At 54.4% G+C, this 56,864-nt stretch carries 55 protein-coding genes and 2 pseudogenes (1 of these 57 only partly in view); 33 read left to right on the top strand and 24 right to left on the bottom strand.

Going from position 1 to position 56,864, the window contains the following annotated elements; all coding sequences use genetic code 11:
- The first annotated feature begins 693 nt into the window (after positions 1 to 693).
- Positions 694 to 1,893 carry an AAA family ATPase gene (locus RT657_RS08060; protein WP_313653612.1) on the top strand — a complete coding sequence of 400 codons (1,200 nt, stop codon included), beginning with the start codon at positions 694 to 696 and terminating at the stop codon, positions 1,891 to 1,893.
- A 7-nt stretch (positions 1,894 to 1,900) separates the two neighbouring features.
- On the top strand, positions 1,901 to 2,872 hold the full coding sequence (locus RT657_RS08055; protein WP_313653610.1) for a ParB family protein: 972 nt from the start codon (positions 1,901 to 1,903) through the stop codon (positions 2,870 to 2,872).
- Between the two features lie 880 nt (positions 2,873 to 3,752).
- Here the strand turns inward: RT657_RS08055 and RT657_RS08050 are convergent.
- Entirely contained in the window at positions 3,753 to 4,292 is a 540-nt protein-coding gene (locus RT657_RS08050) for an SDR family NAD(P)-dependent oxidoreductase (RefSeq protein WP_313653608.1), read from the bottom strand.
- An 88-nt stretch (positions 4,293 to 4,380) separates the two neighbouring features.
- Between RT657_RS08050 and RT657_RS08045 the strand changes: the two genes are divergently transcribed.
- Both RT657_RS08045 and RT657_RS08040 read left to right on the top strand, forming a co-directional pair.
- On the top strand, positions 4,381 to 4,698 hold the full coding sequence (locus tag RT657_RS08045; protein WP_313653607.1) for a LysR family transcriptional regulator: 318 nt from the start codon (positions 4,381 to 4,383) through the stop codon (positions 4,696 to 4,698).
- 343 nt (positions 4,699 to 5,041) lie between these two features.
- Positions 5,042 to 6,493, top strand: coding sequence for a sugar porter family MFS transporter (locus RT657_RS08040; RefSeq protein WP_313653606.1), 1,452 nt, complete (start codon positions 5,042 to 5,044; stop codon positions 6,491 to 6,493).
- A 593-nt stretch (positions 6,494 to 7,086) separates the two neighbouring features.
- On the opposite strand, the gene RT657_RS08035 is transcribed toward RT657_RS08040, so the two are convergent.
- From RT657_RS08035 to RT657_RS08025, 3 genes are all read right to left on the bottom strand, one after another.
- The gene (locus RT657_RS08035) at positions 7,087 to 7,941 is read right to left on the bottom strand and encodes an oxidoreductase (RefSeq protein ID WP_313653604.1); all 855 of its coding nucleotides are present in this window, start codon (positions 7,939 to 7,941) and stop codon (positions 7,087 to 7,089) included.
- Positions 7,942 to 8,129: 188 nt separating this feature from the next.
- Positions 8,130 to 12,659: an ATP-dependent helicase gene (locus RT657_RS08030; protein ID WP_409520986.1), complete on the bottom strand. Its 4,530-nt coding sequence runs from the start codon at positions 12,657 to 12,659 to the stop codon at positions 8,130 to 8,132.
- Positions 12,660 to 12,766: 107 nt separating this feature from the next.
- A complete protein-coding gene (locus RT657_RS08025) occupies positions 12,767 to 13,960 on the bottom strand; it encodes an MFS transporter (protein WP_313653602.1) in 1,194 nt (397 codons plus the stop codon).
- Positions 13,961 to 14,407: 447 nt separating this feature from the next.
- Here RT657_RS08025 and RT657_RS08020 point away from each other — a divergent pair, with 447 nt between their 5' ends.
- Positions 14,408 to 14,800, top strand: coding sequence for a VOC family protein (locus RT657_RS08020; protein ID WP_313653600.1), 393 nt, complete (start codon positions 14,408 to 14,410; stop codon positions 14,798 to 14,800).
- A gap of 104 nt (positions 14,801 to 14,904) precedes the next feature.
- Here RT657_RS08020 and RT657_RS08015 read toward each other — a convergent pair whose 3' ends face one another.
- Positions 14,905 to 15,522, bottom strand: a complete 618-nt coding sequence (locus RT657_RS08015) for a pyridoxamine 5'-phosphate oxidase family protein (protein ID WP_313653598.1) — start codon at positions 15,520 to 15,522, stop codon at positions 14,905 to 14,907.
- A gap of 299 nt (positions 15,523 to 15,821) precedes the next feature.
- On the opposite strand from RT657_RS08015, the gene RT657_RS08010 reads away from it, so the two are divergent.
- Both RT657_RS08010 and RT657_RS08005 read left to right on the top strand, forming a co-directional pair.
- The gene (locus RT657_RS08010; RefSeq protein ID WP_313653596.1) at positions 15,822 to 16,376 is read left to right on the top strand and encodes a GNAT family N-acetyltransferase; all 555 of its coding nucleotides are present in this window, start codon (positions 15,822 to 15,824) and stop codon (positions 16,374 to 16,376) included.
- A gap of 158 nt (positions 16,377 to 16,534) precedes the next feature.
- On the top strand, positions 16,535 to 17,080 hold the full coding sequence (locus tag RT657_RS08005) for a TetR/AcrR family transcriptional regulator (RefSeq protein WP_313653595.1): 546 nt from the start codon (positions 16,535 to 16,537) through the stop codon (positions 17,078 to 17,080).
- A gap of 7 nt (positions 17,081 to 17,087) precedes the next feature.
- Here RT657_RS08005 and RT657_RS08000 read toward each other — a convergent pair whose 3' ends face one another.
- Complete coding sequence (locus RT657_RS08000) at positions 17,088 to 17,969, bottom strand: LysR substrate-binding domain-containing protein (protein WP_313653594.1); 882 nt, start codon at positions 17,967 to 17,969, stop codon at positions 17,088 to 17,090.
- Positions 17,970 to 18,065: 96 nt separating this feature from the next.
- On the opposite strand from RT657_RS08000, the gene RT657_RS07995 reads away from it, so the two are divergent.
- The 3 genes from RT657_RS07995 to RT657_RS07985 are packed head-to-tail and all read left to right on the top strand — an operon-like array spanning position 18,066 to position 19,281.
- Positions 18,066 to 18,386 carry a carboxymuconolactone decarboxylase family protein gene (locus tag RT657_RS07995; RefSeq protein WP_313653592.1) on the top strand — a complete coding sequence of 107 codons (321 nt, stop codon included), beginning with the start codon at positions 18,066 to 18,068 and terminating at the stop codon, positions 18,384 to 18,386.
- Positions 18,368 to 18,757, top strand: a complete 390-nt coding sequence (locus RT657_RS07990; protein WP_313653590.1) for a tautomerase family protein — start codon at positions 18,368 to 18,370, stop codon at positions 18,755 to 18,757. Before RT657_RS07995 ends, RT657_RS07990 begins: the two co-directional genes overlap by 19 nt.
- Positions 18,754 to 19,281, top strand: a complete 528-nt coding sequence (locus tag RT657_RS07985; protein WP_313653587.1) for a DUF4865 family protein — start codon at positions 18,754 to 18,756, stop codon at positions 19,279 to 19,281. Before RT657_RS07990 ends, RT657_RS07985 begins: the two co-directional genes overlap by 4 nt.
- A 10-nt stretch (positions 19,282 to 19,291) precedes the next feature.
- Here RT657_RS07985 and RT657_RS07980 read toward each other — a convergent pair whose 3' ends face one another.
- The 3 genes from RT657_RS07980 to RT657_RS07970 form a co-directional block, all read right to left on the bottom strand.
- On the bottom strand, positions 19,292 to 19,669 hold the full coding sequence (locus RT657_RS07980; RefSeq protein ID WP_313653586.1) for a RidA family protein: 378 nt from the start codon (positions 19,667 to 19,669) through the stop codon (positions 19,292 to 19,294).
- 271 nt (positions 19,670 to 19,940) lie between these two features.
- Positions 19,941 to 20,828, bottom strand: coding sequence for a benzoate transporter (locus RT657_RS07975; RefSeq protein ID WP_313653584.1), 888 nt, complete (start codon positions 20,826 to 20,828; stop codon positions 19,941 to 19,943).
- A gap of 212 nt (positions 20,829 to 21,040) precedes the next feature.
- A complete protein-coding gene (locus RT657_RS07970) occupies positions 21,041 to 21,361 on the bottom strand; it encodes a hypothetical protein (protein ID WP_313653580.1) in 321 nt (106 codons plus the stop codon).
- Positions 21,362 to 21,724: 363 nt separating this feature from the next.
- On the opposite strand from RT657_RS07970, the gene RT657_RS07965 reads away from it, so the two are divergent.
- The 3 genes from RT657_RS07965 (at position 21,725) to RT657_RS07955 (ending at position 23,731) form a co-directional block, all read left to right on the top strand.
- Positions 21,725 to 22,417 (top strand): aspartate/glutamate racemase family protein, encoded by a 693-nt coding sequence (locus RT657_RS07965; protein ID WP_313653578.1) that lies wholly within the window; start codon positions 21,725 to 21,727, stop codon positions 22,415 to 22,417.
- Between the two features lie 33 nt (positions 22,418 to 22,450).
- Positions 22,451 to 22,780 carry a DHCW motif cupin fold protein gene (locus tag RT657_RS07960; protein ID WP_313653576.1) on the top strand — a complete coding sequence of 110 codons (330 nt, stop codon included), beginning with the start codon at positions 22,451 to 22,453 and terminating at the stop codon, positions 22,778 to 22,780.
- Between the two features lie 210 nt (positions 22,781 to 22,990).
- On the top strand, positions 22,991 to 23,731 hold the full coding sequence (locus RT657_RS07955; RefSeq protein ID WP_313653574.1) for a YoaK family protein: 741 nt from the start codon (positions 22,991 to 22,993) through the stop codon (positions 23,729 to 23,731).
- Positions 23,732 to 23,768: 37 nt separating this feature from the next.
- On the opposite strand, the gene RT657_RS07950 is transcribed toward RT657_RS07955, so the two are convergent.
- Positions 23,769 to 24,494: an SDR family oxidoreductase gene (locus RT657_RS07950; protein ID WP_313653572.1), complete on the bottom strand. Its 726-nt coding sequence runs from the start codon at positions 24,492 to 24,494 to the stop codon at positions 23,769 to 23,771.
- Between the two features lie 99 nt (positions 24,495 to 24,593).
- Here RT657_RS07950 and RT657_RS07945 point away from each other — a divergent pair, with 99 nt between their 5' ends.
- Positions 24,594 to 25,487, top strand: coding sequence for a LysR family transcriptional regulator (locus RT657_RS07945; protein ID WP_313653571.1), 894 nt, complete (start codon positions 24,594 to 24,596; stop codon positions 25,485 to 25,487).
- Positions 25,488 to 25,517: 30 nt separating this feature from the next.
- On the opposite strand, the gene RT657_RS19580 is transcribed toward RT657_RS07945, so the two are convergent.
- Both RT657_RS19580 and RT657_RS07935 read right to left on the bottom strand, forming a co-directional pair.
- Positions 25,518 to 25,640 (bottom strand): hypothetical protein, encoded by a 123-nt coding sequence (locus tag RT657_RS19580; protein WP_409520982.1) that lies wholly within the window; start codon positions 25,638 to 25,640, stop codon positions 25,518 to 25,520.
- 324 nt (positions 25,641 to 25,964) lie between these two features.
- Positions 25,965 to 26,981, bottom strand: a complete 1,017-nt coding sequence (locus RT657_RS07935; RefSeq protein ID WP_313653570.1) for a substrate-binding domain-containing protein — start codon at positions 26,979 to 26,981, stop codon at positions 25,965 to 25,967.
- Positions 26,982 to 27,387: 406 nt separating this feature from the next.
- On the opposite strand from RT657_RS07935, the gene RT657_RS07930 reads away from it, so the two are divergent.
- On the top strand, positions 27,388 to 27,582 hold the full coding sequence (locus RT657_RS07930; protein ID WP_313653568.1) for a hypothetical protein: 195 nt from the start codon (positions 27,388 to 27,390) through the stop codon (positions 27,580 to 27,582).
- A 397-nt stretch (positions 27,583 to 27,979) separates the two neighbouring features.
- Here the strand turns inward: RT657_RS07930 and RT657_RS07925 are convergent, their stop codons facing one another.
- From RT657_RS07925 to RT657_RS07910, 4 genes are all read right to left on the bottom strand, one after another.
- Positions 27,980 to 28,234, bottom strand: a complete 255-nt coding sequence (locus RT657_RS07925; RefSeq protein WP_313653566.1) for a biofilm/acid-resistance regulator YmgB/AriR — start codon at positions 28,232 to 28,234, stop codon at positions 27,980 to 27,982.
- A 155-nt stretch (positions 28,235 to 28,389) separates the two neighbouring features.
- The gene (locus RT657_RS07920) at positions 28,390 to 28,683 is read right to left on the bottom strand and encodes a hypothetical protein (RefSeq protein ID WP_313653565.1); all 294 of its coding nucleotides are present in this window, start codon (positions 28,681 to 28,683) and stop codon (positions 28,390 to 28,392) included.
- Between the two features lie 172 nt (positions 28,684 to 28,855).
- Entirely contained in the window at positions 28,856 to 29,101 is a 246-nt protein-coding gene (gene ycgZ, locus RT657_RS07915; protein WP_313653562.1) for a regulatory protein YcgZ, read from the bottom strand.
- A 269-nt stretch (positions 29,102 to 29,370) separates the two neighbouring features.
- Positions 29,371 to 29,664: a hypothetical protein gene (locus RT657_RS07910; RefSeq protein ID WP_313653560.1), complete on the bottom strand. Its 294-nt coding sequence runs from the start codon at positions 29,662 to 29,664 to the stop codon at positions 29,371 to 29,373.
- A 516-nt stretch (positions 29,665 to 30,180) separates the two neighbouring features.
- Here RT657_RS07910 and RT657_RS07905 point away from each other — a divergent pair.
- The 5 genes from RT657_RS07905 (at position 30,181) to RT657_RS07885 (ending at position 34,788) form a co-directional block, all read left to right on the top strand.
- A complete protein-coding gene (locus RT657_RS07905; RefSeq protein ID WP_409520985.1) occupies positions 30,181 to 31,038 on the top strand; it encodes a metal ABC transporter substrate-binding protein in 858 nt (285 codons plus the stop codon).
- A complete protein-coding gene (locus RT657_RS07900) occupies positions 31,035 to 31,838 on the top strand; it encodes a manganese/iron ABC transporter ATP-binding protein (RefSeq protein WP_313653556.1) in 804 nt (267 codons plus the stop codon). Before RT657_RS07905 ends, RT657_RS07900 begins: the two co-directional genes overlap by 4 nt.
- 2 nt (positions 31,839 to 31,840) lie before the next feature.
- Complete coding sequence (gene sitC, locus RT657_RS07895; protein WP_313653703.1) at positions 31,841 to 32,713, top strand: iron/manganese ABC transporter permease subunit SitC; 873 nt, start codon at positions 31,841 to 31,843, stop codon at positions 32,711 to 32,713.
- Positions 32,700 to 33,539, top strand: coding sequence for a metal ABC transporter permease (locus RT657_RS07890; protein ID WP_313653554.1), 840 nt, complete (start codon positions 32,700 to 32,702; stop codon positions 33,537 to 33,539). The genes sitC and RT657_RS07890 overlap by 14 nt, the downstream gene beginning before the upstream one ends.
- 613 nt (positions 33,540 to 34,152) lie before the next feature.
- Positions 34,153 to 34,788 (top strand): DUF2268 domain-containing putative Zn-dependent protease, encoded by a 636-nt coding sequence (locus tag RT657_RS07885; RefSeq protein ID WP_313653552.1) that lies wholly within the window; start codon positions 34,153 to 34,155, stop codon positions 34,786 to 34,788.
- A gap of 199 nt (positions 34,789 to 34,987) precedes the next feature.
- Here RT657_RS07885 and RT657_RS07880 read toward each other — a convergent pair whose 3' ends face one another.
- Entirely contained in the window at positions 34,988 to 35,893 is a 906-nt protein-coding gene (locus tag RT657_RS07880) for a LysR family transcriptional regulator (RefSeq protein WP_313653549.1), read from the bottom strand.
- A gap of 98 nt (positions 35,894 to 35,991) precedes the next feature.
- On the opposite strand from RT657_RS07880, the gene RT657_RS07875 reads away from it, so the two are divergent.
- The 4 genes and pseudogenes from RT657_RS07875 to arsH all read left to right on the top strand — a co-directional run bounded on the left by RT657_RS07875 (position 35,992) and on the right by arsH (position 38,841).
- On the top strand, positions 35,992 to 36,519 hold the full coding sequence (locus tag RT657_RS07875) for an N-acetyltransferase family protein (RefSeq protein ID WP_313653547.1): 528 nt from the start codon (positions 35,992 to 35,994) through the stop codon (positions 36,517 to 36,519).
- Positions 36,516 to 37,742 carry an MFS transporter gene (locus RT657_RS07870; protein WP_409520981.1) on the top strand — a complete coding sequence of 409 codons (1,227 nt, stop codon included), beginning with the start codon at positions 36,516 to 36,518 and terminating at the stop codon, positions 37,740 to 37,742. Before RT657_RS07875 ends, RT657_RS07870 begins: the two co-directional genes overlap by 4 nt.
- 48 nt (positions 37,743 to 37,790) lie before the next feature.
- Positions 37,791 to 38,123, top strand: coding sequence for a helix-turn-helix domain-containing protein (locus tag RT657_RS07865; RefSeq protein WP_313653544.1), 333 nt, complete (start codon positions 37,791 to 37,793; stop codon positions 38,121 to 38,123).
- Between the two features lie 5 nt (positions 38,124 to 38,128).
- Positions 38,129 to 38,841: pseudogene (gene arsH, locus RT657_RS07860) on the top strand (arsenical resistance protein ArsH).
- 59 nt (positions 38,842 to 38,900) lie between these two features.
- Here arsH and arsC read toward each other — a convergent pair.
- The 3 genes from arsC to RT657_RS07845 form a co-directional block, all read right to left on the bottom strand.
- Positions 38,901 to 39,329: a glutaredoxin-dependent arsenate reductase gene (gene arsC, locus RT657_RS07855; RefSeq protein ID WP_313653542.1), complete on the bottom strand. Its 429-nt coding sequence runs from the start codon at positions 39,327 to 39,329 to the stop codon at positions 38,901 to 38,903.
- A gap of 49 nt (positions 39,330 to 39,378) precedes the next feature.
- Positions 39,379 to 40,662, bottom strand: coding sequence for an arsenic transporter (locus RT657_RS07850; RefSeq protein ID WP_313653540.1), 1,284 nt, complete (start codon positions 40,660 to 40,662; stop codon positions 39,379 to 39,381).
- Between the two features lie 89 nt (positions 40,663 to 40,751).
- On the bottom strand, positions 40,752 to 41,105 hold the full coding sequence (locus tag RT657_RS07845) for a metalloregulator ArsR/SmtB family transcription factor (protein WP_313653538.1): 354 nt from the start codon (positions 41,103 to 41,105) through the stop codon (positions 40,752 to 40,754).
- 586 nt (positions 41,106 to 41,691) lie between these two features.
- On the opposite strand from RT657_RS07845, the gene RT657_RS07840 reads away from it, so the two are divergent.
- The 5 genes and pseudogenes from RT657_RS07840 (at position 41,692) to RT657_RS07820 (ending at position 45,213) form a co-directional block, all read left to right on the top strand.
- A complete protein-coding gene (locus tag RT657_RS07840) occupies positions 41,692 to 43,170 on the top strand; it encodes a SulP family inorganic anion transporter (RefSeq protein WP_313653537.1) in 1,479 nt (492 codons plus the stop codon).
- A gap of 18 nt (positions 43,171 to 43,188) precedes the next feature.
- Positions 43,189 to 44,016, top strand: a pseudogene (locus RT657_RS07835) (universal stress protein).
- 116 nt (positions 44,017 to 44,132) lie between these two features.
- Positions 44,133 to 44,345: a hypothetical protein gene (locus RT657_RS07830; protein ID WP_313653536.1), complete on the top strand. Its 213-nt coding sequence runs from the start codon at positions 44,133 to 44,135 to the stop codon at positions 44,343 to 44,345.
- 66 nt (positions 44,346 to 44,411) lie between these two features.
- Positions 44,412 to 44,729: an MFS transporter gene (locus RT657_RS07825; RefSeq protein ID WP_313653702.1), complete on the top strand. Its 318-nt coding sequence runs from the start codon at positions 44,412 to 44,414 to the stop codon at positions 44,727 to 44,729.
- Positions 44,674 to 45,213, top strand: a complete 540-nt coding sequence (locus RT657_RS07820; protein ID WP_313653535.1) for an integrase core domain-containing protein — start codon at positions 44,674 to 44,676, stop codon at positions 45,211 to 45,213. The genes RT657_RS07825 and RT657_RS07820 overlap by 56 nt, the downstream gene beginning before the upstream one ends.
- A gap of 100 nt (positions 45,214 to 45,313) precedes the next feature.
- Here the strand turns inward: RT657_RS07820 and iraP are convergent, their stop codons facing one another.
- The gene (gene iraP, locus RT657_RS07815) at positions 45,314 to 45,661 is read right to left on the bottom strand and encodes an anti-adapter protein IraP (protein ID WP_313653534.1); all 348 of its coding nucleotides are present in this window, start codon (positions 45,659 to 45,661) and stop codon (positions 45,314 to 45,316) included.
- 498 nt (positions 45,662 to 46,159) lie between these two features.
- Complete coding sequence (locus RT657_RS07810; protein ID WP_313653531.1) at positions 46,160 to 48,298, bottom strand: AAA family ATPase; 2,139 nt, start codon at positions 48,296 to 48,298, stop codon at positions 46,160 to 46,162.
- A 527-nt stretch (positions 48,299 to 48,825) separates the two neighbouring features.
- Here RT657_RS07810 and RT657_RS07805 point away from each other — a divergent pair.
- The gene (locus RT657_RS07805) at positions 48,826 to 50,040 is read left to right on the top strand and encodes a type II restriction endonuclease (protein WP_313653699.1); all 1,215 of its coding nucleotides are present in this window, start codon (positions 48,826 to 48,828) and stop codon (positions 50,038 to 50,040) included.
- Between the two features lie 34 nt (positions 50,041 to 50,074).
- Here the strand turns inward: RT657_RS07805 and RT657_RS07800 are convergent, their stop codons facing one another.
- Both RT657_RS07800 and RT657_RS07795 read right to left on the bottom strand, forming a co-directional pair.
- On the bottom strand, positions 50,075 to 51,508 hold the full coding sequence (locus RT657_RS07800; RefSeq protein ID WP_313653530.1) for a DNA cytosine methyltransferase: 1,434 nt from the start codon (positions 51,506 to 51,508) through the stop codon (positions 50,075 to 50,077).
- Positions 51,509 to 51,814: 306 nt separating this feature from the next.
- The gene (locus tag RT657_RS07795) at positions 51,815 to 52,678 is read right to left on the bottom strand and encodes an alpha/beta hydrolase (protein ID WP_313653529.1); all 864 of its coding nucleotides are present in this window, start codon (positions 52,676 to 52,678) and stop codon (positions 51,815 to 51,817) included.
- A gap of 685 nt (positions 52,679 to 53,363) precedes the next feature.
- Between RT657_RS07795 and RT657_RS07790 the strand changes: the two genes are divergently transcribed.
- The 3 genes in view from RT657_RS07790 to RT657_RS07780 are tightly spaced (each overlapping or abutting the next) and all read left to right on the top strand, a layout consistent with a single transcriptional unit that may run on beyond the window.
- Entirely contained in the window at positions 53,364 to 53,852 is a 489-nt protein-coding gene (locus RT657_RS07790; RefSeq protein ID WP_313653528.1) for a 2Fe-2S iron-sulfur cluster-binding protein, read from the top strand.
- Positions 53,849 to 54,838, top strand: a complete 990-nt coding sequence (locus RT657_RS07785; RefSeq protein WP_313653527.1) for a xanthine dehydrogenase family protein subunit M — start codon at positions 53,849 to 53,851, stop codon at positions 54,836 to 54,838. Before RT657_RS07790 ends, RT657_RS07785 begins: the two co-directional genes overlap by 4 nt.
- Positions 54,835 to 56,864 carry the 5' portion of a xanthine dehydrogenase family protein molybdopterin-binding subunit gene (locus RT657_RS07780; RefSeq protein ID WP_313653525.1) on the top strand. 265 nt of this gene lie beyond the right edge of the window, so 2,030 of the gene's 2,295 nt are visible here — the first part of the coding sequence; its start codon is at positions 54,835 to 54,837; the stop codon falls past the right edge of the window. Before RT657_RS07785 ends, RT657_RS07780 begins: the two co-directional genes overlap by 4 nt.

Here is a 56,864-nt window from a genome sequence, read left to right as displayed (position 1 = left end):
GTGAACGTTTGCGATCTGACACAGTTTTTACTGACTATAGTCAACGTTTCGCTGGTCTGCGGTTACTGATTACAGTGAATATCGGGAGATGCTTTGTTTTGTGATGTAAGTCACAGCTAATTTTGAACGTTTTCTGTTCTGCCTTGCCAGTTCCTCCCTCGTTTGGGGTTCCGGGTGCAACGTTCAGCTGATTACAGTGAACGTCTGACAGAAGAGTCGTTAATGGGCAGATGGAAGGACTACTGATTACAGTGAACGTCAGACAGAACTTTGAAAGCACGGAATTACTGATTACAGTGAATGTCCGAATATGCGATACGCCTCCCCTCTTTCGCAGACAGGCTAAGGCAAGCAGGGTGAACCGCCTGTTTCTGTTCTTCTTAACACTTTCACTGATTACAGTGAACGTTCACTTTTTTTCAGTGCGCTTTTCAATCGTTTGTCCGTCCGGTTCATGTCTACGCCCTGAATCCGCCCCTCCCTGACTGAATACAGTGAATGTTTTGCTGATTACAGTGAATCCCTTAAGGCCAGAACAGCGGTCATTTTGGCAGGGTGGTTACAATAGTGTGACGATGCTCACCAGAACCCATGCTGTTGCATACAATCGCAGATGATGTTGAGATGATAAATTATTGCCTCATGTGCAGGATTTATGTATAAAGTCGTAAATCCTACACATCCGGAGCAACGATGGCTAACGATGATAAGCAGGTGATGAAGGTTGCGCAGCGTTCAGAACGCATGCTGCTGAGTCTCACCGAACAAATCCAGGCGCAGAAGCAGGAACTGCACGAAAACACCTATTATCAGGTCTATGCCAAAGCGGCACTGGCTAAATTGCCTAAACTGACCCGGGCCAGTGTGGATTATGCTGTCAACGAGATGGAAGAAAACGGCTATCAGTTTGATAAACGTGCGGCGGGATCTTCCGTTAAATATGCCATGTCGATTCAGAATATTATCGATATTTATCATCATCGTGGCGTGCCAAAGTACCGGGATCGTCACGATGAGGCCTATACCCTGTTTGTTGGTAACCTGAAGGGCGGGGTCTCTAAAACAGTCTCCACCGTTTCTCTGGCGCACGCACTGCGTGCCCACCCTCACCTCTTATATGAAGATCTGCGGATTCTGGTTATCGACCTCGATCCGCAATCTTCTGCGACGATGTTTCTGAATCATGAGCGTTCAGTCGGACTGGTGGAAGCGACAGCCGCGCAGGCGATGCTGCAGAACGTTTCGCGTGATGAGCTGATTAATGAATTTATTGTTCCGTCAATCATTCCGGGCGTAGATGTGCTGCCTGCGTCAATTGATGACGCCTTTATCGCCTCGCGCTGGGATGAGTTATGCGCTGAACATCTGCCACAACAGAACGTTCATGCCGTGCTGTGCGACAATGTCGTCGCCAGGCTCAAAAAAGACTATGACTTTATTTTTATCGACAGCGGCCCGCATCTGGATGCATTTCTGAAAAATGCGATTGCGGCGTCCGATCTGTTGATGACACCCGTTCCGCCCGCGCAGGTTGACTTCCACTCGACGCTGAAATACCTGACGCGCCTGCCGGAGCTGATCGCGATTATTGAAGATTCCGGTGCAACCTGTCGTCTGCAGGGCAATATCGGCTTTATGTCCAAGCTCTCCAACAAAGCCGATCACAAACTTTGCCATAGTCTGGCAAAAGAGATTTTTGGTGGCGACATGCTCGATGCCGCCCTTCCCCGTCTGGATGGCTTCGAACGCTGTGGGGAATCATTTGATACGGTCATCTCCGCCAATCCTTCGACTTATGTCGGCAGCAGCGAAGCGCTGAAAAATGCGCGCTCAGCCGCGGAGGATTTTGCAAAAGCCGTGTTCGATCGTATCGAATTTATTCGCCTGAACTGAGGTTTGTATGAGCGCAAAAAGAATTACGATAGGCAGAACCTTCAGCCAGACTCCCCTGGAAAATGAGGCGCCTGACAGCCAGCATAATCAGACTTTTGTACTGGCTACGGGTAAGCGGGCCCTGTTTCGCTTTGAACGTATTGCCGCCGCAGAGGTTGAGAGCAAAACCTTTGTGTCGATAGAAACTAACGGACGCGATCAGGCTGGCCTGACGCCTGATTCACTACGTGACATTATTCGCACAATTAAGTTGCAGCAGTTCTTCCCGGCTATCGGCGTGATGCGTGACGAGCGTATTGAGATCCTCGATGGTTCGCGCCGCCGTGCCGCCGCGCTGCACTGTAAAACTGGCCTCGACGTGCTGGTCACGGATGCCGCCATTACCGCAGACGAAGCGCGCAGGCTGGCGCAGGATATTCAGACGGCGCGTGAACATAATCTGCGTGAAGTGGGTATGCGCCTGCTGACGTTGAAAGATGGCGGCCTGTCGCAGAAAGAGATTGCTGAAAATCAGGGACTCTCGCAGGCGAAAGTTACCCGTGCCCTGCAGGCGGCCAGCGTACCCGCCGACCTGATTACCCTTTTTCCGAATCATGCCGAGCTGACCTATCCCGATTATAAGTCACTGCTGCAGGCCGCGGACAAGCTGAGCGAGTCCGGACAAAGCATCGGTGCGTTAATTAATGCCATATCAAGGGAGATTGATGTTGTTCGTGCCCGCGAAGGTCTGGCTGAAGATGAGCTTAAGAACCATATCCTGCGCCTGATCCGTCAGGGCAGCCAGACGCTGGTGAAGGAACCGGAAAAAGATAAAACGCAGGCGACAACGCTATGGTCGTTCGCCGACAAAGATCGCTTCGCCCGCAAAAAGATTCGTGGACGGATGTTCAGTTATGAGTTTAACCGTCAGTCGAAAGAGCTGCAGGACGAGCTGGATAAAGTGATCGCAGAGACGCTCAAGAAGTATCTGAACCGATAATCCACGTTGCCTGAAAAAACCGGTGCGCTGCGCCGGTTTTTTTTGACTGCTAATCATCGCTTAAACACAGGAAAACCCAATTTCAGGCTGAAATCGCCACGCTTTATTGCGTCTTTGCCTAATTAAATGATTGAAATTAATGAATTATTTCGTTTTTCCCTTGGCCTGAAATCGCCAAGCTTTTGAGAAATGTCAGCTAAGATCAGATTTTGCTCCGTAACTTAACGTAATTAATCAAAGCATGTTATGAGTCTGCGTTGAGGCGTCAGCCAGCAGGCCGCTATGCCCTGAGCACAGACTGGCTCATCACAATATTGCAAGAGAAGAATTCCAGGTGCTGGTTCATTTGTGTCCAACTACTTTTCCCTTAGTGCACTTAACACCTGACTGCCGCTAGCAGCACACGCATACTCTGAAAAACCATTTTGCAGAGAAACCCTCCGCCAGCAGAAACTTACATTTAACCTGTTGTTTATTTAGGAAAAAAATCAGGAATTTCAGGCTGAAATCGCCAGGAAAGCTGACTGAATGGTTCAGCCTGTTATCGGTCAGCCTTAAAAAGAATTCTTTAAAAGCAACATGATGGGTTGACAGCAAACGATCGATTCCGGCGTCAGAAGAGATACTCAGAAAATATCCCTCAGTTATCCACAGAAAAAGTGGATAACTTTTTCTGTGGGGGTGAAATTCTTTTCTCATAGCCTGTGAACGGCGCACGTGATGATTGAACAATACAACGACTTCTGGGGTAAAACTCTCTTTAGTGTTGACCCGCGCTGCGCACATTCGTCGGCTGCGAAGCGTCACGGAGATAGGCTAAACCTCTCAGGCAAGGTGAACAGCCTGCCACCCGTCTGCGATGGTAAAAGATGCATACTGTTTACAGTAAATTGGCTCCAGTCAGTGCTTCTGAATCCTGCATCCGCCTGCCTGCCTCGCTTTCAGGGCGCGCAGACTGGCTAACAGAGGGAAATACGTTGTCCACTACAGTCAGTAAATCGCGCTGAAAATTACGATAATCCGCGCCTGACGCACACAGGAGAAAAGCCTGGCCGATGGCCCGGTTGAGCGTCCACAAATCTTCCAGCCAGGCGGTGATCTGCTTCACCACTGCCACGGTTGAGAGGTCAAAACGATCGTGCAGCGTGATGCCCGCGTTGTTGACCAGCACATTAATGCGCCCGTAATGCGCAAGCATCCGGTCAACGGCCAGGCGGATGGAGAAGGAATCGGCTATACCGGCCGCCAAGCCGGGATGTCCTTCGCCGCACGACAGGGCGCTGGTCTGCGCAGCTTCCGGGTCTGAATTGAGCATAACGACGCGCGCGCCATGCTCAGTAAAGCAGGCCGCTGTCGCCCGGCCTATACCGCGCTGGGAGGCGGCTCCGATGATAATCGCAACTTTATTTTCAAATAACATAGTCCACTCCAGAAGAATAATTATGAGTGGTTCGGTATCGCTACCGGCAGAGTCACAATCAGAATTGATAACGCGGTGAAAATTGGCGATGCAAAAAATTCATTTGATGCTGAATGTATTTGGTGATTTATGGCCGTCGACAACTTTGAGATTGAAAAATGAACATCAATCACAAAATTCCGGTGTGGAAAGGCGGATGGAAAAGCAGTCTGATTACCTGCCTTCTATTCAAGCGCTGCGGGTGTTTGAGCAGGTGGCCCATTTCGGTAATGTGGCGTGCGCGGCTGAGGAACTCAGCATTACACCTTGGGCGGCCAGTTATCAGCTGGCAAAAATAAAGCGGGAACCGGACTGTATTCTTTTTAATCGCTCCGTTAAAGGGAGTCACGCTGATGCTCTGAGGTGAGCATTATCTGCAGGAGATCGGTCCGATACTGCTGGGGCTGTCGCAGGCGACGACACGTATCATCGGGTCTTTACGTACGGATTTGCCCGGTTTTCCCGCGTTGTTCATTTTCCTGACTGGATTCAGGATGAGCTGAAAGCGATGCTCTTAAATAACTTTCATTCTGTCACTGTTTCGCCGGTTTATTTCTTCTTTTTCCCGTGCCGGTTATTAACTGCATATTGCTCATGCCAGTTTAAAAATAGCGTCTACACTTCCTTACCCAATCGGTAAATATGTTCCATTTCTATTCCGTATGAAATTTAACCATGCGGATGTTTAACTTATTAATGGCAGGGATATTATGAGTGCAAATACACCAGATTCTGGTGATGCTGGCGATCACGCGCCTGCAGATACGGTACGCCAGCGTATTTTCTTAGTGGTGCTGGTGGCGACGATGGGGGCACTGGCCTTTGGTTATGATACAGGTATCATTTCGGGCGCACTGCCCTATATGACCTCACCGCCGGATCAGGGTGGGCTGGGACTGAACTCATTTACAGAAGGGCTCGTCGCCTCTTCACTGGTATTCGGGGCCGCAATTGGCTCGTTCCTGAGTGGTTTCTTCTCTGACCGTTTTGGCCGTCGCATTACGCTGCGTAGCCTGGCGGTGATCTTTGTGCTGGGTTCACTCGGCACGGCGCTGGCCCCCTCGGTTAACATTATGGTGGCGATGCGCTTCCTGCTGGGTATCGCAGTGGGCGGTGGCTCGTCAACCGTGCCGGTGTTTATCGCGGAGATTGCCGGGCCGCGCCTGCGCGCGCCGCTGGTCAGCCGCAACGAACTGATGATCGTGACCGGCCAGCTGGTGGCCTATGTCGCCAGTACGCTGCTGAGCTATCTGCTGCACGATGAGCACCTGTGGCGTTACATGCTGGCGATTGCGATGGTGCCGGGTCTGCTGCTGTTTATCGGCACCTTCTTCGTGCCGGCGTCACCGCACTGGCTGGTGGCAGAAGGGCGTCTGCGCGAGGCAAAAAAAATCCTGAAGTATCTGCGTGAAACGCCGCGCGAAGTCCGTCATGAAATGGCACAGATGAAGAAGCAGGCCAGGGCAGCAGAACGTGGCCCGGGTGCGAAAACCCTGATCCGCGAGAAATGGGTGATCCGTCTGATGATCATTGGTATTGGTCTCGGCTTTGTCGCGCAGTTTACCGGGGTCAACGGCTTTATGTACTACACGCCGATCATCCTGAAGTCCACCGGACTGGGCACCAGCGCCTCAATTGCCGCCACCATCGGTAACGGCGTGGTATCCGTGCTGGCGACCTTTGCCGGCATCTGGGCCATCAGCCGCTTCCCGCGCCGTACGATGCTGATTACCGGCCTGTGTCTGGTGGTCACCGCGCAGATCCTGTTGGGTGGCGTTCTGACCTTTATGAGTTCCAGCCTGATGCAGAGCTATCTGGCTCTGGCCTGTATCCTGCTGTTCCTGTTCTGCATGCAGATGTGTATTTCACCGGTCTACTGGCTGATGATGTCGGAGCTATTCCCGATGCAGCTGCGTGGTGTGCTGACTGGCGGAGCCGTTTCGCTGCAGTGGATATTCAACGCCGTGGTTGCCTTTGGTTTCCCTCCGGTGATGGAATATGCGGGCAGCACGACCTTCTTTATCTTCGCTGCCATCAATGTCGGTTCACTCATCTTCGTGATGGCGATGGTCCCTGAAACGCGGGGCAAGAGTCTGGAAGAGATCGAGACGCACATGAAAGAGAAGTTTGGTGAAAAGCCAAAAGAGGCTGAAGCCGTTTAACCCATAACCGGATTCAGCCCGACGCTGAATCCGGTTTTTTTTGCGTGCTCCAACATTCGTCCCTTCGCCCAATTCTCATGCAAACCGTCAGTGTTCACTGTAAAAGGCAGGTGAGTGCAGGCGCTTTGCTGGCAATTTCAGGCTGAAATCGCCAGAACCAGGCAGTGAAATCGTGGCCGGTTATCGCCGGAACGGCCCGTGAGCCGGGCATTTTCTCCGTTACCCTCCTCATTGAAATCTGTTTGCTTTCGCCATGCGTTTGCCGACCAAAAACGGCCGCTCTTTTCGGCTATCGGACGTGACGGCAACACGTCCTGCCTTCCTCTGTCCTCATGCAAACCGTCGGTGTTCACTGTAAAGGGCAGGTGAGTGCGGGCGCGATGCTGGCAATTTCAGCCTGAAATCGCCAGAACCAGGCAGTGAAATTGTGGCCGGTTATCGCCGGAAAGACCCGTGAGGCGGGCATCTTCTCCGCTACCCTCCTCACCGAAATCCTTTTTCTTTCGCCAGACGCTTGCTGGCTGAAATGGGCCGCTGTTTTCCAGTACTGAACGTGACGGCATCACATCCAGGCTGCCGTCTCCGATAGCAGGTTACAGGGCATTCAGCGTCGCCATCACCTCATCCGACAGCGCCAGATTCCCGCTGGCCATGTTCTGCCGCAGATGTTCCGGAGAGGAAGTGCCGGGGATCAGCAGGATATTGGGTGAACGGCGCAGCAGCCACGCCAGCGCAACCTGCATCGGTGTGGCATTCAGCGAGGCCGCAACGTCATTCAGTTGTGCCAGCTTCAGCGGCGCAAAGCCGCCCAGCGGAAAAAATGGCACCCAGGCAATGCCCTGCTGCGCCAGGCTGTCTACCAGTTCATCATCCTGGCGGTGCGCAAGGTTATACATATTCTGCACGCAGACAATGGGTGTCATCGCCTGAGCTTCAGCAATCTGAGTGGCCGTAACGTTACTCAGGCCGATGTGCCGGATAAGTCCGCGATCCTTTAAGGTCAGCAGTGCTTCCAGCTGCGGAGTAAGCGACCCTTCCTTCGGTCTGGCCGGATGCAGCATGCTGCGCAGATTTACCACATCAATCACGTCTAGCCCCAGGTGACGCAGATTATCTTCCACGGCCTGCGTCAGCGCCTCCGGCTCCATCGCCGCATGCCAGCCCCCTTTAGCGTCTCGCCGGGCACCGACTTTAGTCACAATGCACAGATCCTGCGGATAGGGATAGAGGCTCTTTTTGATTAACAGGTTAGTTTCGTACGGGCCATAAAAATCGCTGGTGTCGATGTGATTGACGCCTGCCTCAATCGCGTCGCGCAGAACCTGCATGGCACGGGCTTCATCTTTCACCGGCCCGAACACGCCCGGCCCGGCGAGCTGCATTGCGCCAAAGCCGATACGGTTAACGTCACGATCGCCTAACTGAAAAGTCATGGTGCTGTCTGACATAAGAACCTCCTGCGTGGGTGTAGATCAAGTGTAATGGTGATTCAGCAGGGCAACTATCTGGTGTCGTCAGGCGCGCGAAATAAAGCGGCGTACTTTGAAAGGGAGGTCGTGCGGGAGGCGGAGGCGTTCAGCCTGCAGGCCCATCCTGGATGACCGCGCAGGCGTTCGCCGGTTTGCAGAAACCCGCGTTAGCGGTACCAGCTGAATCCCTGCGGCACCCGGGAAAAACCGGCGTGTCGCAGCGCATTAAACAGGGGCGAGTGTGACACCGGTTCACCCGCCACGGTTTCCAGTGTAAAGGTTGCGGGTTTTTCACGTTTCAGCGACTCGCCCAGCGCGGCAACCGCGTCCTCCAGTCGCGTGACGTCGTCACTGAACGTCAGTAACTCTTTGCCGCCCGTTGTCAGGTAGAGCATCAGCGCACCATCCACAATGACCACCCGCGCCCCCTGGCGGCGGACAGGCCGGGTTGCGCTGGTGTGTGATGGCCAGCTGAGCATCGCCCCAAACGGATTCGCCGGATCAGAGGCCGCCAGCACCACCGCCTCTGGCGCGCCCCCGGATTCTTCGGCCAGCTGCCGCAGCCGCTCAATGGTCTGGTGGTCGGCAAACTGAGCGCCGCCAGCACCGGCGACAAACCGGCCCCGCAGCAGCCGTCCGGCATCTTCCATGCCACGCAATACCGGCTGCAGCGCCGGAAAGCCGCCGGGGATCTGCTCTGAAACGACACAGCCGCGGGTGATAACTCCATAGCGGTCCAGCAGGTTCTCCGCCAGCGACAGAGCCAGATGGGCAGGTGCAACCGCCTGTCGCGCTATCCGCGACCAGCGTCCGGGCAGCGTGCTGACCATCGGCCGCCGTGCAGGTAGTGCGCCAGGCGTCAGGCGGTGACCAAAACGGCTGCGCAGCGTCCGTGCCGGACGTGAACGTGTCACGCCTGACGCGCTGAGACGGCTGCGCACGGCAATCCAGCTATCGGTGGTAACGCAGCCCTGCCACACCAGTTGCCATAGCGCGTCATTGATATCCGCTGGTTCCGGCGCACTTATTTCCATTTTCGCCATCAGCTCATGGACAAACCATGCGCCTCCCTGACTCAGTGCGTCATAAAGATCCTGCTGAAGCGGGGGCAGAGCAGGCGAGGCCTCCTGCAGCGGCAACGTTTCTGCCGCACATTCAGAAAGATGAAAGGAGATCAGCCCATCATTCTGGCCCAGCGCTTTATGTCCGCACCAGATCACCTCGCCACGGGCTAACAGCTCGTCAAGCATCGCAGGCTGATAGTCAGCGATCCGGCTCCGCAGGATTTGCGATTCCCATAGCGAGGCCGGAAGCGGCACGCCAGCGAGCTGTTCGATCACCCGCAGCAGCCGGCTGGCACCCTGATTTTCTTCCCGCTCTCTATCATTTAAACCGTGCCGCTCCAGCAGCAGGCGAACCCAAGCGGAGGGCGGCACCGGCCGGGTTGCCTCGCGAGCTGATTGCAGTGAACGTAAGCGCAGGCGTCTGAAGTTCTCCGCTGTGACCCACTCTGTTTCTGCCGTCTCTGCGGCCGCACCGATATTCATCAGGCTGCCCTGTGAATGCAGGGCGCGCAGCCGTTCGTCTGCCACGGCGGTGCCCAGCCCGAAGTGGGTGGCGAGCTGTCGGGTTGTGAACAGCGCATGTGTGCGGGCGTAGCGGCTGATCAGATCGCCCAGGGGATCGGCCACTGATGCCAGAAACGTTACGGGCAGATCATCAGGCAGCGTGCAGGCCAGCGCATCGCGCAGGCGGCCTGCATCTTCAATGATCGCCCAGCGAGGTTCTCCGGCGAGTGTGACCGGGATAAGCCGCCGGGCAGTTGCGAACTGCGTGATGGCCGGGGGGATCGCGTCAGGACTGCCGGAAAAGCGGGCCGCGATGTCTTCAGCGGAAAGCGGGCCGAGGTCACGCAGCAGATCGATGATGCCTTCAGTATGTGAGGCCTGATAGCGGGGATCGCGGCGTTGCAGTTCCTGTTCCGCCTGCTTAACGACCTCCGCGTTAAGCAGATCCCGTTCCGGTGTCTGGCCGAGCAGCTCACCCAGCAGGCTGCTGTCGAGCGTCAGCAGTGAGGCCTGCCGCTCCGCCTGCGGAGCATCGCTGGCGTAGATAAACTCCGAGACGTAGCCGAATAAAAGCGGCGCGGCGAAGGGGGAAGGCTGGGCAGTCGTCACCTCAACCACGCTGACGCGTTCCTCTGCCACCTGCTTCATCAGTGCATGCAGCGCAGGCAGGTCATAAACATCCTGCAGACATTCGCGGGCGGTTTCGATCAGTATGGGGAAATCATCATACTGCTGCGCGACGGCCAGCAGCTGACCGGCACGCAGTCGCTGCTGCCAGAGCGGCGACCGCTTACCCGGATTGCGCCTTGGCAGCAGCAGTGCCCGTGAGGCGCACTCCCGGAAACGTGCGGCAAACAGCGCCGACTGGCCGACGCTTTCCGTCACAAATCGCGAGAGCGTATCCGCGTCAAAGATAAACAGGTCAGTGCCAGGCAAATCGCGTTCGCTGGCGGGGAAGTGGGCGACGATGCCGTCATCGCTGGCGGCGATGGCGGCATCCACACCCCAGCGTTGCCGGATGCGAGTGCCGATCGCCAGCGCCCAGGGCGCGTTGACCCGTTTTCCCCACGGCGAATGCAGGATCACTCGCCAGTCGCCGATTTCGTCCCGGCAGCGTTCAATCAGCAGTGTGCGATCATCCGGCACGACGCCGGTAGCGGTGTGCTGTTCGGCCACCAGCGCCAGCAGATTGCTGACCGCCTGGGGATTCAGCCCCAGCGCGCTGAGCCGGGCTGAGGCCTCCTCTGAGGTGTCCCGGTTCAGCATACGCAGAAACATGCCGAGGCGGGCACCTGAATCGGCGCTGCGTCCCACCCCTTCACCACGCCAGAATGGCAGGCGGGCAGGACGGCCCGGTGCAGGCACTACCACCACCTGATCATGGGTGATCTGCTGGATGCGCCAGGATGTTGCGCCCAGGGTCACGATGTCATTGATCCGTGACTCGTAAACCATCTCTTCATCCAGCTCACCTACGCGTCTGGAGCCCGCCTGCTCTTCGCCTTCCGGCAGAATAACGCTGAACGTGCCCCGATCGGGAATCGTTCCGCCGCTGGTCACGGCCAGCTTCTGCGCGCCAGGGCGCTCTGTCAGCAGACCCCTCTCGCGATCCCACACCAGCTGCGGCCTGAGCTGAGCAAACGCATCTGACGGAAATTTTCCAGCCAGCATGTCGAGCGTCGCGTCAAACAGCCGGCGTGGCAGCGTTCGGAACGGGTCGGCCTGGCGCACCCGTGCAAACCAGCTGTCGGCCTGCAGGCTGTCCATGGCAACCGCTGCCAGCGTTTGCTGCGCCAGAATATCGAGCGGATTACGCGGCGGGTTCAGCGCCTCAAGCTGTCCGGTCTGCATGAGTTCGAGCGTGACGGCGGCATCCAGCAGATCGCGCCGGGTGCGGGGAAACAGGATCCCGGTCGATACGCCGCCGACCTGATGCCCGGCCCGTCCTACCCGCTGTAGCGCGCTGGAAACCGACAGCGGCGCGCCAACCTGAATCACCAGATCCACCGGGCCCATATCGATGCCCAGCTCCAGGCTTGAGGTCGCCACCACGCAGCGCACGCTGCCCTGTTTCAGCGCGGCTTCAATCTCGCTTCGCTGCTCTCTGGACACAGAGCCGTGATGCGAGCGGGCGATGAGGATGTCGTCCGCGTCGTGATTGCTGTCACTATCGTCAGCCGGACCGCGCCCGGCAAGATGGCGTGCGTTCAGCCGCGCCGTCAGTTTCTCCGCCAGTCCCCGCGAATTGACAAAGACGAGCGTGGCGCGATGCGCCATGACCTGCTGCAGAATGCGGGCCTCAATGTGTGGCCAGATCGAACCGCCCGTCGCGCCTGATTTATCGCCCGGATCTGCGCCGTCGGCGATATCGGTCATATCCTCGACCGGCACCTCGATCGTCAGGTGCAGCGTACGCCTGGCGGCCGGATTAACAACCTGAACAGGCTGAGATCCGCCCAGAAAGGCCGCAACCCGTTCGACCGGCTGCACCGTGGCGGAGAGCCCGATGCGCTGGGCGGGCTGAGGCAGCAGCGCATCCAGCCGCTCCAGACTCAGTGCCAGCTGCGATCCCCGTTTTGAGCCTGCGACCGCATGCACCTCATCGACGATCACTGTCGTCACACCCTGTAGCGTGGTGCGGGCTTTTGAGGTCAGCATCAGAAACAGCGACTCCGGGGTGGTGATAAGAATATCGGGCGGACGACGCAGCAGCCGGGCACGCTCTGCACCGGGCGTATCGCCGGAACGCATGCCGACATTCAGGGTGATGGCAGGCTCGTTAAGCGCCTCCCGCCAGGCGCTGACGCCGGCCAGCGGCAGCGTCAGGTTACGCTGCACGTCAGCCGCCAGCGCCTTCACTGGTGAAATATAGAGAATGCGGGTGGTATTTTCACGAGCGGGTGCAGGCTCTTCCGTTCTGACTCTGAACAGGGTGTCAATGGCGGTCAGAAAGGCCGCCAGCGTTTTCCCGGAGCCGGTAGGGGCGATGACCAGAGCATGATCGCCGCGGGCGATGGCCTGCCAGGCCGCCAGCTGCACCGGCGTCGGGGCGGCAAAGGCGGCAGAAAACCATTGCCGCGTGGCGGCTGAGAAACGGGCTAAGATCGCCTCTGATCGGGATGCTGGCATCATACTCATGGCATTGTGCGTCCACTGCGCCTGAAATCAATCCGTTCAGTGTATGTGAAAACTCCGTTTCAGGGTGATGCCACCGCCATTGGGCGTGTCATGCGATGTTACGAACCGGGCGCGCCCGCGAATGCTCGCCCTCTGACGGCCAGCAGCGACATCAGCGCCAGCGCAATCAGCGTCATGCCGTAATACCAGGCGGTCTGGTTCAGCCCGATATGGGGCGCAGCGATGCCGGCGGCAATGGCGGGCAGGGCAAAGGCGAGGTAACTTTTTACTAAAAAGGCCGCGAACAGACCGGCGCGCTCATGCCCTTCTGCGAGCGGCAAAATGATTTTCAGCACGCTGGAGAAAATCGATCCGAATCCCTGGCCCGCAATTGCCGTGCCGACATAGAGCCAGGCCACGCTGTGCAGAGAGAGGCCGCTCAGGGTGACCGTGACGCCGGTTATCAGCATCAGCGTCCCGACGACCAGCGCGCGTGCGGGTGGAAGCAGACGGAAGAGTAACACCGCAGCCGTTGCGCTCAGCATCAGCGTGGCGACCACCGATCCGCCGATAAGCGGTGAGGTCAGCCCGGTGGCACTGGCGACCATGCCAGGCATCAGAGAAAGATAGAAGCCGCCCAGCATCCAGGTGGCGATATTCACCGGGGTCACTTTTAACAGGGGGCCCAGCGCACGGCGCGGTATGCTGACCTGAGGACGCAGCGCGGCTAGAACACCGGGCTGAGGCGTGATGGTTTCCGGTATCAGTGGTAAGAGCGCTATGGCTGCCAGCATCGTCAGCAGTAAGAGCGCATAGAGCGTGACGGTAGGATAGGGGGCGAAGCTCACCAGAAATCCGCCTGCCAGCGTGCCCAGCGTCATCCCCAGAAAGGCCGTAAAGGAGTTCAGCAGCGGCCCGCGGGTTTTGCTGGCGTCGATCAGGCTGGCACCAAAGGTTGGCAGGGCAATGCCGGTCGCAAAACCCTGCACCAGCCGGGCTGTAATCAGTGTCGCCGCCGAGCTGGCCAGCATAAAAACCACCAGCGCAAGCGCATTCAGCGCCAGGGCCAGCAGCATCAGCGGTCGCCGCCCGGTGAAGTCCGACACTTTCCCTACCGTCAGCAGCGCGGCCAGCAGGGCAAAAGCGTAGGCGCCAAAGACCAGCGTGAGCATGGGCGGCGACAGATGGAACAGCGTGCGGTAGAGCGGATAAAGCGGCGTGGGTGCGCTGCTGGTCGCTGAAATCAGTACTGCGCCGGTAAAGCTGAAAAGCGTGGTGCGGTTGGCGGCTGCGGGCGTCAGGGCAGGGTTCATAACGATCACCTTAATGCAAAATATTAGCTTTAAGATATAAGGCGAACGGTGTCTTAATGCAATATCTTTGCTTTAACAAATCCTGCTACGGGACAAAAGTTATGGAAGGCCATTAAAAATGATGCGCAATATGACCGATCGCTATGCCGGCTCAGCGTCAGGCGTGTTGAGGCCGCAGGGAGGCTGAAAAAATCTTTACGCAGCGCATGCCAGCTAAAGATAGAGACTAGTCAGTCGTTCACTATGCGCTGCTAATCCACAGGGCAAAACGAATAGCGCTTTTCAGAACAGAGACTTAAACAGGGCGTGACTGAAGCAATAAAACCCGCAGGATCATTTCCGTGCGCCAGTATGGTAAGGGTACAGTTCGTGATGTTTTATGCTTATCCGATGGTTATGCTGGGAAAATCTGGCGAAGATGATTTAAAACAATCAGGAGGCGCGAAAATGAAAATCGATAAGATTGACCATATTCATGTATACGTTGAAAACATTGTGCTGGCTGAACAGTGGTATAAGACTATCCTGGGTTTTTCTCGCGACGAGTCCCTCTTATTCTGGTTTGAACAGGGCGGACCGCTGGTGATCCGTAACCACGGGGCGTCCCTCTCCCTTTTCCTCAGACAATCTCACCCTCCAGGCCATACGGTGGCTTTCAGGGTAGCGGCCCAGTCGTTCAGCGAACTGATTCCGGTCCTGAAGCAACATAATATTCCCTTCAGCGTCAGTGACCATGACGTCTCAGTTTCTGTCTATTTCCGCGATCTCAGTGATAATAAAATTGAAGTCACCTCTTACGATTATCTGAATGCGAAGCAACGGCTTGAGAGCCTCGCTTAGCACTCTGTTTCGTCATCGGTGCCTCTGGCTGGCCGTCAGGGACTTATACCGGAATCCCGGCGCATCAGCCCTCAGACTTTCCGCAGGCCAGACCAGAACGGCGCTCAATAGAGCGAATTCTTCAGCCTTTCCGGCAGGGCTTTGTCATAAGCATCACCATCAATCTCTGCAATCTGTTTCAGAATCGAACCGGTGCTCGGCAGAGCCTGGCGGGAAATCTGTGTATCCGCATTCCAGAGTCCGGCACGGATAATGGCGCGACTGCACTGAAAGAAAACACTCTCCACGCTGATGCGAAGTACGGTTCTGGGCTGCTGATGGTTAACGGCAAACCGCGCCAGCAGTGCCGGATCGGTGCTGATCGCCGCCGTGCCGTTCACCCGCAACGTCTCGCCAATACCGGGAATAAGAAACAGCAGCGCAACCCGATTGTCATGCAGAATGTTGCGCAGGCTGTCGATACGGTTATTCCCCCGTCTGTCAGGTAACAGCAGCGTCTTTTCATCCTGGATTTCAATAAATCCGGCCGGATCGCCGCGTGGGGAAACATCCAGTCCTTCCGGCCCCGAGGTCGCCAGCGCCACAAAAGGCGAGGCTTCGATAAACGGACGATAGGCGGGATGAATGTAATCCGTGACCTTTGCGACGGAGGGGCGGGCGACGCTGCCATAGAGACTGTCGAGTTCTGTCAGTTCAGTGATGATGTTGCTCTGTTCAGCCATTCGTATCCTCTCTGCTGATTAATCCACGCTTTAGCGCCTGCGATGACGGACGGAAAAACCGACGCCCGACTTTAACATCACATTAACACTTATGGCATCACTGCCGGAACTGTGGCACTGTGGTTTGTGATCTGTGTTCAGCGTGGGGCCGGTAAAAACGATGGGGAAACAGCCGATTACCCGGGTGATCGTTTTACCGGTTGCCTGCGGCTACCTTAATTGCACGCGACTCAGCACTGACGGGCGGCAGAAAAGGTCGCTGACACAGCATGAATTTCAGTACCCGTAAGGAGCAGTCGATGTATTGGGAGTCAGAGCGTTTACTTTACCGTTATACCCGTCGTGACGATCTGGACGATCTCTTCAGAATCTATGGCGACCCTGAGACGCACCGGTTTAACCCGAGGGGGCCGTGGCCTGACAAGGCTCACGCCGTTCACTCTATGGCGCTGAGGTTACAGAGCTATCAGGATGATGGTTTCGGCGACTGGACCATTTTTGAGAAAGCACGCCCGGCGAAAATCATCGGTTTTGGCGGCGTTTTCAGAAGCCGGTTTGATGGTCATCCGACCAATAATCTCGGCTACCGGTTTGAGCCGGACGCCTGGGGCAAAGGCTACGCGACCGAGCTTTCGCTAAGAGCCATCCGTTACGGATTTGAAGAGGCCGGACTGAGCATTATTACGGGTGTCGTGCGGGAAAACCATCTGGCATCGCGCCGGGTGCTGGAAAAAGCTGGCTTAACCTTTCTGAAGAAGGTAAACGATCTCAAAGACCTGCCGCCCAGCCTGATGTACACCCTGACCCGCCGTGACTGGCTGGCGGCGCAAAAGGGTGATGCGACCTCTGGCTGATGCCTGTACGCCATGATCAAGGTGTGGCTTCTGCCGTGCCCGACACCGTTCAGCACACTTTACCGCCTGCTCAACCTGAGATGCGGTACACTGCCGCTATCTGTTAATGCAACGTCGTTGCTTTAAAATGATCCGGATGGCTAAAGCAGGAGAAAAAGATGGCGAAGGAGATGATTCGTCAGGGTGGACGCAGCGCACGTATTCAGGCTGAGGTGCATGCAACGGTAAACCGGTTGCTGGAAACGCACGATCGTTCCGCCATTACAGTGCCGATGATTGCAGATCAGGCCGGTGTTACGCCCTCCACGATTTATCGGCGCTGGGGCGATCTGGCGCAGCTGCTGGCGGATGTGGCTCTGGCACGCATGCGGCCCATCGCGGAACCGGAAGACACCGGTTCGATGACTGGCGACCTTAACGTCTTTATCCAGCAATATGTTGAGGAGATGTCGTCAAAGGTCGGCCGTGAAATGCTGGCCGATATAATCGGCAGTCACGCAGAACAGGCCAGCCAGCGATGCTGTGGCTTTACCTATCAGCATCTTGAAACGCTTAACAATCGTGCGCTGGCGCGCGGAGAAGCGGGATTTGACGTTAATCGCGTGGTCGATGGGGTGGTGGCACCCGTTATGTTTCATATCCTTTTCGGAGACCGTGATCTCTCTGCGGAATATTGCTCGTCGCTGATCCAGCGGGCTTTGTGAATCGCCGTCAGCCCGCCACAAAGGGCAGGGCGGCGTCTGCAATCAGATGCTGCAACAGTGCACGTGCCGGATCGCTTTCCTGGTCGGCGCAGGCCAGCGCAATATCCAGCGAGCCGGGCGCAGGCAGCCGCTGGGATTCCACCACGAGCGTCTCCGGCAATCCGGCGCGGGTGCGAAGCGTCATCCCCAGCCCGGCCTGGAGTGCGGCCCAGATGCCGCTCAGGCTGTGGCTGGTAAACACTACACGCCATGGAATAGCGGCCCGATCCAGTGCCTCGGTGGCGCGGGCTCGCATTACACAGGGTGCATCGAAAACCACCAGCGGCAGCGGCGCCCCGCGCTGCAAATAGCCCGCCAGATCAAATGCCGGATGCTGTATCCAGGCTAACGGACAGTGACCGATCAGCTGCGTACCACGCTGTCGTTCTGTCTGCCAGAGCAGCGCCAGGTCCAGTTCCTGACGCGCCAGCGCCGTGAGCAGCGCCTGATTGCGGTCAACCCGAGCCGTCAGCATGACCTCCGGATGCTGGCGGTTAAAAGCGCCGAGAATGTCGGGCATCAGGGCTTCGCCAAAATCCTCCTGCATGCCGATGCGGATCTCCCCCTGCAACCCTTCGCCTTTTACCGCCCGCAGCGCCTCGTCGTTCAGCGCCAGCAGCCGTCGGGCATAGCTCATCAGCTGTTCTCCGCTGCGGGTCAGTTGAAGATGTCGTCCTTTTTTCATTACCAGCGGCGTACCACATTGCTGCTCAAGTTTTTTGAGCTGTGCGCTGACGGCAGAGGCGGATCGGCAAAGACGCTGTGCGGCAAGGGCGAAGCTGCCTGCATCCATTCCCGCGACAAAACTGCGCAGTGCATCCATATCCAGTGATTCAGGTAGCTTGTTCATCATCGTCCTGTAAAAGTGAATGGTGAATGCTGATTAATTTGATTTTCAGGATGGTTATCCCGGGAGACACTCTGTCTGACTACGGAGGAGGGTGCAATGAAAATGTTACTGAACAAAGAAACACTGGCGCGCAAGGCGCCGAAACTGGCTGAACTGACCCGGCAGGTTCTGTTTGACGATATCTGGCAGCGTGATCAGCTGTCAGCGCGTGAACGCAGCCTGCTGACGCTGGCAACCCTGACAGCGCTGGGACGCGTTGAGCAGATTCCCTGGCATATTCGTTTTGCCCGGCAAAATGGGCTGACCCATGATGAGCTGGTAGAAAGTTTTACCCATCTGGCGTTTTATGCGGGCTGGCCTGCCGCAGTTACCGCGCTGAACTGTCTGGAGGACAACGTATGCCCATCACCCGAATAACCCTGCGTCAGGGCTACAGCGATGCGGCACTGCGTCAGCTCTCCCGGCTGCTGCAGCAGACGCTGGTGGCGGAGTTTGACGTTCCCGGGCAGGACTGCTTTCAGATGATTGAGATGCTGCCTGGCGTTCAGCGGGTATTCGACCGTGACTACCTCAGCGGCGGCCGCAGTGACGACTTTGTGCTGTTTCAGATCACGGCAGGCAGGCCACGCTCCCGACGGCAGAAGCAGCAATTTTACCATTCACTCTGCACCGCGCTGCAGAGGGAGATGGGGATCGATCCCGATGATGTGATGATCGTTATTCAGTTTAACAGCACCGAAGAGTGGAGCTTCAGCGGCGGCCGGATGCTGGCTCAGGAGGCGTTATGATTGTAATGCACTACCGTTTTACTTTGCCTGCCGACTATGACATGGGCATTATCGAACACCGGATCAGCGTGAATGGCGCAAGGCTGGATGGCTTTCCGGGGCTGATAGCCAAGGCGTATCTTTATGCCTGCCGTGAGGAGGGGGACCTTGAGGAAAATCGTTATGCGCCGATCTATTTCTGGCAGGAGGCAGCGGCGATGCAGCGTTTCCTGCAATCGCCCGGTTTCGCCGCGCTGGTCCGCGATTTTGGCTGGCCGACGCCTGAATGCTGGCTGGCTTCTGAGGATCAGTCCTCCATCCCGGATTTAGCCGAAGCCTGCTTTATGATGCTCAATCGCTGGACGATACCGCCTCATACAGATCTTATGGCGCTGCCGGAGAGATTCGGCTTCAGCGCCTGGGATGTCACCCGCTGGCAGGGCATAACTCTCCATGCGTCTTCTCAGCGTTCTGCCGGTTTTCGGGAAGTCTATCGCATTGGCTACCTGGCGCGCGGCGCGGCCGCGTCAGCACTGCAGCTCTGACGCTCGTCGCTCAGAGGGCAAGTATGGCCTCAATCTCAATGCGCAGGTCCGGAGAGAACAGCCCGCTGACCTGCACCAGCGAGCTGGCGGGCAGATGATGACCGTAATATCGATAAAGCACTTCCCGCAGGGCATTAATTTCAGTCAATGAGGTCACGAATATCGTTACCTTCAGTAGTGAGGCAAGCGAGGTCTGCTCTGCTATTGCAACAAGGCGGAGCTGCTCAAAAATAGCCTCTGCCTGCTCAGCTATATCTCCCTGCTGCGCTGCTGTACCAAACGCCGTCAGACCGGAAACATAGAGTGTGGTGCCATGTTTCACAGCATGCACATAGGGCGCTTTGACGTCGCCCAGTTGCGGATAGTTTTTACGTTCTGGCTGGGTCATGGAACCTCCTTCATCATTTGAGTGAACAGCGTAATCTTTGCACCGGCATTAGCGACTCAGTAGCTGCTGGCAGGCCCGGTTCTCCTGCGTGGTACGCTGCTGCTCATCCGGTGTCTGCGCCTGCCAGCTCCCCGATGTATAACGGGTTATCAGCCCGGATGACATTGCCCACTTCCGGGCCTGGTCTTTACTCACAACGCTTTGTGGTGACCGGCAGTAAGGCATCAGCTGTCAATAAAAAGCCCGCTGAGTGCGGGCTAAAACTATGTGCCTAACGTTTGATGAAGTCACTAAACCGGGCCTGATTAGCGACCAGCCAGGCAGGCATAAATTCCGGCGTGACTGGCCTGATCGCCATTTTGCGGGGCCGGTTCCAGATATCAATATTCTGCTCAACACAGCGACGGATATGATCCGGATTATTAAATTCCGGAAGATTGTTTTCCGTATGGGAAATTGTCGCCATTTTCTCGCTGATCCGGTCATCAGTCATGACCCATGAAAAGTGCCAGCCAGCGTCCTTTATCGTGCGGGTGCGAAACTTCAGCAGGTTCCAGCGCCACCAGCTATCCCTGATGGGCGTACCCTTACGTTTTACATTACGCAGCAGCTCTGGCTGGCCGCGGAAGAAATGCTTCAGATGCTTCATCGTAGTCATCTTTGGCAGACGGCACAGACGCGCAGAGCCATCATCGTTGAGCACCTGAACATTGAATTTAAAGTTATAAAAATTCTGATAGAGCGTTGTGCAGAGATAGTGCGGACTAAACTGTTTCAGGGCTTCCGGACGAGGGATTTCGTCAACGTCTGAAACCAGAATGATGTCGTCATCCTGGGCGAAGTTCAGGCCACGCATAATCGCGTTGCGGGCGATTGTCTCGTTTTCCCATGGATCAGTTTCACCCGCTTTTACGACGGAGCTGCCAGACACGAACGTATGCTGATAAATAGTCGGCACAGCGTCATTGACCACATAAATAATCTTGTCACGAAAAGCGGCAAATTTTTCGATATCGAAGTGAAGTCTGTCACGGCGCCTGCCGGTAAAGGTATACAGGGATTCCACGACAACAAACCGGTCAACGTGTTCATAAAGCGTATTCAGGCGAAGTTCTAACAGCATGTCTTCGTCGTAATAGAGGAAACAATCGTAAATCATCAGAGGGAATACCTTCCTGGCATTATATAAATCGATATGCCGGAATTGTACCCCATACGTAAGCCCGGTTTTACAGTTTCCTTACGGTTGGACAGTCAGACCCGGAAATCTCCTCTATCAACGATAATAAAAGCGTCGACGAGTCATAAGCCCCACTTGTTATATCTGAAGGACTACGGCATGCCTGTTGACGACGCTCTCTGCCTCACGGATTAGCGATTCAGTAACTGCTGGCAGACCGAATTGTCCTGCCTGGCGCGCTGCTGCTCATCCGGTGTCAGTGCCTGCCAGCGACTGATAACACGACGACCCAGGGCGGATTTATAGCGGATTTTCTGCAGCGCATAGTCAGAATTGCCGCCCTCGATGACATTGCGCATTTGCTGTTCAGCCGTCTGGCTGTCCTGATGATCAACCGCGCAGAAGACCGCAACGTAATAAGCCTTATCTTCTTCACTGTCATGGGGAATAAACCACCACGCGGCCAGGGCGAGGATCAGCAGCAGAGGAAGGATGATTTTTACTTTAGCCATGTGAGTCACCGGTTATCAGTCGTTAAGTCAGCCGGGTATGGCCAGACGCAGGGTGCGTATCCTGCCACAGAATCTGCCAGCCGTTAACCCTGTATGACCACTGTTGAGGCAACGTTTGGGTTGATTATTTCCGGTCTGTATCCCATCAAACGACACATCCTGCATTGTGTTCGAGGCAGCCTGACATTTCACGATTATCCTGCTGCAGAGCCCTGCCCGGTGAGGCCAGTCAGCCCGGCAGGAGCGCTCTGGCGCAGGGTGATTTACGGCCACTAATCAGGAAAGCGTACTGAATAAACGCATTGCCGATTCAGGACAATCTGGCATGCTGAGATTTAACCCCCCCTTAACCCGGAGTCAGTTGTGAAAGTCATTGGTCTTTTAGGCGGCATGTCATGGGAATCTACCGCCCTCTATTATCGCATTCTGAATCAGCAGGTAAAACAGCAACTGGGCGGTCTTCACTCGGCGGAGCTGGTACTCTACAGCGTGGATTTTCAGCGCATCGAACAGCTTCAGGCTGCGGGTGAATGGCAGCAGGCGGGTAACATTCTGGCGGAGGCGGCACGCAATCTGGAACGGGCGGGCGCGCAGTTTATCGTGCTCTGTACCAACACTATGCACAAAGTGGCTGGGCAAATCAGTGCCGCAACGACGATCCCGCTGTTGCATATCGCTGATGCCACCGGACGGCGCATCCGGCAGGCCGGAGTGCATAAGGTCGGCTTGCTGGCGACGCGATTTACCATGGAACAGGATTTTTATCGCGGGCGGCTTCGGGAGCAGTTTGATCTTGAGGTCATCACTCCGGATGAAGCAGATCAAAAGTTTGTCCATGAGGTGATCTATCACGAGCTCTGTCTGGGCGAGATCAAGCCTGAATCGCGTCTGCGCTACCGGGCGATCATGCAGAAGCTGGTCGCGCAGGGCGCTGAAGCTATCATTCTTGGCTGCACTGAAATTACCCTGCTTGTGGATGCCACGGATGCCAGCGTACCACTGTTTGATACTACCCTGATTCATGCGGAGGACGCGGTTATTCAGGCGCTGAAATAACGCATTTCCTGTCGCTTATTCCGGAGAAACAGTATGAAGATTGAAAATCTGCCCTTTGGCCTGACGCACTGGGATCAGGTTGAAGAGAGGGTTTATCCCGGTGACCAGGGGCAGGCAACCTGGCGAACCGTTATGTTCAACCAGATCCGGGTGCGGATGGTCGACTATTCACCCGGCTATGTCGCCGATCACTGGTGCACTAAAGGCCATATCCTGCTCTGCATGGCGGGCGAACTGCACACGGAACTTGCGGATGGGCGTCGGTTTGTTCTGACCCCGGGAGTCAGTTATCAGGTGGCGGATAATGCCGAACCGCATCGCTCGTCGACCTCCACGGGTGCCACCCTTTTTGTGGTTGACTGACGTCAGGATCCGCCCCGCCGCTGCGCTTATGTAAGTGAAATATCACGTCGTTGACACTTTTAAAAGTAAACTGAAACTGCTTTATAAAAATCAGCAAAATTAATGGCTTATTTCGTCGGAGTATTCTGGTTATGACAGGAATTATCGCTAACAGATTGTATGCTTAAACGTTTGAAGGAATCTGAAGCACTCATCTGATGGGGAAAGCCTGTGCTGATAAAAAAGAAGAAAGTTCGTTCGCATACCGAAGACCGTTTGCTGGCACTGGTCCTGGCCACCACGGCCGGCATTCTTAACGCCATGGCGCTGGGCGCTTTTGGATTTTTTCCATCGCACATGAGCGGTAATACTTCGCAGATCTCAGAGGAAGTGACCACCAGCGACCTGCATACCATGCTGTTCCTGATGGCGCTGATCGCTGCTTTTGTCATGGGCTGTACGGTTGCGCGACTGGCAGTGGTAGTGGGCCATAAATACAGGTTACGTACCATCTTTTGTCTGATTATTCTGGCTGAAGGGGCAGCGCTGACGGCGGCTTCGATCTTCGAACTGATGTTCTACCGACCAAGCTTTAATGGCGAAGTGCTGGTGATGCTGGGTTTCTTAATGGGGATCCACAATGCGACCTCGACGCAGCTTTCTAACGGGCGCGTCAGATCCACGCATATCACCGGTACGCTGACCGATGCCGGCATCGCCCTGGGCTCGTGGATCTTTGCGCATACGTCACACGCCGTGCATCTTGAAACCGACGACCGTCGCTTCTTTCAGAAGGTGCTGCACACGCACCTGACCACGGTGTTCTCGTTCCTGAGCGGCTGTATTGCCGGATTGCTGCTGTTCAAGGCTTATGGCTTTAATGCCATGGTGGGGCTGGGGATCTTCCTGATGCTGGTGGCGCTGACGGCGATTGCCATCACCGTGCAGCGAACCCGAAAAATCCTTTACTGACCACCCGGCCCGATGTACTGCATATCGGGCCGTTTTTTTACTGCTGGCTCCGGGTCGGCCGAACCACAATTTCGTTCACATCTACCTCATCGGGTTGTTCGATAGCGTATCGTACGGCGCGGCCAATGGCGTCCGGCTGCAACGCAATGGCGCGATAATGCCGCATCGCTTCGGCGGCTGTCGGATCGGTGATAGTGGATGCCAGCTCACTTTCGACCACGCCCGGATGCACACAGGTCACCCGCAGCTGGCTGTTCTCCTGGCGCAGTCCGTCGGAAATGGCGCGTACTGCAAACTTGGTCGCACAGTAGACTGCCGCGGTTGGTGACACGGCCAGTGCGCCTATTGAGGCAATATTGATGATGTGCCCGCACTGGCGGGCCAGCATAGTGGGTAGAACAGCCGCGACACCATACAGCACGCCTTTAATATTGACGTCGATCATCTGATCCCACTCTTCTACCCGCAGCGATGCCATCGGTGAAAGGGGCATGATGCCGGCATTGTTGATTATCACATCGACCCGCCCCCATTGTTCCAGCGCAAAATTTACGAACTGTACCACTTCATCACGGCGCGTAACGTCCACTGCTTTGATTGCGACCTCCGCTCCGTTAAATCGCAGCTCTTCAGCCAGCGCCGCCAGACGATCTTCCCGTCGTGCGCCCAGCAGCAGAATTGCCTGAGTTTTTGCCAGTTCACGCGCAATGCCTGCGCCGATGCCGCTTGAAGCGCCAGTGATTAAAATGACTTTCTGAGACATGGTGTTTCTCCCGTTGAGTTGACACTGGCGATCATACGGCGGCTGGATTATAAAGATAATCCACCTATTACTTCCTGCACCGGTAACTGAGGCTAACCAATGACGACGGATAAAAATGCCTTAGAGATTTTTGTGAGAGTGGCACAGACACGGAATTTCAGACTGGCGGCTGAGCAGCTTGGCGTCACGCGCCCGGCGATCAGCCAGAGTCTGCGTCGACTGGAAGACCGGCTTAACATCACCCTGCTGCAGCGCACCACACGTTCGGTTACGCTGACAGAGGCCGGGCAGCGGCTCTATGACGATGTCGCACCAGCGATTAACCAGCTCAATCGCGCCATAACGGACATTGCTGAACTGGCGGCCGAGCCACGTGGTCAGCTGCGGCTCGCCATCTCCTCAATTGCAGAGCGAATGCTGGGAGGCGAACTGCTGGCAGGCTTCATTACCGCTTATCCGCGTATTGAGCTGGATATCACCGTCACCGATGAGGAGTTTGATATTGTCGGGCAGGGCTATGACGCGGGGGTAAGGCTGGGTGAGGTGATAGCTCAGGATATGATTGCCATACCGGTATCCCGGCCGCAGCGACAGGTAGCAGTCGCCTCACCGGATTATCTGGCGCGCGCGGGAATGCCGTCACATCCTCAGGATCTGGTTCATCATCGCTGCATAGGCTGGCGAAAAGGGCCGGGGCTGGCCCCCTATCGCTGGGAGTTTGCTGAGCAGGGTCGTGAATTTGATGTCGCCGTCAATCCGCAGCTCACCACCAATGATATGGGAATTATGATCCGCACCGCCTGCGCAGGCGGTGGCATCAGCTTTGGCATGGAAGAAACTTTTCAGCCGTGGATTATGCGCGGTGAACTGGTAACGCTGCTCGACGACTGGCTGCCCACATTCGACGGCTTCTATCTCTACTTTCCCAGCCGTAAGAATCTGGCTCCCAAGATGCGGGCGCTGATCGATTATGTCAGGATTGCACCTTGCTGATCTGCTCCAGCCACGTCACCGGTGAGCCATTCAGGGATTCAGCAATTGCGACTGAGGTATGGCGTGATCCGGCGTAGTGCCATGCCAGTGCGTCACATTTTCCGGTGTCCAGACGCTATTCCCGCAGTTCATCCCCAGAATCGCTTTCTTCACCCGGGACCCAGTCCTGGCCGTGTGTGACGTCCAGGCGCTGGCGGGGGGCGGTTATGCTATGGCGTGCACGCTTCCGGTTCGACAGTCACCGTCGCGCCGCTTATACGGGCAGGTTCAGTCGCCTGGCAGGGGAAATCAATCCGTACTCTGCCGGTAAAGTATTCGACAGGACTGTTCGGGAAGGCAGCCATCCACCGGGCGTTACTTTCATCATTTGCGCCTGTTGTTGAGGTTAATGCATTGAATCATTGACCAGGCCGCAAAGCACTCCGACTGTTCGTTCTGCAAACGGTAATGCGCTGCGCTCATGAAGGGTCCGGTAAGTCAGGCTGTCATATTGTAGCGGGTGATAATATTAATCTTAGAGTAGGGCGCAGAAGGGGCGGCGACTGGCAGAAAGGCATGAAACTCAAGCAGCGTCCTGAAAGCGAGCAGTGCATCAAGCTGTAAATTATGCTCGATCAGTGCATCAATTTTACCTGCCTGCAGCAGTGCGCAGTTTTCCTGATCGAGGTCGTGCCCGATAAAGGCGTTTATCTGACGCTTCTGTTCCGCAAAGGCGCGCAGTATGCCCGGATTACCGCCGCCGACCGTGTAGACGGCATCCGCATCCGGATGCTGCTGCAGAAACTGCGCGACCGACTGGTACATCCGTGCATCAATACCATAGCCGCCTGCAACCACGCTGACCTGATGCTGAGGCGCAGACTGCTGCATCTCACGCTGAAACCCCTGGATTCGTTCCTTTTCGCCAATAAAATCGTGGCTGCCGGTTACCGCAATGATATGTGAGCGGCTGACGCGCAGCCAACGGGACATCAGAAACGCTGCCACCTTTCCGGCATCAAAGTTATCCATGCCGATGTAGCGCAGACGCGCACTGCCGGGAAGATCGCTCATTACGGTTACCACCGGCACACGCTGGCGGAGAAGGGATTCAAGCGTTGGGTTTAGCTCATCCGAGCAGGCTGCTTTCAGGATGACGCCGTGGCTGTGAAAGGCTTTTCTGTTCAGCAGCAGGTTAATGTCCTCTGCCGTGAGATTTGCATTGAAGTGAAAGCGTAGCTGGATCCTGAAAGCAGCAAAGCTGGCAATCTGACTGGTGAACGCCTCACGGATCAGCGGCTGGAAACGATCCGGAATATGCATGATCACGTCAAAGTAGATCGTTCTGCCCCAGGCCCGTCCGGCTTTCTGCATCAGTTCCAGGTCCGCTATCGCCTGCTGAATGCGATGCTGGGTACGGGGATGAACATTGCCGCGCTGATGCAGAGCACGATCAATCGTGGCCAGGCTCAGTCCCGACTGCGCTGAAATCTGTTTGTGAGTGAATCGGGCCATTGGCTCCTCAGGATAGCGGAAGACATCCTCCTTTCTATCATAACGCGGATTGAATTTTGCTGAGGGAGTGAGAACTTTGTTCACAACAGGGCTGGCTGTCCACGCTTATATGAACAATAAAGGCGTAGTGGCTTATAGGGAAAACGGCTTCGCGTCTCAGCGGTGTGGTTAAAATTAAGACAGTTAACATTTTTAAACAGAAAAATAATCTGGCAAGAATTCTAACCCTCTTCTATGTATTAACCAGCGACTGTTACACAGGCATAAATAATGTCGCATAACAACCGAGTAATGGTTAATTAATAACCTTTTTTGCCGCTTCGCTTATATTCCGGCTGCGCGGCCTTTTTGGTTTTTAGCTTCTGCTGATGTTAGACTGGATATTCATACACCGTCGGGAGGTCGTGTGAAGTACGACAATGATAATGAAATCCGTGCGCTTGTCGGCGCGGTGGTCAGTGACTTGATCAAGGCAGGAGAGCCCGTTCATTTTCACGACATTACGGACGCGCTGTTTCGCCTTGGCGAAGAGACGCATGACAGCAGGCTGAAAGCATTGTGCCAGGAAGCGATTAGCTTTTTTAGCCGCAAAATGCATTAAGGCTGGTGGCGTCTGCGACAGGCGCCACCCTGAAACCTTCCTCAAATCCCTTCTGCTTTTTTCCAGACCGATAATAAACCGCAATGATCAGAGGCCTGCCTGAAGCTTTATTACCAGCAGGCCGGTCAGACCTTATTCAGAATACAACGGGTGTCTGCGCAGAAAATAACCGGTTTACCCAGGCTGATATTTTATTGCTATCCAAAAAAGTTAACTGTTCCAGAATTCATTTCTGATGAAACTAATTCATGATGACACGTTGTAAAGCGCAATAATCTCAGAATGTTATGTAAGATTTTTCCTAAGATACCAGGTTTTAGTAAGCCAGACAGGGCAGAGTATAAATGTCGCAATACCAGTATAAACTGCGCTGCCGCAAACAGCGCAGAAAAGAGAATCAGATACCTGAATCGTCAGGCGTAAGGCCGACTACGATTTCCAGCGTTTTGCGCAGTACATCCAGTCTGACGATATCCGACGTGGATTCCAGCTCTGCAATCAGATAGAGAATAATGGCTTTGTTAGTGACGCTACCCTGATCGGCCACGATGTCACGGATCAGCGCACCGAGCAGTTCGGTTTCCTGAGCCAGCAGATCGCCTTCGCCACGAAAATAGTCAATGATGGAAGAATCTGATGAAGAGTGTTGCATGATTTTTTCGTTCTCTGAAGAAAATTAGTCAGACGCAATGGTTAAAGTCAAAACGAGTGTAGACCTTGTTTTCGTTTTGCCCAGACTGCATAAAAACACTTCTCTGCCGCTTCGCTTATCATCAGCCGCCCGCAACAGGTTACCGCTACCTTCAATCAGTGCTTTTTCGAACCCTCAGGTGGTCCATCACTGGACATGCGATGGGCCGTTTTGTCGCGCTCCGCCCCCTCTTTCTGAACACGCTTGCGTGCAGCAACCATGCCGTTACGCACCTCAGTAATGGCTCTGCGGATAATCGACACTTTGGCGTCGTTTTCCGCATTCGCTGCCATCAGCTCGAGCTGCGCAATCAGGGCGTTACTGGAGACCGGTTTGTCTGACTTCAGTAATGTAAGAACGGCTTCGCCGATCATAACATCTGTCAGTTTCTCATCTTCACTTCTGTACATACTGGCTTCTCTGATTACAAATCAATGACCATGCTGCGGGTCCGTATGCGTCATCGGGTGCGGTCGGGCGCACCGGATACGGGAAAGCAGTACTGGGCTTTTTACTACGTTAAACCGTCCTGGACTGGCTGAAAACGGGCATCCTGAATAAATCATGCTGCCGTAAAAAAGATTAATCTTCGCGGCGGAAAAGCATTGAAATGAGTTCGTGCAGGTGTTGCTCCTCTTCTGGCGTGGAAGCCTGTTCAAGGCGACGCAGAAGTTTGCTACAGATCGCTTTCCGGCTGAGGCTGTTGCCGGCGCGCAAAATTTCAACCACGACACAACCCAGCGTTTCCTGCTGAGAGGGGGTGCTGGCCTGATTGAAATAACGGGCAATGTCACTGAGTGTTTCCTGGGCTTGTCCGTTCTGACGCATTATTTTTTCCTCAGGTGATTTAAATCAATCGCACGAAAGATATGCAAGTTATACATCACTAAGTGCGTAAGCTATACGATTTCGAAAAAAACTTGTACAACATTTTGAGTTTTCAAAATGGTTAATTTTGTGCAAAAAATGCTTATGCTTATAAAACAGAATGTTGCGAAGGTGTTTTCAGAAGGGGGTTGTACCATAAAACTGTATCGTTTTAATCCCGGCCTGCTAAGGAGTGCTGTACAGGTCGGGAAAGAGTCAGGCAACAGAAATCAGTGCCTGAAGTAAATATCATCGGCAGATTCGGAAACAACAGACTCGGCAGAAGTGTTTGTGGACAGCCAGTTTGCCGGACCCGTCCGGCGGGAACCAATTGTTTTGAATCCTGATAACCATTGACGCGCATCCTGTAACTGCTCAAGGCGGTACTCGTTTACTTCTGAGTTTGCCATAATCAGCAACTCTTTAATCAGCAGTTCAACGTTCACTTCCTGACCAGCATTAAACAGGTTCATTGCGGCTTCGCCAATGATGACATTCGCTTTTTCATCGCTGGAAAAAAACAAAATATCCTCCTGGGTGATTGCGGTAAGTAACTTTAACTGTAGCAAAAAAATTTACCCGATTTAATCAATTCAGCCTATCAATAAGATTATTTTAATTGTCCGTTTTTTGTCCTTCGTGGGTACAAAATGACTGGCGGCCGACGACTGCCTGTCGGTCAGGTCCTCTGCTTCTGCTATGTCGATAAAGAAACGTCAAGACGTCCCACTGTGCGGCAATATGACAAAAGCATTGGCAGCCTGAAAGTTTTGCCAAAAAAAATGCAATGCGATCATGGTAGATAACAATTATAAATTATTTATAATCAATAGTTTGAGTTATTTGCTGACAAATCTTCACGTTCATCTTCTGACGTTTAAGAAACTTCACATTCCCATGCTGTCAGCTTTTTATAGCCTGTGCTATAAAAAATAGCACAGGCTAATATTGTCTGATATTTCATCACTGCCGGAGGTTGCCTTATGGTCCTGCTTAAAAATGTCGCCCTGTCTATATCAGGCGTGCTGCTGACTGCGTTGATGAGCACCAGCAGCTATGCAACAGAAAAATTTAAGGTAGTGACCACATTTACTGTCGTCGCTGATATGGTCAGGAATGTAGCGGGTGAAGCGGCCGAGGTTGTTTCCATCACCCGACCCGGCGCGGAGATACATGACTATCAGCCGACACCTGGCGATATTAAGCGGGCTCAGGGTGCACAACTGATCATGGCAAATGGGCTCAATCTGGAACGCTGGTTTCAGCGCTTCTATCAGCACCTCGACGGGGTGCCTGAAGTGGTGGTTACTGATGGCATTCAGCCGATTAGCATCAGCGAGGGCCCTTACGACGGTAAACCCAATCCTCACGCCTGGATGTCACCCGCCAATGCAGTGATCTACGTTGATAACATTCGGGACGCATTGATTGAACATGATCCCATTCATGCGCAAAGCTATCGCCTGAACGCTGAAGCTTATAAACAAAAAATCACTGCGACGCTGGAACCGCTTCGTCAGCAGATTGCCCGCATTCCAGAGAATAAACGCTGGATAGTGACCAGTGAAGGCGCGTTCTCCTATCTGGCCCGCGATTTGGGCATGAAGGAACTCTATCTCTGGCCAGTAAATGCCGATCAGCAGGGTTCACCACAGCAGGTGAGAAAAGTCATCGACCGGGTCAGAAAACAGCAGATACCGGCGGTATTCAGTGAAAGTACCGTCTCTGACAAACCTGCCCGCCAGGTCGCGCGGGAAACCGGTGCGTATTATGGTGGTGTACTCTACGTTGACTCGCTGAGCACGGCCGATGGCCCCGTGCCAACCTATCTCGACCTGCTTAAGGTCACTACCAGCACGCTGGTGCAGGGCATCACGGCGGGAGAAAAATCAGAATGAGTGACACGATCGTGGTCTCAGGCGTCACAGTCATTTATCGCAACGGCCATACCGCACTACGCGATGCCAGCTTCAGCGTGCCGGGCGGGTCGATTGCGGCGCTGTTAGGCGTTAATGGTTCCGGCAAATCGACGCTGTTTAAAGCGTTGATGGGGTTCGTCCGGCTCGCCAGTGGCACAATCTCTGTTCTGGGGATGCCGACCCGTCAGGCGCTGCGTCAGAGTCTGATCGCTTATGTGCCGCAGTCGGAGGAGGTGGACTGGTCCTTTCCGGTTCTGGTGGACGATGTGGTGATGATGGGACGCTATGGCCACATGGGGCTGCTGCGCCGTCCAACCGCGCACGACCGGCAGATTGTCACTGAGGCGCTGGCGCGGGTCGATATGCTGGATTACCGGCATCGCCAGATCGGCGAACTCTCTGGCGGGCAGAAGAAAAGGGTTTTTCTGGCGCGCGCCATCGCCCAGCAGGGCAGCGTCATTCTGCTGGATGAGCCCTTTACTGGCGTAGACGTACAGACCGAGGCGCGGATAATCGCCCTACTGGTTGAGTTGCGCGATGAAGGTAAGACTCTGCTGGTTTCCACGCATAATCTGGACTCGGTCACTGAATTCTGCGATTACACCGTGATGGTAAAAGGCACGATCCTCGCCAGTGGCCCGACCCAGACCACTTTTACGCCAGCTAACCTTGAACGCGCCTTTAGCGGGGCACTGCGTCATACCGCGGTGAACGGGCTGATAAAGCCCACTGCGGACGTGCAGCCTCTTTCCCGCTCTTCGCAAACGGGGGAGGCCTGATGATGGCATGGCTTCTGGAACCCTTTAGTTATCACTACATGCTCAATGCGATGTGGGTTTCCGCAATGGTGGGCGCACTCTGCGCCTTTCTCTCCTGTTATCTAATGCTGAAAGGCTGGTCGCTGATAGGGGATGCGCTTTCACACTCAATTGTACCCGGTGTCGCAGGCGCTTACATGCTGGGGCTGCCGTTTGCGCTGGGTGCTTTTCTCTCTGGTGGCCTGGCGGCAGGCAGTATGCTGTTACTGAACCAGCGTACCCGCCTGAAAGAAGATGCGATTATTGGCCTGATCTTCTCCTCCTTCTTTGGTCTCGGCCTGTTTATGGTGTCGCTTAACCCAACGGCAGTGAATATCCAGACTATCGTGCTGGGCAATATTCTGGCGATCGACCCCGCTGACATTCTTCAGTTGGGCCTGATTGGCGGGCTATCGGCTCTGATTCTGCTGTTTAAGTGGAAAGATCTGATGGTCACCTTCTTTGACGAAAATCACGCGCGCGCCGTCGGGCTGCATCCTGAACGGCTGAAGATTCTGTTCTTTACGCTGCTGGCGGCGTCGACGGTGGCGGCACTGCAGACCGTCGGGGCGTTTCTGGTGATTTCTCTGGTGGTCACGCCGGGTGCGACGGCCTGGCTGCTCACTGACCGCTTTCCGCGTTTGCTGATTATTGCGGTGGCTATCGGCAGCATCACCAGTTTTCTTGGGGCCTGGGCAAGTTACTACCTGGATGGCGCAACGGGCGGCATCATCGTGGTAGCGCAGACGTTACTATTCCTGCTGGCGTTTGTCTTTGCACCCAGACAGGGCTTGCTGGCTCAACGCCGTCGTGGCCGCTATCAGAGCAAAAAGGAGCTGGCTGATGTGGATCCTTGAACCTTTCCGGTTTGCGTTTATGAATAGTGCCTTACTGACGGCGCTGATGGTGGCGATCCCCTGTGCCATCCTGTCGGTGTTTCTGGTGCTGAAAGGCTGGGCACTGATGGGGGATGCCATGAGCCATGCGGTCTTTCCGGGCATTGTGCTCGCCTGGATGGCGGGGCTGCCGCTGGCGGCAGGCGCATTTGTCGCGGGTGTATTCTGCGCGGTTGCGAGTGGATTTTTGCGGGAAAATAGCCGCATCAAGCAGGATACGGTGCTGGGGATTATTTTTTCAGGCATGTTTGCGGCAGGGCTGATTCTCTATATTGCGGTCAAACCCGATGTCCATCTCGATCACATTCTGTTTGGTAATATGCTCGGCATTTCCGACGCGGATATGATTCAGACCGCGATCATTGCCGTCATTATCGTGGCTGTAATGGCGCTGAAGTGGCGTGACTTTATGTTGTTCAGCTTCGATGCGCAGCAGGCGCAGGTTTCAGGGTTGCTCACGCGCTGGCTGCATTACGGGCTGCTCTGCATGGTTTCCCTGACCATTGTTGCCACCCTGAAAGCGGTCGGGATTATCCTGTCAATCTCCCTGCTCATCGCACCTGGCGCGATTGCGGTGCTCGTCACCCGCCGGTTCTCTCACGCGCTGCTGGTGGCCATCATTGTTTCGGTGCTGGTGTCACTGAGCGGGGTTTATCTGTCGTTCTTTATTGATAGCGCGCCCGCCCCGACCATCGTCGTGCTATTCGCGCTGGTGTTTATCGTGGCTATGGTCATAGCCGGACGTCAGGCCCGGCAACCTGCGACTCAGACGACAGATGCCCGCTGAAAGCCAGTACAGCACGACAGCATCTTGCCTCAGTCAGCAGTGCAAAGGCACGGAGGTACTTCTGGCGGCCAAAGCAGCAGCGGATATGGGTCACACTCCTCGTTAAGTACCAGGACCAGACGGCTCTTTATCGCATGGCTGATTTCCATCCTGCTCAGCGGGGCATTAATAACGGAGAAGGATGTGAGATTTGCTGCCTTTGCGTTTTTGCTCTGACAGGTTTGTCATTACGCATAACCTCCCGGCCAGAGAGCACGCAGAGTCGGAAGACGCAGGTTGATGCCGTTGTGAAGGCCGTCAGAGGAAATAACATTATGATTATCCACTTTCACTAAATGAGTTCCGAAGCCACTGGTATTTACCCTTCGTAACAGCGAAAGCGACTATGCCCTGTATTCTGCTGACTAAGACAAATGAGTTTTATTCATAATGATGCGGGTGCTGGTGTCATCTGCGCTCCGCCGATAGCAGGCATTTGACGGAAACGCAGTCTGCTTTGTGCCAGAAGCGGTCATTAGCGATCATTGGCCGGTCACTTGCTGAGCAGCAACATGACATGCCCTATATGTCTGTTAGTATCCGCATATTACTAATGTTTCTGGGTAAGACTGACATGTCCAAAATAACCATCCATATTCTGAATGCTCAGGAAAAGCTCACTGTTCACAGTGAATGGCTGAGAACTAACCTGACCGATACCTACGTCCAGGTCACAAGGTTGATGCCCACTCCTTCAGTAGACGTCATAGTTAAGTCCGGGAAGTTTGTTATCCCTGAGAAAGGGCATGCCGGTTTTTGTCCTGAAGCTGGCGTTATTTATATAACAGTCGATCCGGAAAACCCTGCATTCTGCGAAAACGCCGAGAACTCCCTTGAACGTATGTTTGCTCATGAACTTCACCATGCTGCAAGGTGGGCAGGACCGGGATACGGCTCAACGCTGGGAGAAGTGCTAGTCTCTGAAGGACTTGCCGGGCATTTTGCTCTTGAGCTTTTTGGTGGTAAATCTGAGCCCTGGGAAAGCCTCATGACTGATACTGTTGAGCCCTATTATCCACTCATGCTTGAAAACTGGCATCGTACTGATTATGACCATAATGCCTGGTTTTTCGGAACAGGAGAATTACCAAGGTGGCTGGGTTATACGGCAGGTTTCAACCTGATATCCAGGTATCTCGCATCATCCTCAAACCTGAAAGCATCAATGCTGGCGAACATAAATGCTGAGGAGTTAAAGGCTTTTATATGAAGCACATACTTTTCATTTCTCTTTAGCTTTTATTCAACTTATAAGCGAAAGTCGCAACGTCCGCTCCTCGCGCATAGCGGCCCCTGGCCTGACTTCGGTTCGCTCTGTGCCAGAAGCGGACAGGGATCGCGGGTAAACGCTGTTTTTGCGCTTTCCCGGTCAGAGCAGGCCGTACCTGTCTGGTTCAGATATCGGATAATTATCTGTTTTCGTTTTTTGCGAAAGCGCTGCGCAGGCTTTTCAGCACTTCATTCATTGCTCTGCTTATAATCCGATCCTCCCGCATTACTGCCCCGAGCGTCCGGTGAAGAGGGGGCGTTACAGAGTAAAGATCAAGTCCCGTTCTTTCCCCAATACACGCAACGGACATCCGGGGAACAATGCTGTAGCCAAGACCTGCACGGACCATCCTTTTGATAGCCTCAATACTGCCCAGCTCCATGACCGGGCAGGCGATATTTTCCGTCTCCCGGAACCATTGATCAATCAGGGCGCGAGTCCCGCTTCCCGGCGCAAAGATAATTAGCGGCAGTGGCAGCAAGGCGGCTGGAGTCCATATTTTTTCGCTCTGCTCTGAGGCATCTTTTTCCATGATGACAACAAACTCATCCGTACCCAGCGGAATGATGCTGAGGTTTTTACCTGCGGCTGGCAGAGTCACCAGCCCGATATCAATTCGGTTTTCTTCCACGCCCCGCACAATATCCGAAGTGTTACCTGTGCGTACGTCGACCTTCAGCAGGGGATGGGCCTGTCGTAATTGCTGCAGCAAGGGAGGCAGCAGATGAATACAGGCCGTTGCGCCTGTGCCGACAGTAACAGTACCGGTTATCTCATCAGAATGCAGGCACACCGATTCAACAGCTGTACTGACCACAGCATCAATTTTCAGGCTGTGCTCAGCGAGGGTCAGCCCGGCTGGCGTGGGTCTGACTCCCCGGCTGGTTCGTTCAATAAGGCGCACCTGAAGCGCCTGCTCAAGTTGTCTTATCTGCAGACTCACTGCCGGCTGCGACAGGCCCCGTGCTTCAGCCGCGCCGGAGAAACTGCCCCGGCTGATAACCAGTCTGAAAGTAGCCAGATGATCGAGATTCAGGTTTGCCATCCCAAAATTTTCCTTATGCCGCTGATAAGTCCTGCTGCCTGTCTGAAAGGATGTATTCAGGTTAGCCTCTGGTTCAGACCGGATAAGGAGCCGTACCGATGGAAATAACCCTGGCAGATGAACAACATATACCCGCCATCCAGCAGATTTATGCTTATCACGTATTGCATGGTACCGCCACGTTTGAAACAGAACCGCCGGACCCGACTGAAATGACAGCCCGCCTGAAAAAGATGCGTGCAGCTGGGCTGCCCTGGTTTGTGGCGATTGAGAACGGCAATGTCCGCGGATACTGCTACCTGTCACTCTACCGGGAACGGTATGCCTACAGATACACCCTGGAGGACTCAGTATATATTGCCCACAACTTTCAGGGCCAGGGGATCGGGAAAAAGCTGTTACTGAGTGCGGTCGCATGGGCTGAAGCATATAACTTTCGCCAGCTCGTAGCCGTCGTGGGAAACAGCGAAAATAGTGCCTCTCTCGCCCTGCATCGCGCCGCAGGCTTCAGCGTGACAGGAACGCTCAGATCCGTGGGTTTCAAGCACGGACGCTGGCTTGATACGGTCATCCTGCAGCGTACGCTTGGGCAGGGTGACGCCACCTTTCCGGAGAGCACAGGTTGACTGACAGACATCTGACAGGCCGCCCCCTTTTCTGCATTGGCATGACGCAGCTTATCAACTGGGGGATCACATTCTACATGCCAGGCGTCTTTGGCACCGCCATTATGGCGGACACAGGCTGGTCGCCAGTTCTGACATTCTCCGGGTTGACTATTGCCATGCTTGTTATGGGAATTGTTTCGCCGTTAACCGGCCCCCTTATGGCCCGTACCGGCGGACGCACGCTGATGATGGCAGGAACCTCCGCTATCGTGCTCAGTTGCTTTCTGATGGCTGTTACCCACTCAACAGCATCGTGGATTGCCGTCTGGCTCCTGATGGGAGCCGGCATGAGACTTGCTCTTTATGATGCCGCCTTTGCTCTGCTTGTAGAAATAGCAGGCCCAGGGGCCCGCCGGGCCGTCTCTCTGGTCACACTGCTGGGTGGCCTCGCGTCAGCCGTGTTCTGGCCTGCTGGCGCGGCGTTACTGCGTATTACCGACTGGCGGCATGCGGTTATCGTTTACGGCTGTGCAGGCATTGTCAGCCTGCTTTTTCTTTCTGCCGTTCCGGCCGGCAACCGGAGGCAACCTCCGGTTGCCGGGCCGTCCGCTCTGACAGCGTCCGGAAAAGCAGAAGACCGAAAAGCATTCATCAGTGGCCTGTGGTATGCCACGCTGATAGCGTTGATAAGCTTTGTTTCTACTGGTGTGTCTACTCATTTTCCGCAGATACTGGTCGCTTATGGCATGTCTGCCGTGACGGGCATGCTGTGGGGAATAGGGCAGGTGAGCGCCCGACTGCTGGACGTGGCTTCCGGCGCACGGACCTCTGCGATCCGCCTGAGTCTGGTTACCGGCGTTCTGCTGCCAGTCTGCTTTCTGGCCGGCCTTGCAGGTAATGTTACCCCTGTGGCGGCAGCCATTTTTATTCTGAGTTACGGCGCTGTAAACGGAATGACTACGGTCGTTAAAGCCGCATTACCTCTTGTATTGTTTGATCCGCAGCAGTATGCCCGCAGGACAGGCGTACTGCTGTCACCCGCTTTTTTCCTTGCGGCGCTCGCGCCGTCAGCTTACGCCATACTGCTGGCGCGATACGGTATACCGGGTACGCTGCTTATATCTGCCATCCTTACTCTCTTCATTACGGCGATTTCCATTGTGATCTGGCGTCGCCATCCTTCCCCTGCTGGACGGAACCGGGATAAGAGCGTGCCATCTATTCAGGGAGAAAATTTTTAACGCTGACTACATTTCTATTATTCTGGAAATATAGTTTAAGGAATTGGAATGGATTTAAATACAGCAGCCAATGCGCTTCGGGAGCTGGGGCACCCGACCCGTCTCAGTGTATACCGGGAGCTGGTGCGGGCGGGCCAGGACGGCCTGCCGGTTGGCGTTCTTCAGAAGCGCCTCAGCATTCCGGCCTCCACGCTCAGCCATCATATTTCCGCGCTGATGTCCGCCGGGCTGGTCAGTCAGGAGCGGCAGAGCCGCACCCTGTGCTGCAGACCCTGTTATGCTCAGCTTGAACAGCTTATGGCCTTTCTGACAGAAGAATGCTGTGCAGGTGGCAGCTGCAGCCTGTCAACCGGGGTGACTCATGAAGAGACCTCATTGTGAACAACATGCACGATCCCCTGAAAAATATCGATACTTCACTCCTGGAGATGCCGCTGAATGAAGATAAGCTGAGGGCTGCAGAAGTGGCACACCCGCCCCGAATCCTGATGCTTTATGGCTCGCTGCGGGAACGCTCATACAGCCGTCTCACTACGGAAGAGGCGGCCAGGCTGCTGACGGCAATGGGAGCCGAAGTAAAATTTTTAACCCGTCCGGCCTGCCGCTGCCCGACGACGCTCCGGAGACTCACCCGAAAGTTGAGGAGCTGCGCGAGCTGGTTCTCTGGTCGGAAGGCATGGTCTGGTGCTCACCGGAACGTCACGGCGCCATGACCGGCATCATGAAGACGCAGATTGACTGGATACCGTTGATGTCCGGCGCGGTCCGTCCGTCGCAGGGCAAAACCCTGGCCGTCATGCATGTCAGCGGCGGCTCGCAGTCTTTCAACGCCGTTAACCAGATGCGTATCCTGGGGCGCTGGATGCGAATGATCACTATCCCGAATCAGTCCTCCGTGGCAAAAGCCTGGGCTGAATTTGATGAAGATGGTCGCATGAAGCCTTCCCCTTACTATGACCGCATTGTGGACGTAACCGAGGAGCTGATGAAGTTCACGCTGTTGACGCACGGACGCAGTGATTATCTGACCGATCGCTATAGCGAAAGGAAAGAGCGTGCTGCACAACTGTCTGAGCGGGTTAGTCAGCGCAGTATATGAAAAAAGCCGGCTTCTACCGGCTTATGCGTCTCCCTTCCTGCCGGTAGCACGCTGAAGAATCAGTGGCTGATTCGTTTTCCGTGTTCATCAATAACCTGTTCACCGTCTTCTTTCGTAAAGGCCCCCTGCTGTGGGTCAGGCAGAATATCCAGAACCGCTTCAGACGGACGACAGAGCCGGGTTCCGCGCGATGTCACCACTACCGGGCGGTTAATCAGAATGGGATGAGCCAGCATCATATTCAGCAGTTCGTCATCGCTGAACCGGTCCTCAGCCAGCCCCAGCTGCTCATAGGGCTCTGTGTTTTTGCGCAGCAGAGCGCGTGCGCTAATCCCCATATCAGCTATCAGTTTTTTAAGCTCATCGTGTGATGGGGGTGTCTCCAGATATAAAATCACTGTGGGCTCCACGCCGCTGTTACGGATAAGCGCCAGGGTATTACGGGACGTTCCGCAGGCCGGGTGGTGGTAAATAGTGATATCAGTCATAAAGGGTACTCACTGACGGCGCTGCGCAGACGTAGCCCCGGGTTTAAGGTTAAACAGACAGACGCAGGGCCAGCGCGGCCAGGGTCACAAAAAGCACTGGCAGGGTCATCACTATTCCCACGCGGAGGTAGTAGCCCCAGCTGACGGTGATGTTTTTTTGCGCCAGCACGTGCAACCACAGCAGGGTCGCCAGGCTGCCGATGGGTGTGATTTTCGGACCAAGATCGCAACCGATGATGTTGGCGTAAATCATCGCCTCCTTTACTACACCCTGAGCCGTGCTGTCATCAATGGACAGGGCACCGATCAGCACGGTAGGCATGTTATTCATTACGGATGACAGAAAGGCCGTCAGAAAACCGGTGCCGAGCGTTGCACCCCAGACGCCGTGCTCTGCAAACCGGTTCAGGAGGGAGGAGAGATAATCCGTCAGTCCTGCGTTGCGCAGGCCATACACCACGAGATACATGCCCAGTGAGAAGATGACAATCTGCCAGGGCGCGCCTTTCAGCACGTTACGGGTGTCAATTACCTGTCCTTTCCGGGCAACTAACCACAGAATAAATGCTGCCACTGCTGCCACCAGACTGACCGGAACGCCGAGCGGCTCCAGGGCAAAAAAACCGGACAGCAGCATGAGCAGGACCAGCCATCCGGCTCTAAAGGTTCGCATGTCACGAATGGCTTCCCGTGGCACCTTCAGTTTCGCCAGATCATAAGTAACCGGGAGGTCTTTGCGGAAGAAGAGGTGAAGCATAACCAGCGTGGCCATCACGGATGCGATGTTTACCGGCACCATGACAGACGCGTATTCACTGAACCCCAGCTTAAAAAAGTCCGCTGTGACGATGTTGACCAGGTTTGACACGATGAGCGGTAGGCTGGATGTGTCTGCAATAAAGCCTGCCGCCATCACAAATGCCAGCGTGGCGCCGGGGCTGAAGCCCAGCGCCAGCAGCATGGCGATGACAATGGGTGTCAGGATAAGTGCCGCTCCGTCATTGGCAAACAGGGCCGCCACTGCCGCACCCAACAGAACAATATATGTAAACAGCAGCCTGCCTTTGCCGCCTCCCCAGCGGGAAACGTGCAGTGCAGCCCACTCAAAAAAGCCAGATTCATCAAGCAGCAGACTGATGATAATAACTGCGATAAACGTGGCCGTGGCGTTCCAGACAATCTGCCAGACGGCCGGAATATCCCCGGGATGCACTACGCCGGTCAGCAGCGCCAGTGCGGCACCGATAAGTGCACTCCATCCAATACTGAGTCCCTTTGGCTGCCAGATAACCAGCACCAGTGTCAGGATGAATATAGCGCCCGCCAGAAACATACTTGCTCCTTCCAATGTAACACCTGTGAACGGGACTGAAGACAGTCCTGCTAACAGATATGAAAAATCATATATATCAGGATAAATTTTTAAATACAGACTGGCTTGCCGTTGGTGGTCACGTTATTTCTTTCAGCCTGCTGGCTGAGTCGCAGAATATCATCGCGCTGACACAGGTAAGCCTGCTCAATGACTGTGGCAGCCCAGACAGGAATATGGGGCGACAGCCGGTAATAAATCCACTTACCGTCACGCCTGTCGATAAGCAGACCGGCGTCTCTGAGTAAAGCCAGATGCCGGGAGATCTTAGGCTGACTTTCTTTCAGTATTGAGGTGAGTTCACAGACGCAAAGCTCTCCTTTTGCGCGCAACAGCAGCACCAGACTGAGCCGTGTGTCATCAGAAAGATTTTTGAAAAGCTGAAGAGGCTGAAACTGAAGCATGATGGCTCCTGAGTCGGGAACTGAAGAGATTCTCACTGCATGCAATCTGCGAGTCAACAATATATCTATAAATTCATATATGGACTTTGCCAGTCTTTCATCTTATGGCCCTGTGTTTACGGTACGCCTGCACAGGCCAAACAGAAGGATGCAATCTGGCTCAGAGCCCCTGATATCCACTTTCAGCTCAAAGTAAATATCGACGCTATGTCAGCCCGCTTTGTACTAATAATGGACGCAGACAAGGCTTTTATTGGATGCCTTGCCTGACGACAATGCACAGGGTGAAACATTGACCTCTTTCTGCTTTCGTTTATAGTTTATTGCCTGTTCTGACAAGAACAGACTTCGCGGTCAGCGTTTATCTCCAGATGAACCGGCTTAACTCAGTCCTGAAGGCACCTGCTTGCCGTAAAGGAGAACTCAAAACACCATGCGTCTTACGCCACCCTGAGTCGTAACCTTCCTTTGTCGCACTGAGTAATCTCAGTCGCGCATCCTTAACATCCCGTCTGCGGATGTGCTTTTTCGCACCTGAAATTTTAGCCCTCACGGGCTGACTGTATTCAAAATCTGAGAAATTAATATGCTGCTGTCCTCAACGCGTAAGGACTGGCTGGGCAACGTCCGTGGTGACGTGCTCGCCGGTATCGTCGTCGCGCTCGCGCTGATTCCTGAAGCGATCGCGTTTTCCATCATTGCCGGCGTCGACCCGCAGGTTGGCCTCTATTCGGCATTCTGTATTCCCGTGGTAATGGCTATCTTTGGCGGACGCCCCGCCATGATCTCATCGGCTACCGGTGCCATGGCGCTGCTGATGATAACCCTGGTGAAAGACCACGGCCTGCAGTATCTGCTGGCGGCGTCGGTGCTTACCGGCTTGTTGCAACTGGCCGCCGGCTACCTGAAGCTTGGCAGCCTGATGCGCTATGTGTCGCGCTCTGTCGTGACGGGGTTCGTCAACGCGCTGGCTATTCTGATATTCATGGCGCAGCTACCGGAGCTGACAAACGTGACCTGGCACGTTTATGCGCTCACCGCCGCTGGCCTGGCAATCATCTACCTCTTTCCGTACCTCAATAGAACCATTCCCTCTCCGCTGGTCTGTATTGTGGTCCTGACCGCCATTTCAATGTGGTTGCACCTGGACGTGCGCACCGTAGGCGACATGGGCAAACTGCCTGACAGCCTGCCGGTGTTCCTTATTCCAGACATTCCGCTGAATCTGGAAACACTGCTGATTATTCTGCCTTACTCTGCCGGCCTTGCCGTTGTGGGACTGCTGGAGTCGATGATGACCGCCACTATCGTGGACGACATGACCGACACCCCGAGCGATAAAAACCGCGAGTGCAAGGCGCAGGGCATCGCCAACGTCTGCACGGCGTTTATCGGCGGGATGGCGGGCTGCGCCATGATTGGTCAGTCGGTGATTAACGTGAAGTCCGGCGGGCGCGGGCGTCTCTCCACCCTGACGGCCGGGCTGGTGCTGCTCTGCCTGATCATTTTCCTTCGCGACGAGGTATCGCAGATCCCGATGGCGGCGCTGGTCGCCGTCATGATTATGGTTTCCATCGGCACCTTCTCCTGGCGATCCATTACCGATCTGCGCCGCCATCCGCTGTCAACCAGCGTAGTCATGCTGGCAACCGTGGCGGTAGTGGTAACGACCGATAACCTGGCTTTCGGCGTGCTGACCGGGGTACTGATTGCCTCACTTAACTTTGCAACCAAAGTGGCGCACTTCATGACGGTCAGGTCGTCACTGGAGGGCGATACCCGGACCTATACCGTGACCGGGCAGGTCTTTTTTGCCTCAGCCGATCGTTTTATGAGCCACTTTGACTTCAGAGAAGCGGCAGAGCGCGTGGTCATTGACGTAACGCATGCTCACTTCTGGGACATCACCGCCGTAAGCGCGCTGGATAAGGCGGTGATTAAGTTCCGCCGGGAAGGCGCTGAGGTGGAAATACCGGGCATGAACGACGCCACCCGCACCCTCGTTGACCGTTTCGGCGTACATGACAGGCCGGAAGAGGCGGAAAAACTGATGGGCGGTCACTAACCGACAGGAGATGAAGCTATGAACAATACCATTGTGGCCTGTGTGGACGGCTCACCGTCAACCGGATCGGTCTGTGACTACGCGGCATGAGCTGCCGCCGGCCTTTCCGCGCCGCTGGCCCTGCTGCACGTGCTGGAAAAAGACGGACATCCGGCCGTCTCTGACCTGAGCGGCAGTATTGGCATCGACAGCAAAGAGCTGCTGACTGAAGAGCTTGTGCGCGTGGAGGGTGAGCGCAGCCGCCTGCTCATGGCGCAGGGAAAAGCTATCCTCACTGCCTGCGCTGAGCGTCTGGCACGGGCGGGACGCCCGGAGGTACGCCTGCTGCAGATGCACGGCGCTCTGGACGAAATCCTTGCCGGGCTGGATGACGTCAGGCTGATGGTGCTTGAGCGGCGAGGTGAGAAACACCCTGTGGGCAGTCAGCTGGAAAGCGTCATCCGTCTGCAGAAAGAGCCGGTGCTGGTCGTGCCGGAAACGTTCAGCGCGCCTTCCCGGGTGCTCTTTGCCTGGGACGGCAGCGAAGCCAGCCACAGAAATCTGACCCGGCTGAGCGTCAGCCCGCTGTTTCAGGGCCTGACCTGCCATGTTGTGAGGGTGAACGGCGACGATGCTTCACTCCGTGATGCGCAGCGGATCCTGCAGGCGGCCGGCATCAATGCAGAGTTCAGGATGATTCAGGATGAATCCGTCTCGCGCGGGCTGTGCCGTTACGCCGGGGAGAACGGCATGAACCTGATCGTAATGGGAGCCTGGGGGCACTCCCGGCTGCGCCAGTTCTTTATCGGCAGCCACACGACAGCGATGCTGACTGAATGCCGTCATCCTCTGCTGATGCTGCGTTAAACCTTACGGGCCTGCAATCGCGGGTCCTTTTCCTAATCTGGCCCCCATAACCAATACTACAGGTCCGGGGCTCCTCATCTGCGCAGCGCCTTTATTAACCACGCTCAGGGAAAACCATGCGTCAGCTTTTTCGCTTCTTGTATCAGCACGGCAGCCATCTCGCTTTTGGCGCAATACTGATGGCGATGTCGAGTTTCGGTCAGACATATTTTGTATCGCTTTACGGCCAGGATCTGCGTCAGGCTTTCGGTCTCAGCGACGGCGGGCTGGGTGGACTCTATGCCGCCGGCACCGTGATGAGTGCTGTCACCCTGACCTGGGCCGGCTGATTGAGTACATACACCACCCCCCGGTTATTTACTCTGGCGGTTACCCTGCTGCTGCTGATGGCGTGACTGCTGGTCTCCGGTGCGCAGGCGGCATGGATACTTTGTGCAGGCTTCTACCTGCTTCGTCTCGGCGGACAACTAATGGTACATACCGCCCTGACCGCGACCGCACGCCAGTTCCCACTGGACGCCGGTAAGGCGCTGGGTGCTATCGCGCTGGGTCTGTCGCTGGCGCTGGCGCTGTTGCCGGTAGCGGCCGTGCAGATTAACCATCTGGCGGGGTGGCGCATAGCCTGGCTGATAAACGCTGTGGTGCTGATTACAGGCGTTGTGCTGGCCATCAGCTGCGTCCCGCGCGCAGCTGAAACGCCCCGGCCGCAATAATTCTGCGCTGAAACGTCAACTCCGACTGCAGGAGCCGCATCCCATTTACGCATGGGAGAGGGATGTTGACTCCGATGCGCTGTCTGAGGGGCGCCAGCTTCGCCTGCTGACGTTAATCGATCTCTGCACGCACGAATGTCCGGAGATCGGCGTAGGCCAGAACCTGCGTTCATCAGAAGTGGCTGCGATTCTGAATATCCTCGCGTTGAGACGTCCGCTATTGCAGCACCTGAACACAGATAATGGCTTTGAATTTGCAGGAAAAATGCCGGGTAAGTGGGTGTATGAACGTGATATCCGTATTGACTTCTCGCGGCCAGGTACGCCCACGGATAATGCCACGGTGGAATCATTCAACGGCAGGTTGCGTCAGGAGTGCCTGGCGGAGAACTGGTTTATTTCGATGGAGGATGCCCGGTGCAAAATCGAGGCATGGCACATACACTATAACCAGAGTCGCCCCCATTCTGCGCTGGGGTGTTGATAAAGTTTATACCTGTATCCTGTATTTATTTTAAATAAGCTGCCTGGGCGCAAATTCGTTCAGGGGGTGGTTCTCATTCGGCACATTACTGTTCTGAAATTTATTGCTCAGTGAGGGTTGCCACGCCGTTCAGTTTATCAAGACCCTCATGATTGATTTCAGTATCCGCACTGTCTACTGCCGTGGAGATACTTAACAGGCTCTGCAACTCGCTTAACAGAATTGCGGCATCTGATTTCAGCACCTCATCGGACTCAGCGGAGTCAATCACGGTATTGATAGCCTTGTTCGCGCTTTCAATCATCTCTGTTACGCCACCCTGGCGGCTTACAGCCAGAACAAGCGCGCTGATGAGTAGTGACTGCGCCTCGACGCGTGCTGTCAGTTGCTTCAAATCTGCATCAATGTTGGAAATTTTGGCCAGCATGCTTAGTACAACGTTTTTCATAGCTTCCGCTCCGGTTAAAAAACCTGATTTTAACGGTCTATATCAGCCCCGCCTATAGAAATGCTCTGAATATTTATCGCTTTACCGGGAATGAGGATGACCTGCAAATCACGGCTAATCACCGAAGCTGTTGGTAAAATTTAGGATGGGTTACAGTAATTTTTGTAAATTACACGTCCGCTATGTGCCAGAAGCGGACATTACTAAATCACAATGCGTTATGGTCAACATCAGAATGCGGCCCTTATGTTGTGACGTGCGGTCTGGCCTAAATGCAGTTGCACCACAATGCCTCGTGGGGTATGAGGTGGCGTTACCTTAGTACCGTCAGCACTCTGAACGTCAGGCCCAGCCGCGAGGACCGGAAGCTCATCAGGTCGCTGCGGCAGGGAAAAACGATCCGGGCAACAGACCGTAATCGCCTACTGGCTGTTATTGGCCTTGGCTGGGGCCGCACTGAAAACTGATGCACATTAATATATTTTCGCCTACGACAGATCAGGCAATTTCTTCCAGTGCGTCGTCATTTGCCGGTGGAGGAGGAAGTATAAGCGCGTCGCACTCCCTGATGACATATTCAGGAATGAGATCAAACCGGGCGGGATCCAGCTGACAGATAAATTCATTTTCAATGTGATAGGTCTCGTTCATGAATTTACGTATGACTGCATTTTCGAGTCCGGTGTGAAGCAGCCTGAACACCTGCAGTTTCTCGTAGCCATTACTGCAGAGCAGATAAAGCGCACGTATACGATCCGGTTCGGTGATCTGAACGAAAGTGGCTTGATAGTTAAAGCCGGGTATGCGATCGGCGATTGCCTGGCAACCGCTGGCAACTTTTTCTGCAGACATTTTGGGATGTCCCACTCCCTGCACAATGGGTTCACGGGTATCTATGGGCGTTTCGCGGTGATGAAACAGGTTTGACAGCACCTGATAGGCATCACCGAGGTCGTCTATAATTTCATAATGTCGGCGAAGATAGATCAGCTTAATGATGTCTTCACTGTCAGAGTCAGTAACAGACTGGCAGATCTGAGCAAAAGTGCGTATATCACTTTCACCGATGAGCTGCTCAGTGATGCAGCCTGAACTGTAGCGCAAGTGAGAGGCCGTAACCAGATTACTAAACAGCTTCCTGACGGACTTAAGCGTATCAATAATAGGCTCAACATCGTGAGTCAGCATCAGTACCGTTTTATTTTTAAGGCACTCACCGGTATTGCGGCGAAACAGCATCTCCAGGATGGCAAATTTCTTGTTTTTATCAAACGATGAAATCGGGTCGTCAAGAATGATCAGGCCCGGCTTTTTGGCTAGGCATTCATACATAAACAGAACGATGGCAAAGGCATTGCGTTCACCGTAACTGAGATGCTGGCTCCCGCCGCTGACGTAGCCGTCAAAGTCTTCGTGGCGCAGTTTCAGCCGGCATTTATCGCCTTCCCCTGTGATATCCACCTGATAACGATATCCGGCGTATGCCAGAAAGGTATTGATATCGGTTTTATGCTTAAGGATCAGCTTCTGCATGCCCTGACGCTGCTTATTTATTTGACCCTGCAAACGTCCGGCCTGCGTTGCTAGGTCGTCTAAAGAGATATTGAGACTGGCCACGGTGCGGGCCGTTTTATCCGACTGCAGCTCCGGAAAAAACTTGACGTCTAGGCGACAGGCTTCCAGAGCAGCCTTGACGTTGGTTGAAGCGCTGAACGTAAAGCCGTTAAGAGTCTTAAGAGTATTTAGCATATTTATCAGGCTGTCTGTCTGCTTCTTCACTGTCACGAGATATTCTTCGTGCTGTTTTTCCAGCCCACTCTTTGAGGTCGTAATATCAGCGAGGCGGGCGCGGGCAGGCTCTGAAAAATATTCGCCGAGTTTATCTAGCACACCGATCAGGCCGATCAGGTTTTTAATGACAGCCTTATCATACTCTGCGCTGACGCGACTAATCTGCTCGGCCTTTTCACGGGAGTCGCCAGTACAGAATGGACAGCAGCCGTCGGATAGCGCAGAGAATTTCTCATACCCCCGAGTCTGCCACTCGATCCACTCTACGCTGCTTTTACTTTGGATGTACGGCCTATAAGATTCCAAACCGTCGGGAATGTGCTGAAGCTTGTTGCCATCTGATAAGCCTTTCATACCGGTAGACGTTTTTGCAATCCCGGTACTACTCAGCTTAAACGCGGCGCTTAGTTCCCCCAGGTGAGTGATGAATTCTTCAAGCTCGACGTTATCAGCAAACTGTTGTCGTATGGCAACGACCATGGCTTCAATTTCGCGTTCTGTCTCATGATACGCGTCACTTTTGATGAAGATATCAAAACTATTACTTACTAACTCGTCTGGTTGAAACGTGAATTGATCGACATATTTTTCATTAAAACACATGACGTTTTGCAGACCATCGACACCAGTTACCCCGGGCTGTACTGCATCGGGATTAAAACTACGATATCTGAACGGAAGCAGGTCACTGAGTCCCTGTGCATCCCCATTTACCGTACACTGAATCGCGCGTGAAATGGTGCTTTTTCCGGTGCCGTTAGGCGCAAATTTAATATTTAATTTTTTTTCTGCCAGAGTGATATTTGCTTTATCAATGTTATTACAGCAATTAATTTCAATTTCCATACCTAATCCTTTACGGCAAAGACACTGAGTTGGCCCCATGTATTGCAGGGCCGATTAATTATTTAATCTGACGCCAGAACATATAAACACCATTTCATTTTTAGGTAAAGCACTCCGGCAGTCGCACTTGGTACCGCAGCTCCAGAGCATTTTTTTATAGGGAGTGTGTACGGCGTTTGTTATGACTTTTTATTAAGCTGTCATTTGTTAAAACTCGGTAAAAACATACTAAAATGACCAATATATAGCTGGTACAGAAGAAAGCGGTGTTCCTGTGCCCAAGTGAAGGGAAAGGTATCAGCTCGCTTGCCCGTGAATTCGACACCACAAAGCAGACCTTTCTAAGGGTATGAGCGGTGATGGAAAAAGCTGATGCTCGCTCGTGGGCTGCTTTGCAATGTATGTCAGCTTTGTGCAAGATCCCAGAGTGCTGACCTATACAGAGCAGCATAATATTGAGAAGCCTTGCTGGCTGCTTTCATCTGACTGTGAAAAAATGGCGTTCTGAATTTCAGGACAACAGAGGGATATGTATGTCGGCTTTTCATAACTGGTTACTTGAAATCGCAGTCGGGAATTACTTCGTTTATATCAAACGACTTTCCGCTAATGACACCGGCGCCACGGGGGGCCATCAGGTCGGCCTTTATATTCCTTCCGGTATCGTTGAAAAGCTGTTTCCGTCTATCAACCATACCCTTGACCTCAACCCTTCGGTCTTTCTCACCGCACATGTGTCATCTCATGACTGCCCGGACAGCGAGGCCCGTGCGATTTATTACAATGGCCGGCATTTTGGTAAAACCCGAAATGAAAAAAGGATTACACGCTGGGGAAGAGGCAGCCCGCTTCAGGATCCTGAAAATACCGGGGCCCTGACGCTTCTGGCCTTCAGGCTTGATGAGCACGGCGGGGACAGCACGTCTGTAGACATCTGGGTCTGCGTCAGCCCGGATGAAGAGGACGTTATTGAGACCGCTATCGGTGAAGTCATCCCCGGCACGCTTATATCCGGGCCTGCCGATCGCATTCTGGGCGGTCTGTCTCTGCAGCAGGCGCCTGTTAATCATAAATACGTTATCCCGGAGGGCTGGCAGCATTGCTTCCCGTCAGGGAATGAAATTATTGAGTATGCAGCCGGGCATTACGTGAAAAACTCGCACGATCCGGATGAGCAGCTTATTGACCGCCGGCGCGTCGAGTACGATATCTTTCTCCTTGTAGAGGAACTCCACGTTCTGGACATCATCCGCAAAGGTTTTGGCTCCGTGGATGAATTTATTGCGCTGGCTAACTCCGTCAGCAATCGCCGTAAATCCCGGGCCGGTAAGTCACTGGAACTGCATTTGGAGAATCTTTTCATTGAGCATGGGCTAAGGCATTTCGCTACTCAGGCAGTCACGGAGGGCAATAAAAAGCCCGACTTTCTGTTCCCCTCCGCCGAGGCTTACCATGACGCTGAGTTTCCTGCAGACAATCTGCGCATGCTGGCCGTCAAAACCACCTGTAAAGACCGCTGGCGCCAGATTCTGAATGAAGCCAACAGAATTTCTCCGGTTCACCTGTTTACGCTGCAGGAGGGCGTATCACAGGCACAGTACAGAGAAATGAAGGCGGAAGGGGTCAGGTTGGTTGTGCCATCATCCTTACATAAAAAATATCCGGAAGCGGTAAGGGCAGAATTAATAACGCTGGGCACCTTTATTGCTGAGCTCACAGGGCTTTACGCCGATCTTCCTTAAGTAATCTCCCGGCATACCCTGCCGGGAGGTGCACTCAGATGTGCTCCGCCTTATCTGCATTAGCAGAAACGGCTTTCAAAATGTAAGGCTCCAGCAGTCTCGCAACCGCTTCAAACACAGGGACCACTACGGAGTTACCGAACTGACGGTATGACTGCGTGTCCGACACTGGAATACGGAAAGGCCTGCCGTCGGGCTTCTCGAAGCCCATGAGGCGCGCGCACTCACGCGGCGTCAATCTGCGTGGCCGATGCGCCTGATTTTCTTCATTCGCGAAATCTGTTTCACCCACAGCCATATCCCAGCCACGATCAATCAGAATTTCAGATCCGTCTTTGTGATAACGGGCAGAAAGCGTACGGGCAACGCTTTCCCTGTTTTCAGGGGTTACTAGGCCAAAACCGAAGCCATTTCCCTTAGCCGCGTGCTTTTTGGCGTAGTTGTAAAGGTACTCCCAGAGCTTCGGCGTCAGGATATATTTGCTGTCCACCACGGGCTCCAGCAGCTCGCCAAATGACGGCCGCTGCTCCGGATAAAAACGACTGACGTCCCGTAGGGTAAAACCCTGGTGAATATTCAGATCGCGGCGGAAACCAACCAGTACGATACGTTCACGGTGCTGAGGCAGGAAATGCTTTCCGTCGATGACTTTAGGATCACTTTTACCCATGTCAGCCGCATCGGCCACTTCATAACCCAGCTCGTCCAGGGTCTCCATGATGACTTTAAAGGTTTTACCCTTGTCATGGCTCTTTAGATTTTTGACGTTTTCCAGCACAAAGACAGCCGGCTTCTTAGCGCGGATAATGCGCGCGACATCAAAGAAAAGCGTTCCCTGCGCTTCACATTCGAAACCGTGCGCCCGGCCTAGTGAATTTTTCTTACTTACTCCAGCCAGGCTGAACGGCTGGCACGGGAAACCGGCCAAAAGTACATCATGATCCGGCACGTGCTCGTCAATGTAGGCATAAGCATCGGTTTCGGGTACTTCAGGTCTGTCACTGAGCGTCACCTCCCGAATGTCGAGATTAAATGTGTGCGCATGCTCATCATTAAACCAGTTGGCTTTATACGTGCGCACAGCCTCTTTATTCCATTCGCTGGTAAAAACGCACTGACCGCCGATGCCCTCAAACCCTTTTCGTATACCGCCAATGCCGGCAAAAAGGTCAATAAACCGGAAGGCATAGTCTGGGTGATGCGCAGGCGCTTCCGGCAGCATCTTTTGCAAAAGTGATTCTTCTGCTGACGTCAGCGACTTTGGCGGGCACTTACCATTAATCCAGCGATTAAGCGTCTCGCGACTCCACTCATTTTTACCGACTTTTCTGAGCAGCTCTGCCACGTATTTCTGATCATAGATTTCCAGTACCCGCTTGATGAGTTGTTTATCATTTTCCTGTCGCAACTTTTCTTCCATTTCGGCTTTTTCAAGCAGATTCTGCGCTAATAATTCAAATTCAGACATAGCACCTCCAAAGGGTCTTCTGGGTGAAACTTTATCACTCATTTGACCCAGATAAAAGGTTTGCATGTATATTTAGACAGTATTTGTAATTGATCTAGCTAGTCGCTTGAACTTTTTACAATAAATTTCAAGGGTGGCTTAATTGAATTAGGCCGTTGGATAACGTGAAGAGTGATAAGAATGCGTTACTGGTATGTCTTGTAGGGACTAAAAGTCTGGTATTCGCACAAAACTGACCGTCATCCTTGTGCAAGGAGCGAACCTTTTACTACTTCCAGATGCTAACAAACATGGTACAGGGAATTGCTAACTGTGTTGTAAAAGAAAATTTTGAAGCTCAGCAGCGACTACTTCTGGTGCCTCTTCGGCCATGTGGTGACCGCTGGCTATCGCTTTTCCCCGTACATGTGGCGCCCAGCTTTTCCAGATACCCAAGATGTCGCCGTAAATATCTTCCAGATCATCAAATTTTGACCATAAACAGAGAGTAGGGCATTCAATCATCCGCCCATTTTGACGATCATTAAGCTCATGCTCTTTGTCTATATAAAATCCGGCACGATAGTCTTCGAGCATCCCATGTACAGTTTCCGGGTCGTGAATAGCTTTTCTGAACTCAAGGTACTCTTCATTTCCCATCGTTTCAGGCTGGCCTCCATACCACTTATCAGGATCAGCAAGTATTGCCCGCTCCGGTTTTTCTGGCTGAGCAAAGAAAAACCAGTGATACCACTGCCGGGCAAACTTATCATTACACCTATTGAGGGCTTCAAGTATTGGAATGCAATCCAGTACGGCAAGCCGTGTGATTCGATCTGGATAGTCAAGAGCAGCTCTGTAAGCTGTGTAACTCCCTCTGTCATGCCCAACAAGCGCAAATTGCTCAAAACCAAGCTGACTCATCAACTCAATGCAATCTCTTGCTTTAGCTCTTTTAGAAGAACCAGCATGATCGCACTGATCAGCCGGCTTTGATGATTGGCCGAACCCCCGCAAATCAGGACATACGACGGTAAATGATTTGGCCAGCTCGGGAGCCACTTTTGACCAGGTTACATGGGTACGAGGGTGTCCATGCAATAACAGAACAGGTGGTCCACTACCCCCATAGCGCACATTGAGCTCTGCTTCTGAAAGGATGACTCGTGTATGTGTAAATTCCTCAAACATTTGCTGTTTCCCACGCCAGTAGTGTGGAGATAATCATAGGCTGCTGTTTAATCGGGCACTTTGTTACGTAAGGGGCCGAGCAGAATTAATCTCTTACGACGAGACTGGTGATACAAAGCAAGGTGACATTGTGGACAAAATTTTAAAATGAACGTCCGCTTTTCACTCATAGCGGACGATAAGCTGGCTGCTGTGGCTAACATTGCAGCTGCCATCAGATCCTGGCCGTCAGGTCCGAACCCCGCAGGGATTCGGCAGAGCTTACTGGCACTGCCGTTTAGCGCAGTGGGGCTGACGTCCCGGCAGCGCCGGAGAACCAGAGGGGATCACTAGGTTTTTGATACTGATGCTCGCTTTTCGCTCACACCCCGCAATCCTCACTCCCATCTATCCGGTCTTTTCGTTTAAACGTCCTTTACACCGGCCAGCCAGATACCTCAACCCTGACTGCAGGCACATCTGCACCCGGCCCTGAAGCAGGGCCCTGACGCTTTTATGCCACTTTCCGCTTCGGATAACGCTGACTTTTACCCACCTTCCCACCAGACTGCCAAAAAGCTGCTAAACCTTAATGACAGAGATAAGCGCGTAAAGATTAGGGTTATCACCATTTCCCCGATTTCACTCCCGTCAGAAACACAAATAACAATTACATCTTTTAGCCCCCAACAATGGGAAGCAGACAATGTCGGAAAAAATATCGCTAACAATGCAGGTTAATGGCCAGTCGCACCCGATGCAGGTCGATCCCCGGGTCACCTTACTCGATGCGCTGCGTGAGCATCTCAATCTGACCGGCACCAAGAAAGGGTGCGACCAAGGACAATGCGGCGCCTGTACCGTACTGATCAATGGCCAGCGGGTGCTGAGCTGCCTGACGCTGGCCGTCCAGGCCGAGGGTGCTGAAGTCACCAGCATAGAGGGTCTGGCCTCTGCTGAAGGTGAACTGCATCCGGTGCAGCGCTGTTTCATGGAAAACGATGCCTTCCAGTGCGGCTACTGCACACCGGGTCAGATCATGTCTGCCGTCGCCTGCATCAAAGAGGGGCATGCCGGTTCGGATGATGAGATCCGTGAATATATGAGCGGCAACCTCTGCCGTTGTGGGGCTTATCCGCACATTGTGGATGCCATCCGACAGGCTGCGGCTGAAATGGCGAAGGAGTCCGTATGAACGAATTCAGCTGGAAAACTGCGCACTCGCCTGAAGAGGCGGCCACGCTAAAGCAATCAGGCAGTCAGCTGCTGGCGGGCGGCACCACGCAGCTTGATCTGATGAAGTGTGGTGTCTTTACGCCCCCACAGCTTATTGGCATCACCGGTCTGAGCGCGTTTAAAAGCCTTGCGTTTGATGATCAGAAGATCACCGCCGGTGCGCTGGTCACCATGAGCCAGCTGGCTGAACATCCTGATTGCCAGCAGAACGCGCCAGCCATTTATGAAAGCCTCTGGCAGGCGGCGTCGCCACAGATCCGTAATATGGCGACGCTGGGCGGTAATCTGCGCCAGCGCACGCGCTGTAATTATTACCGCGATCCGGCGACGTTTTCGGCCTGTAACAAACGTCAGCCCGGCTCCGGCTGCGCCGCATTAGACGGCGTCAACAGCAATCATGCCATTCTGGGGGCCAGTGAAAGCTGTATCGCTGTCTATCCCGGCGATCTGGCCGTTGCGCTGGTGGCTTTTGACGCGATTGTGGTGCTACAGAACGCACAGGGCGACACGCGCCGGGTAGCAATGGATGATTTCTTCCTGCTGCCGGGTGACACGCCAGATCGTGAACACGACCTGCGTGATGATGAAATCATTATCGCTATCGAAGTGCCACAAACAGAGGCGCTGCGTCGTTCTCATTACCTCAAGGTTCGCGATCGCAGCTCTTACGAATTCGCGGCTGCCAGTGCAGCTGCGGGCTTCGCGCTGGAAAAAGGTGTTATGCGTCAGGTGCATATTGCGCTGGGCGGCGTAGCGACCAAACCCTGGCGGGTCAGGTCGGTTGAGCAGGCGCTGGAAGGCCAGCCGTTCAGTGAAGAAACGGTGTTCCGGGCCGCAGAGCTGATCACCCAGGAGACACAGGCGCTGACGCACAACGCCTACAAAGTAAAACTCGCGCCGCGTGTCATTGCACGCGCGCTGATGGCAGCAGGAGAGACCGCATGAGTGACCTGAAGGACACATCACGTCAGGAATTAACGGAGCCGGCCAGCGCCGTTCAGGGACTGGGTGCGGCGCGTGCGCGCGGTGACGGTAAGGTGAAAGTGACCGGTGAGGCGCGCTATGCGGTTGAGCATCAGCCGGACAATCCACTTTACGGCGTGGTGATTCAGTCTACCGTCGCCAGCGGCCGCATCAGCCGTATGTCGACGGAGAAAGCGCAGCAGGCTGCAGGCGTGGTGGCCATTTACACCCATCTTAATCCACTGAAAATTATCAAACCTACCGCCATTGCGGACGGCGGCGCAGCGCAGTCAACCTACACCCCGATTCAGGACGATAAGATCATTCATAACGGCCAGAACATCGGTCTGGTGGTAGCAGAAACCTTTGAGCAGGCAACCTGGGCCGCCTCGCTGGTGGAGATTGAGTATGAAACCGACTCAGCACTGATCTTTGCCACCGATGAGGGCGTCGAACCAAAACCGGTATCGAAGCAGGATATCGACATGGGCGATGCGCAGCAGGCTATGCAGCAGGCCGAGGTGCGCCTCAGTGAACGTTATACCACACCGCGTGAATACAACATGCCGATGGAGCCGCACGCCTGTGTGGCACAGTGGCAGGATGGGCGCATGACCGTCTGGGAACCCAGCCAGTGGGTTGCCGGTGCACAGGTGGAAATCGCTGAATGGATGGGCATTGATGTCGAAAGCGTGCGGATTATCTCGCCTTACGTCGGGGGTGGATTTGGTTCTAAGCCGGTGCCGTATACGCACGTCGCCCTGGCCAGCGTCGCGTCGCGCGCGCTGAATCGTGCGATCAAAGTGTCGCTGACCCGTCCACAAACTTTTACCGGTCTTGGCGGCCGCCCGGCCACCTCGCAGCAGCTGGAGCTGGGTGCTTCACGTGACGGTAAGATTCAGGCAATTATCCAGCGCAGCTTCAGTGAAACCTCATTAATCGATGTCTTTGCTGAAAACTGCAGCAAAGTTACCGCACGCATGTATGCGGTTGAGAACGTCTCCGCGCAGCATGAAGTCCGGCCCATCAACACCGTTACGCCAGGCTGGATGCGTGCGCCGGGTGAAAACCCGAGTGCCTTTGGTCTGGAGGTGGCGATGGATGAGATGGCTTATGCACTCGACATTGATCCGCTGGAACTGCGTCTGCGCAACTGGGCGGACAAAGATTATCAGCTCGACCTGCCCTGGAGTTCACGACGTCTCAAAGAAGCCTATCAGAAAGGGGCAGAGGCCTTTGGCTGGGATAAACGGATTATGGCACCGCGCTCAATGCGGGAAGGGCGTGAACTGATTGGCTGGGGCATGGCTTCCGGCACCTATCCGGTTAATAAATTGCCGGCAGAGGCAAAAATCATTCTGACGGCAGAGGGCAAATTTACCGTGCAGTGTGCCGGAGCAGATATTGGCACCGGCACCTATACCATTCTGGCGCAGACGGCGGCAGACATTCTGAACGTGGCGTCGACCGCTATCCATGTAGAGCTGGGCGATACCGAGCTGCCGCGTGCGGGGGTGGCCGGAGGATCACAGCTGGCCGGTAACGTGACCGCCGCCGTGGATGACACCGCCAGACGCATGCGTGACCAGTTGCTGAAGCTGGCCAGCGAATTGCCACAGTCACCCCTCAACGGCACGCCGGTTTCAGCGCTGACCTTAAAGGGCGATGGCGTGCAGGGTCAGGGCAGTGACCAGGTCCTCACGTTTGCGCAACTGGCCGCCCTGGCACCGGCGGCGAGTCTGACCGTCAAAGGCGGCACCTTCCCGGAAGAGATGTCGCAGGAAGAACGCGACAAGATGGTGCGTAATCTGAATGACATGAGCCGCCCGGAAAAATTCTCTGCTCATAGCTGGAGCGCACACTTTGTGGAAGTGCGGGTTGATGAAGATTTCGGCACTATCCGGGTTAAAAGGATGGTGGCGGCGCTGGACAGCGGTCGTCTCTATAACCCGAAACTGGCTCGCAGCCAGTGGATTGGCGGCATGATCATGGGCGTCGGCCAGGCGTT

Source organism: Pantoea sp., assembly GCF_032114055.1.
In the GTDB taxonomy this organism is placed as follows: Bacteria; Pseudomonadota; Gammaproteobacteria; order Enterobacterales; family Enterobacteriaceae; genus Pantoea.
Note: the sequence above shows the minus strand (reverse complement) of the source record. Positions and strands in the feature narration are given on the sequence as shown.

Bases quoted from the DNA above. Each gene is read 5' to 3' on its own strand.
- RT657_RS08015 (WP_313653598.1), bottom strand. From the start codon at position 15,522: ATGGCTGAACAGAGCAACATCATCACTGAACTGACAGAACTCGACAGT.
- RT657_RS08005 (WP_313653595.1), top strand. From the start codon at position 16,535: ATGGCGAAGGAGATGATTCGTCAGGGTGGACGCAGCGCACGTATTCAG.
- RT657_RS08030 (WP_409520986.1), bottom strand. From the start codon at position 12,659: ATGCCAGCATCCCGATCAGAGGCGATCTTAGCCCGTTTCTCAGCCGCC.
- RT657_RS08055 (WP_313653610.1), top strand. From the start codon at position 1,901: ATGAGCGCAAAAAGAATTACGATAGGCAGAACCTTCAGCCAGACTCCC.
- RT657_RS07990 (WP_313653590.1), top strand. From the start codon at position 18,368: ATGCCCATCACCCGAATAACCCTGCGTCAGGGCTACAGCGATGCGGCA.
- RT657_RS07905 (WP_409520985.1), top strand. From the start codon at position 30,181: ATGAGCACCAGCAGCTATGCAACAGAAAAATTTAAGGTAGTGACCACA.
- RT657_RS07845 (WP_313653538.1), bottom strand. From the start codon at position 41,105: ATGCTTCAGTTTCAGCCTCTTCAGCTTTTCAAAAATCTTTCTGATGAC.
- RT657_RS07885 (WP_313653552.1), top strand. From the start codon at position 34,153: ATGTCCAAAATAACCATCCATATTCTGAATGCTCAGGAAAAGCTCACT.
- RT657_RS07925 (WP_313653566.1), bottom strand. From the start codon at position 28,234: ATGCAACACTCTTCATCAGATTCTTCCATCATTGACTATTTTCGTGGC.
- RT657_RS07865 (WP_313653544.1), top strand. From the start codon at position 37,791: ATGGATTTAAATACAGCAGCCAATGCGCTTCGGGAGCTGGGGCACCCG.
- RT657_RS07790 (WP_313653528.1), top strand. From the start codon at position 53,364: ATGTCGGAAAAAATATCGCTAACAATGCAGGTTAATGGCCAGTCGCAC.
- RT657_RS07970 (WP_313653580.1), bottom strand. From the start codon at position 21,361: ATGGCTAAAGTAAAAATCATCCTTCCTCTGCTGCTGATCCTCGCCCTG.
- RT657_RS07840 (WP_313653537.1), top strand. From the start codon at position 41,692: ATGCTGCTGTCCTCAACGCGTAAGGACTGGCTGGGCAACGTCCGTGGT.
- RT657_RS07785 (WP_313653527.1), top strand. From the start codon at position 53,849: ATGAACGAATTCAGCTGGAAAACTGCGCACTCGCCTGAAGAGGCGGCC.
- RT657_RS07810 (WP_313653531.1), bottom strand. From the start codon at position 48,298: ATGGAAATTGAAATTAATTGCTGTAATAACATTGATAAAGCAAATATC.
- arsC (WP_313653542.1), bottom strand. From the start codon at position 39,329: ATGACTGATATCACTATTTACCACCACCCGGCCTGCGGAACGTCCCGT.
- RT657_RS07800 (WP_313653530.1), bottom strand. From the start codon at position 51,508: ATGTCTGAATTTGAATTATTAGCGCAGAATCTGCTTGAAAAAGCCGAA.
- sitC (WP_313653703.1), top strand. From the start codon at position 31,841: ATGGCATGGCTTCTGGAACCCTTTAGTTATCACTACATGCTCAATGCG.
- RT657_RS07985 (WP_313653587.1), top strand. From the start codon at position 18,754: ATGATTGTAATGCACTACCGTTTTACTTTGCCTGCCGACTATGACATG.
- RT657_RS07875 (WP_313653547.1), top strand. From the start codon at position 35,992: ATGGAAATAACCCTGGCAGATGAACAACATATACCCGCCATCCAGCAG.
- iraP (WP_313653534.1), bottom strand. From the start codon at position 45,661: ATGAAAAACGTTGTACTAAGCATGCTGGCCAAAATTTCCAACATTGAT.
- RT657_RS08035 (WP_313653604.1), bottom strand. From the start codon at position 7,941: ATGTCAGACAGCACCATGACTTTTCAGTTAGGCGATCGTGACGTTAAC.
- RT657_RS07935 (WP_313653570.1), bottom strand. From the start codon at position 26,981: ATGGCCCGATTCACTCACAAACAGATTTCAGCGCAGTCGGGACTGAGC.
- ycgZ (WP_313653562.1), bottom strand. From the start codon at position 29,101: ATGCGTCAGAACGGACAAGCCCAGGAAACACTCAGTGACATTGCCCGT.
- RT657_RS07960 (WP_313653576.1), top strand. From the start codon at position 22,451: ATGAAGATTGAAAATCTGCCCTTTGGCCTGACGCACTGGGATCAGGTT.
- RT657_RS08040 (WP_313653606.1), top strand. From the start codon at position 5,042: ATGAGTGCAAATACACCAGATTCTGGTGATGCTGGCGATCACGCGCCT.
- RT657_RS08045 (WP_313653607.1), top strand. From the start codon at position 4,381: ATGCAAAAAATTCATTTGATGCTGAATGTATTTGGTGATTTATGGCCG.
- RT657_RS07995 (WP_313653592.1), top strand. From the start codon at position 18,066: ATGAAAATGTTACTGAACAAAGAAACACTGGCGCGCAAGGCGCCGAAA.
- RT657_RS08020 (WP_313653600.1), top strand. From the start codon at position 14,408: ATGAAAATCGATAAGATTGACCATATTCATGTATACGTTGAAAACATT.
- RT657_RS08060 (WP_313653612.1), top strand. From the start codon at position 694: ATGGCTAACGATGATAAGCAGGTGATGAAGGTTGCGCAGCGTTCAGAA.
- RT657_RS07830 (WP_313653536.1), top strand. From the start codon at position 44,133: ATGCGTCAGCTTTTTCGCTTCTTGTATCAGCACGGCAGCCATCTCGCT.
- RT657_RS07945 (WP_313653571.1), top strand. From the start codon at position 24,594: ATGACGACGGATAAAAATGCCTTAGAGATTTTTGTGAGAGTGGCACAG.
- RT657_RS07900 (WP_313653556.1), top strand. From the start codon at position 31,035: ATGAGTGACACGATCGTGGTCTCAGGCGTCACAGTCATTTATCGCAAC.
- RT657_RS07890 (WP_313653554.1), top strand. From the start codon at position 32,700: ATGTGGATCCTTGAACCTTTCCGGTTTGCGTTTATGAATAGTGCCTTA.
- RT657_RS08000 (WP_313653594.1), bottom strand. From the start codon at position 17,969: ATGAACAAGCTACCTGAATCACTGGATATGGATGCACTGCGCAGTTTT.
- RT657_RS08010 (WP_313653596.1), top strand. From the start codon at position 15,822: ATGTATTGGGAGTCAGAGCGTTTACTTTACCGTTATACCCGTCGTGAC.
- RT657_RS07850 (WP_313653540.1), bottom strand. From the start codon at position 40,662: ATGTTTCTGGCGGGCGCTATATTCATCCTGACACTGGTGCTGGTTATC.
- RT657_RS07950 (WP_313653572.1), bottom strand. From the start codon at position 24,494: ATGTCTCAGAAAGTCATTTTAATCACTGGCGCTTCAAGCGGCATCGGC.
- RT657_RS07980 (WP_313653586.1), bottom strand. From the start codon at position 19,669: ATGACCCAGCCAGAACGTAAAAACTATCCGCAACTGGGCGACGTCAAA.
- RT657_RS07920 (WP_313653565.1), bottom strand. From the start codon at position 28,683: ATGTACAGAAGTGAAGATGAGAAACTGACAGATGTTATGATCGGCGAA.
- RT657_RS08050 (WP_313653608.1), bottom strand. From the start codon at position 4,292: ATGTTATTTGAAAATAAAGTTGCGATTATCATCGGAGCCGCCTCCCAG.
- RT657_RS07880 (WP_313653549.1), bottom strand. From the start codon at position 35,893: ATGGCAAACCTGAATCTCGATCATCTGGCTACTTTCAGACTGGTTATC.
- RT657_RS07795 (WP_313653529.1), bottom strand. From the start codon at position 52,678: ATGTTTGAGGAATTTACACATACACGAGTCATCCTTTCAGAAGCAGAG.
- RT657_RS08025 (WP_313653602.1), bottom strand. From the start codon at position 13,960: ATGAACCCTGCCCTGACGCCCGCAGCCGCCAACCGCACCACGCTTTTC.
- RT657_RS07975 (WP_313653584.1), bottom strand. From the start codon at position 20,828: ATGATTTACGATTGTTTCCTCTATTACGACGAAGACATGCTGTTAGAA.